The 55,675-nt window shown below is 59.3% G+C and carries 56 protein-coding genes and 6 pseudogenes (2 of these 62 cut by a window edge); 29 read left to right on the plus strand and 33 right to left on the minus strand.

Annotated elements, in window-relative coordinates; genetic code table 11:
- The 3 genes from ABIB57_RS21395 to ABIB57_RS21405 all read right to left on the minus strand — a co-directional run.
- A protein-coding gene (locus tag ABIB57_RS21395; RefSeq protein ID WP_354043275.1) for an FAD:protein FMN transferase crosses the window boundary here: on the minus strand, nt 1-532 show its 5' portion. It extends 368 nt beyond the left edge of the window; 532 of the gene's 900 nt are visible here — the first part of the coding sequence; it begins with the start codon at nt 530-532; its stop codon lies beyond the left edge, outside the window.
- Between the two features lie 85 nt (nt 533-617).
- Nucleotides 618-2,837, minus strand: a complete 2,220-nt coding sequence (locus tag ABIB57_RS21400) for a PepSY domain-containing protein (RefSeq protein ID WP_354043276.1) — start codon at nt 2,835-2,837, stop codon at nt 618-620.
- Between the two features lie 15 nt (nt 2,838-2,852).
- Nucleotides 2,853-3,323 carry a DUF2271 domain-containing protein gene (locus tag ABIB57_RS21405; RefSeq protein ID WP_354043277.1) on the minus strand — a complete coding sequence of 157 codons (471 nt, stop codon included), beginning with the start codon at nt 3,321-3,323 and terminating at the stop codon, nt 2,853-2,855.
- A 142-nt stretch (nt 3,324-3,465) separates the two neighbouring features.
- On the opposite strand from ABIB57_RS21405, the gene ABIB57_RS21410 reads away from it, so the two are divergent.
- The 5 genes and pseudogenes from ABIB57_RS21410 to ABIB57_RS21430 form a co-directional block, all read left to right on the plus strand.
- The gene (locus tag ABIB57_RS21410) at nt 3,466-4,122 is read left to right on the plus strand and encodes a response regulator transcription factor (RefSeq protein WP_354043278.1); all 657 of its coding nucleotides are present in this window, start codon (nt 3,466-3,468) and stop codon (nt 4,120-4,122) included.
- A 2-nt stretch (nt 4,123-4,124) separates the two neighbouring features.
- Nucleotides 4,125-5,474: a sensor histidine kinase gene (locus ABIB57_RS21415; RefSeq protein ID WP_354043279.1), complete on the plus strand. Its 1,350-nt coding sequence runs from the start codon at nt 4,125-4,127 to the stop codon at nt 5,472-5,474.
- Nucleotides 5,471-5,662 (plus strand): hypothetical protein, encoded by a 192-nt coding sequence (locus ABIB57_RS21420; RefSeq protein WP_354043280.1) that lies wholly within the window; start codon nt 5,471-5,473, stop codon nt 5,660-5,662. The genes ABIB57_RS21415 and ABIB57_RS21420 overlap by 4 nt, the downstream gene beginning before the upstream one ends.
- A 10-nt stretch (nt 5,663-5,672) precedes the next feature.
- Complete coding sequence (locus ABIB57_RS21425) at nt 5,673-7,214, plus strand: DHA2 family efflux MFS transporter permease subunit (protein ID WP_354043281.1); 1,542 nt, start codon at nt 5,673-5,675, stop codon at nt 7,212-7,214.
- 247 nt (nt 7,215-7,461) lie between these two features.
- Nucleotides 7,462-8,158: pseudogene (locus ABIB57_RS21430) on the plus strand (IS5 family transposase); the annotation flags it as partial.
- Here the strand turns inward: ABIB57_RS21430 and ABIB57_RS21435 are convergent.
- Nucleotides 8,083-8,499 carry a Fic/DOC family N-terminal domain-containing protein gene (locus tag ABIB57_RS21435; protein ID WP_354043282.1) on the minus strand — a complete coding sequence of 139 codons (417 nt, stop codon included), beginning with the start codon at nt 8,497-8,499 and terminating at the stop codon, nt 8,083-8,085. The pseudogene ABIB57_RS21430 and the gene ABIB57_RS21435 sit on opposite strands and share 76 nt — an antisense overlap.
- Nucleotides 8,500-8,764: 265 nt before the next feature.
- Here ABIB57_RS21435 and ABIB57_RS21440 point away from each other — a divergent pair, with 265 nt between their 5' ends.
- Nucleotides 8,765-9,031, plus strand: a complete 267-nt coding sequence (locus tag ABIB57_RS21440) for a metal-sensing transcriptional repressor (RefSeq protein ID WP_354043283.1) — start codon at nt 8,765-8,767, stop codon at nt 9,029-9,031.
- 399 nt (nt 9,032-9,430) lie between these two features.
- On the opposite strand, the gene ABIB57_RS21445 is transcribed toward ABIB57_RS21440, so the two are convergent.
- Nucleotides 9,431-9,559 (minus strand): hypothetical protein, encoded by a 129-nt coding sequence (locus tag ABIB57_RS21445; RefSeq protein WP_354043284.1) that lies wholly within the window; start codon nt 9,557-9,559, stop codon nt 9,431-9,433.
- A gap of 9 nt (nt 9,560-9,568) precedes the next feature.
- Entirely contained in the window at nt 9,569-9,895 is a 327-nt protein-coding gene (locus ABIB57_RS21450; protein ID WP_354043285.1) for a hypothetical protein, read from the minus strand.
- 133 nt (nt 9,896-10,028) lie between these two features.
- On the opposite strand from ABIB57_RS21450, the gene ABIB57_RS21455 reads away from it, so the two are divergent.
- Entirely contained in the window at nt 10,029-10,394 is a 366-nt protein-coding gene (locus ABIB57_RS21455; RefSeq protein WP_354043286.1) for a response regulator, read from the plus strand.
- Nucleotides 10,395-10,706: 312 nt separating this feature from the next.
- Here ABIB57_RS21455 and ABIB57_RS26875 read toward each other — a convergent pair whose 3' ends face one another.
- The 3 genes from ABIB57_RS26875 to ABIB57_RS21470 form a co-directional block, all read right to left on the minus strand.
- A complete protein-coding gene (locus ABIB57_RS26875) occupies nt 10,707-11,042 on the minus strand; it encodes a helix-turn-helix transcriptional regulator (RefSeq protein WP_502914445.1) in 336 nt (111 codons plus the stop codon).
- A gap of 384 nt (nt 11,043-11,426) precedes the next feature.
- Entirely contained in the window at nt 11,427-12,653 is a 1,227-nt protein-coding gene (locus tag ABIB57_RS21465; RefSeq protein WP_354043287.1) for a type II toxin-antitoxin system HipA family toxin, read from the minus strand.
- On the minus strand, nt 12,646-13,224 hold the full coding sequence (locus ABIB57_RS21470) for a helix-turn-helix domain-containing protein (RefSeq protein WP_354043288.1): 579 nt from the start codon (nt 13,222-13,224) through the stop codon (nt 12,646-12,648). The genes ABIB57_RS21465 and ABIB57_RS21470 overlap by 8 nt, the downstream gene beginning before the upstream one ends.
- Nucleotides 13,225-14,411: 1,187 nt before the next feature.
- On the opposite strand from ABIB57_RS21470, the gene ABIB57_RS21475 reads away from it, so the two are divergent.
- From ABIB57_RS21475 to ABIB57_RS21485, 3 genes are read left to right on the plus strand one after another with little or no spacing between them, the layout of a single operon-like run.
- Nucleotides 14,412-14,939 carry a PepSY domain-containing protein gene (locus tag ABIB57_RS21475; RefSeq protein ID WP_354043289.1) on the plus strand — a complete coding sequence of 176 codons (528 nt, stop codon included), beginning with the start codon at nt 14,412-14,414 and terminating at the stop codon, nt 14,937-14,939.
- Between the two features lies 1 nt (nt 14,940).
- On the plus strand, nt 14,941-15,603 hold the full coding sequence (locus ABIB57_RS21480; RefSeq protein ID WP_354043290.1) for a response regulator transcription factor: 663 nt from the start codon (nt 14,941-14,943) through the stop codon (nt 15,601-15,603).
- A gap of 26 nt (nt 15,604-15,629) precedes the next feature.
- Complete coding sequence (locus ABIB57_RS21485; protein WP_354043291.1) at nt 15,630-16,961, plus strand: sensor histidine kinase; 1,332 nt, start codon at nt 15,630-15,632, stop codon at nt 16,959-16,961.
- A gap of 346 nt (nt 16,962-17,307) precedes the next feature.
- Here the strand turns inward: ABIB57_RS21485 and ABIB57_RS21490 are convergent, their stop codons facing one another.
- Nucleotides 17,308-17,499, minus strand: a complete 192-nt coding sequence (locus tag ABIB57_RS21490; RefSeq protein ID WP_354043292.1) for a hypothetical protein — start codon at nt 17,497-17,499, stop codon at nt 17,308-17,310.
- Between the two features lie 441 nt (nt 17,500-17,940).
- On the opposite strand from ABIB57_RS21490, the gene ABIB57_RS21495 reads away from it, so the two are divergent.
- The 8 genes and pseudogenes from ABIB57_RS21495 (at nt 17,941) to ABIB57_RS21530 (ending at nt 26,400) form a co-directional block, all read left to right on the plus strand.
- Entirely contained in the window at nt 17,941-18,714 is a 774-nt protein-coding gene (locus ABIB57_RS21495) for a DeoR/GlpR family DNA-binding transcription regulator (protein WP_354043293.1), read from the plus strand.
- A 130-nt stretch (nt 18,715-18,844) separates the two neighbouring features.
- On the plus strand, nt 18,845-20,386 hold the full coding sequence (glpD, locus tag ABIB57_RS21500; protein WP_354043294.1) for a glycerol-3-phosphate dehydrogenase: 1,542 nt from the start codon (nt 18,845-18,847) through the stop codon (nt 20,384-20,386).
- Nucleotides 20,379-21,461, plus strand: coding sequence for an ABC transporter ATP-binding protein (locus tag ABIB57_RS21505; RefSeq protein ID WP_354043295.1), 1,083 nt, complete (start codon nt 20,379-20,381; stop codon nt 21,459-21,461). Before glpD ends, ABIB57_RS21505 begins: the two co-directional genes overlap by 8 nt.
- Nucleotides 21,462-21,469: 8 nt before the next feature.
- On the plus strand, nt 21,470-22,537 hold the full coding sequence (locus ABIB57_RS21510; protein WP_354043296.1) for an ABC transporter ATP-binding protein: 1,068 nt from the start codon (nt 21,470-21,472) through the stop codon (nt 22,535-22,537).
- Nucleotides 22,537-23,403 carry a carbohydrate ABC transporter permease gene (locus tag ABIB57_RS21515; protein WP_354043297.1) on the plus strand — a complete coding sequence of 289 codons (867 nt, stop codon included), beginning with the start codon at nt 22,537-22,539 and terminating at the stop codon, nt 23,401-23,403. Before ABIB57_RS21510 ends, ABIB57_RS21515 begins: the two co-directional genes overlap by 1 nt.
- A 137-nt stretch (nt 23,404-23,540) precedes the next feature.
- Nucleotides 23,541-24,302, plus strand: coding sequence for a carbohydrate ABC transporter permease (locus ABIB57_RS21520; protein ID WP_354043376.1), 762 nt, complete (start codon nt 23,541-23,543; stop codon nt 24,300-24,302).
- 10 nt (nt 24,303-24,312) lie between these two features.
- Nucleotides 24,313-24,594, plus strand: a complete 282-nt coding sequence (locus tag ABIB57_RS21525; protein ID WP_354043298.1) for a DUF2160 domain-containing protein — start codon at nt 24,313-24,315, stop codon at nt 24,592-24,594.
- 73 nt (nt 24,595-24,667) lie between these two features.
- Nucleotides 24,668-26,400, plus strand: a pseudogene (locus ABIB57_RS21530) (ABC transporter substrate-binding protein).
- Nucleotides 26,401-26,892: 492 nt separating this feature from the next.
- Here ABIB57_RS21530 and ABIB57_RS21535 read toward each other — a convergent pair.
- From ABIB57_RS21535 to ABIB57_RS21545, 3 genes are all read right to left on the minus strand, one after another.
- Nucleotides 26,893-27,201, minus strand: coding sequence for a hypothetical protein (locus ABIB57_RS21535; protein ID WP_354043299.1), 309 nt, complete (start codon nt 27,199-27,201; stop codon nt 26,893-26,895).
- Nucleotides 27,202-27,406: 205 nt separating this feature from the next.
- Complete coding sequence (locus ABIB57_RS21540; protein WP_354043300.1) at nt 27,407-27,727, minus strand: hypothetical protein; 321 nt, start codon at nt 27,725-27,727, stop codon at nt 27,407-27,409.
- Between the two features lie 588 nt (nt 27,728-28,315).
- The gene (locus ABIB57_RS21545; protein ID WP_354043301.1) at nt 28,316-28,591 is read right to left on the minus strand and encodes a hypothetical protein; all 276 of its coding nucleotides are present in this window, start codon (nt 28,589-28,591) and stop codon (nt 28,316-28,318) included.
- A 339-nt stretch (nt 28,592-28,930) separates the two neighbouring features.
- Between ABIB57_RS21545 and ABIB57_RS21550 the strand changes: the two genes are divergently transcribed.
- The 4 genes from ABIB57_RS21550 to ABIB57_RS21565 all read left to right on the plus strand — a co-directional run bounded on the left by ABIB57_RS21550 (nt 28,931) and on the right by ABIB57_RS21565 (nt 31,140).
- A complete protein-coding gene (locus ABIB57_RS21550; RefSeq protein ID WP_354043302.1) occupies nt 28,931-29,434 on the plus strand; it encodes a hypothetical protein in 504 nt (167 codons plus the stop codon).
- A 286-nt stretch (nt 29,435-29,720) separates the two neighbouring features.
- Nucleotides 29,721-29,960, plus strand: a complete 240-nt coding sequence (locus ABIB57_RS21555) for a hypothetical protein (RefSeq protein ID WP_354043303.1) — start codon at nt 29,721-29,723, stop codon at nt 29,958-29,960.
- Nucleotides 29,961-30,256: 296 nt separating this feature from the next.
- Nucleotides 30,257-30,727: a hypothetical protein gene (locus ABIB57_RS21560; protein WP_354043304.1), complete on the plus strand. Its 471-nt coding sequence runs from the start codon at nt 30,257-30,259 to the stop codon at nt 30,725-30,727.
- A gap of 101 nt (nt 30,728-30,828) precedes the next feature.
- Complete coding sequence (locus tag ABIB57_RS21565; protein ID WP_354043305.1) at nt 30,829-31,140, plus strand: hypothetical protein; 312 nt, start codon at nt 30,829-30,831, stop codon at nt 31,138-31,140.
- 613 nt (nt 31,141-31,753) lie between these two features.
- On the opposite strand, the gene ABIB57_RS21570 is transcribed toward ABIB57_RS21565, so the two are convergent.
- The 10 genes and pseudogenes from ABIB57_RS21570 to ABIB57_RS21615 form a co-directional block, all read right to left on the minus strand.
- Nucleotides 31,754-32,869: a YihY/virulence factor BrkB family protein gene (locus ABIB57_RS21570; RefSeq protein ID WP_354043306.1), complete on the minus strand. Its 1,116-nt coding sequence runs from the start codon at nt 32,867-32,869 to the stop codon at nt 31,754-31,756.
- Between the two features lie 48 nt (nt 32,870-32,917).
- A complete protein-coding gene (locus ABIB57_RS21575) occupies nt 32,918-33,955 on the minus strand; it encodes a DUF3618 domain-containing protein (protein WP_354043307.1) in 1,038 nt (345 codons plus the stop codon).
- A complete protein-coding gene (locus ABIB57_RS21580; RefSeq protein WP_354043308.1) occupies nt 33,955-34,371 on the minus strand; it encodes a phage holin family protein in 417 nt (138 codons plus the stop codon). The genes ABIB57_RS21575 and ABIB57_RS21580 overlap by 1 nt, the downstream gene beginning before the upstream one ends.
- Complete coding sequence (locus ABIB57_RS21585; RefSeq protein WP_354043309.1) at nt 34,358-34,945, minus strand: nutrient deprivation-induced protein; 588 nt, start codon at nt 34,943-34,945, stop codon at nt 34,358-34,360. The genes ABIB57_RS21580 and ABIB57_RS21585 overlap by 14 nt, the downstream gene beginning before the upstream one ends.
- A gap of 181 nt (nt 34,946-35,126) precedes the next feature.
- Nucleotides 35,127-35,306 carry a hypothetical protein gene (locus ABIB57_RS21590; RefSeq protein WP_354043310.1) on the minus strand — a complete coding sequence of 60 codons (180 nt, stop codon included), beginning with the start codon at nt 35,304-35,306 and terminating at the stop codon, nt 35,127-35,129.
- 178 nt (nt 35,307-35,484) lie between these two features.
- Nucleotides 35,485-37,758, minus strand: a complete 2,274-nt coding sequence (locus ABIB57_RS21595) for an AI-2E family transporter (RefSeq protein ID WP_354043311.1) — start codon at nt 37,756-37,758, stop codon at nt 35,485-35,487.
- A gap of 110 nt (nt 37,759-37,868) precedes the next feature.
- Nucleotides 37,869-39,008 carry an alpha/beta fold hydrolase gene (locus tag ABIB57_RS21600; RefSeq protein WP_354043312.1) on the minus strand — a complete coding sequence of 380 codons (1,140 nt, stop codon included), beginning with the start codon at nt 39,006-39,008 and terminating at the stop codon, nt 37,869-37,871.
- Between the two features lie 142 nt (nt 39,009-39,150).
- Nucleotides 39,151-39,784, minus strand: a pseudogene (locus ABIB57_RS21605) (DUF6766 family protein).
- Nucleotides 39,785-39,817: 33 nt separating this feature from the next.
- Nucleotides 39,818-40,681: a glucose 1-dehydrogenase gene (locus ABIB57_RS21610; RefSeq protein ID WP_354043313.1), complete on the minus strand. Its 864-nt coding sequence runs from the start codon at nt 40,679-40,681 to the stop codon at nt 39,818-39,820.
- A 216-nt stretch (nt 40,682-40,897) separates the two neighbouring features.
- Nucleotides 40,898-41,053 (minus strand): annotated as a pseudogene (locus ABIB57_RS21615) (manganese catalase family protein); the annotation flags it as partial.
- 1,405 nt (nt 41,054-42,458) lie between these two features.
- Here ABIB57_RS21615 and ku (ABIB57_RS21620) point away from each other — a divergent pair.
- Entirely contained in the window at nt 42,459-43,277 is an 819-nt protein-coding gene (gene ku / locus ABIB57_RS21620; RefSeq protein ID WP_354043314.1) for a non-homologous end joining protein Ku, read from the plus strand.
- On the opposite strand, the gene ku (ABIB57_RS21625) is transcribed toward ku (ABIB57_RS21620), so the two are convergent.
- The 5 genes and pseudogenes from ku (ABIB57_RS21625) to ligD (ABIB57_RS21645) all read right to left on the minus strand — a co-directional run.
- Nucleotides 43,274-44,137 carry a non-homologous end joining protein Ku gene (ku, locus tag ABIB57_RS21625; RefSeq protein ID WP_502914447.1) on the minus strand — a complete coding sequence of 288 codons (864 nt, stop codon included), beginning with the start codon at nt 44,135-44,137 and terminating at the stop codon, nt 43,274-43,276. The two genes, ku (ABIB57_RS21620) and ku (ABIB57_RS21625), sit on opposite strands and share 4 nt — an antisense overlap.
- Before the next feature lies 1 nt (nt 44,138).
- Nucleotides 44,139-44,513: a hypothetical protein gene (locus ABIB57_RS21630; protein WP_354043316.1), complete on the minus strand. Its 375-nt coding sequence runs from the start codon at nt 44,511-44,513 to the stop codon at nt 44,139-44,141.
- Nucleotides 44,510-45,279, minus strand: a pseudogene (gene xth / locus ABIB57_RS21635) (exodeoxyribonuclease III). The gene ABIB57_RS21630 and the pseudogene xth overlap by 4 nt, the downstream one beginning before the upstream one ends.
- A 10-nt stretch (nt 45,280-45,289) precedes the next feature.
- Entirely contained in the window at nt 45,290-46,336 is a 1,047-nt protein-coding gene (gene ligD, locus ABIB57_RS21640) for a non-homologous end-joining DNA ligase (protein ID WP_354043317.1), read from the minus strand.
- Nucleotides 46,337-46,439: 103 nt separating this feature from the next.
- Nucleotides 46,440-47,222: pseudogene (ligD, locus tag ABIB57_RS21645) on the minus strand (non-homologous end-joining DNA ligase); the annotation flags it as partial.
- A gap of 127 nt (nt 47,223-47,349) precedes the next feature.
- On the opposite strand from ligD (ABIB57_RS21645), the gene ABIB57_RS21650 reads away from it, so the two are divergent.
- The 3 genes from ABIB57_RS21650 to ABIB57_RS21660 are packed head-to-tail and all read left to right on the plus strand — an operon-like array spanning nt 47,350 to nt 47,929.
- Nucleotides 47,350-47,514 (plus strand): DUF3606 domain-containing protein, encoded by a 165-nt coding sequence (locus ABIB57_RS21650; RefSeq protein WP_354043318.1) that lies wholly within the window; start codon nt 47,350-47,352, stop codon nt 47,512-47,514.
- Nucleotides 47,511-47,720, plus strand: coding sequence for a hypothetical protein (locus ABIB57_RS21655; RefSeq protein WP_354043319.1), 210 nt, complete (start codon nt 47,511-47,513; stop codon nt 47,718-47,720). The genes ABIB57_RS21650 and ABIB57_RS21655 overlap by 4 nt, the downstream gene beginning before the upstream one ends.
- The gene (locus ABIB57_RS21660) at nt 47,717-47,929 is read left to right on the plus strand and encodes a hypothetical protein (protein WP_354043320.1); all 213 of its coding nucleotides are present in this window, start codon (nt 47,717-47,719) and stop codon (nt 47,927-47,929) included. The genes ABIB57_RS21655 and ABIB57_RS21660 overlap by 4 nt, the downstream gene beginning before the upstream one ends.
- A gap of 234 nt (nt 47,930-48,163) precedes the next feature.
- Here the strand turns inward: ABIB57_RS21660 and ABIB57_RS21665 are convergent, their stop codons facing one another.
- Entirely contained in the window at nt 48,164-49,057 is an 894-nt protein-coding gene (locus ABIB57_RS21665; RefSeq protein WP_354043321.1) for an SDR family oxidoreductase, read from the minus strand.
- Nucleotides 49,058-49,149: 92 nt separating this feature from the next.
- Between ABIB57_RS21665 and ABIB57_RS21670 the strand changes: the two genes are divergently transcribed.
- Together ABIB57_RS21670 and ABIB57_RS21675 are read left to right on the plus strand one after the other, a co-directional pair.
- The gene (locus ABIB57_RS21670; RefSeq protein ID WP_354043322.1) at nt 49,150-49,998 is read left to right on the plus strand and encodes a helix-turn-helix transcriptional regulator; all 849 of its coding nucleotides are present in this window, start codon (nt 49,150-49,152) and stop codon (nt 49,996-49,998) included.
- A 322-nt stretch (nt 49,999-50,320) separates the two neighbouring features.
- On the plus strand, nt 50,321-51,097 hold the full coding sequence (locus ABIB57_RS21675; protein ID WP_354043323.1) for an EAL domain-containing protein: 777 nt from the start codon (nt 50,321-50,323) through the stop codon (nt 51,095-51,097).
- Between the two features lie 886 nt (nt 51,098-51,983).
- On the opposite strand, the gene ABIB57_RS21680 is transcribed toward ABIB57_RS21675, so the two are convergent.
- A complete protein-coding gene (locus tag ABIB57_RS21680; RefSeq protein ID WP_502914449.1) occupies nt 51,984-52,610 on the minus strand; it encodes an RES family NAD+ phosphorylase in 627 nt (208 codons plus the stop codon).
- Between the two features lie 8 nt (nt 52,611-52,618).
- The gene (locus ABIB57_RS21685) at nt 52,619-53,239 is read right to left on the minus strand and encodes a DNA-binding protein (protein WP_354043324.1); all 621 of its coding nucleotides are present in this window, start codon (nt 53,237-53,239) and stop codon (nt 52,619-52,621) included.
- A gap of 380 nt (nt 53,240-53,619) precedes the next feature.
- Here ABIB57_RS21685 and ABIB57_RS21690 point away from each other — a divergent pair, with 380 nt between their 5' ends.
- Complete coding sequence (locus tag ABIB57_RS21690; protein ID WP_354043325.1) at nt 53,620-53,976, plus strand: DUF736 domain-containing protein; 357 nt, start codon at nt 53,620-53,622, stop codon at nt 53,974-53,976.
- Nucleotides 53,977-54,372: 396 nt separating this feature from the next.
- Here the strand turns inward: ABIB57_RS21690 and ABIB57_RS21695 are convergent, their stop codons facing one another.
- Complete coding sequence (locus ABIB57_RS21695) at nt 54,373-54,660, minus strand: WGR domain-containing protein (protein ID WP_502914450.1); 288 nt, start codon at nt 54,658-54,660, stop codon at nt 54,373-54,375.
- A gap of 369 nt (nt 54,661-55,029) precedes the next feature.
- A protein-coding gene (traG, locus tag ABIB57_RS21700; protein ID WP_354043327.1) for a Ti-type conjugative transfer system protein TraG crosses the window boundary here: on the minus strand, nt 55,030-55,675 show its 3' portion. Its footprint extends 1,262 nt past the window's final position; the window shows 646 of its 1,908 coding nt (coding positions 1,263-1,908); its start codon lies off the right edge, out of view; the stop codon is at nt 55,030-55,032.

Genomic DNA, 55,675 nt, shown 5'->3' on the forward strand with positions numbered 1-55,675 from the left:
GCCGCTGCCCCTTGGCGCGCAATTCTCCGTCGATCGAGACGAGATAGTTCGCGATGCCGTGGGCATCCAGACACCGCGCCAGTTGATCCACGCCAAATCCCTTGGCGATCCCGCACAGGTCGAGTTGGAGCGGGACATGCTTTCTGATCCGGGCATTGCGGCGATCGAGTTCCAGCAGATCGGTCGCCGGGCGCTGCAGAAGGTGGGCAAGCACCGCAATCGCATCGACATCGGGGGTTGAACGCTTTGGACCGAAGCCCCAGGCATCGACCAGTTGACCCAGCCCAATGTCGAACGCACCACCCGAGCGGCGTCCGATCTCGAGGCCGGTCTCAACGACCTCGAGTAGATCGGCGGCAACGGCAACCCACACACCGCTTTCGGCCGCATTGAACCGCGACAGATCCGAGGCAGGCTGCCAGTTCGACATTTGTCGGTCGACAGCGTCCACGGCCGATTGGAGCACAGCGTCGAGCAGGCCCAGATTGAGATCGGCCGATGCGGTGAAGACGGCCGAATACCGCGTCCCCATGGTCGGTCCATTAAGAACGTGGCGGGCATGCGGGGGTGCCCAGGTTACAACCGGCAAGACTGCGGGCCAATTGTCAGCGCGGTGATCAGTAAACATCTTCCAGATACCTTCCCGTGGCTTTCAGGTGCTGGGCGGTTTCGCCCAATGGGGCAAGAATGTCGTCGAGCGCTGAGCGCACCCCGCGGGCCATGTCGCTGCCGCCGCAGACCATGATGCGGGCGCCCTGCCCGACGAGATCGCGGATCGTGGTCGTGTCCGCGCGGAGACCATCCTGCACGTAGCTGCCGCCGACTGTGCGCGAGAACGCCGGCTTGAACCGGGTGAGACGCGCATCGTCGAGGCATTGCGCCATCTCGACCGCATAGAGGAAGTCGGAGCGCGGATCTCGCCCACCCCAGTAGAGGTGAACCGGACGGCGCTGTCGATTGCGCCGGATGAACCCGGCCAGTGGCGCGATGCCGGTGCCAGCCCCTATCATGATGACTGGTGTGCGCCCCCGTCCGGGGCGGAAATCGGGGTTCGATTTGACGAAGGCTTCGATCTCATCACCCGGCGAGAGAGCATGCAGAAACTCCGAGCAGACTCCGCCGGTCTGCGTGCGGACGCAGATTTCGAGCACCCCACCCCGGCTGGAACTGGCCAGTGAATAATAGCGCGGTATGGCACTGCCGGGCGGGACGATGCCGACGAGATCGCCGACCTCGAAACGCGGCAAGCGCCGTCCCAGCCCGAGCCACGCTGTCACGCCGGCACTTTTCGTCGACGGCACCGCAAAGCGGAGCACGCTGGTGGGTGCTTGAACCTCGACGCCATAATCGTCTCGCTCGATCAGGACCAGCTTGCGCGTCCGCGGCACGGTAGGCGCGTGGACAAGGTGCAGCGGCATACCCAACAGCTTGCCGGTTTCGTTGCCCCATTGCGCAAAGGCCTGCGACGACTGCCGGTCGATCGCGCCCGCTGGCTGGAACGCCTTCAGGCCCTTGGCGAGCAGCGCCGTTTCGACATCGGTGGCGAACTGACAGAAATGGGCGAAGCTGCGATCGCCAAAGCCGAGGACCGCAAAGGCCAGATTCGGCGAGGCCCTGAAATGGCCGAGCCGCGACAGGAAACGGCTGGCGGTCTGGGGCGCTGCGCCATCCCCGTAGGTCGCCGTGAGCACGAACATGCGGCTGGCCTTATGATAGTGACGGGCCAGGGCGTTCATCGGGGCAGTGTGGACCCGGTGACCAGCCAGCGTCAGGCCATCATGCAGTGCGGTCGCGAAACCCCAGGTCGAGTTGCCTTCGCTCCCAACCAGGATAATGGTGTCGGCTGCGCCTGCCGCGACATTGTGCTTGAGATTTGGCTGATTGCGCCGCCGCGACCACCATATCAACATACCGCTGCCGGCCATGACCGGAACGGCCAGCGCCGCCAATCCGAGCGCCAGGCCGAGCCAGGCGATGCCCTGACCGGTATGGAGGGTGTAGAAGGCCTCGTAAACCGTCTGGCTCAAACTGTTCGGCACAAAATCCAGCATGGCGCCGCTCGCCTGATCGACGAAGCCCTGGCCCGTTTTGGTCGTGATGGTGAATATGTCGGTCGGATCGCCCGGCGCCGGGAACACCAGTTCGCGCAGTTGCGACAGCGGAAGCGCCTGCAGCGCGGCGAGGTCGGAAACCGGCACGGGCGCACCGCCGTCGACCGCGCTGGGGAAGGCGATGAAACCGTCCTGCCCGCTCGACACTACGCCCAGACTGACCAACGACATATAGGCGCCGGTGAGGCCGCTGAGCAGGAGGGCGACCAGCACGATGCGGCCGACGTCGACATGCAGGCGCTGCTTCAGCGTGCCTTTGGCCGCCCAGAAAACCCGGGACCAGCCACCCAGCCGGGCGACCACCAGCAGCATCCCCGAAATCGACAGCACCAGCATCGAAAGCGCAGCGATGCCAGCCACCCAGTGACCGCCTTGCCCCAGGAACAGCGAGCGATGCAGTTCCGTCATGAAGGCGAAGACTGGTGACGTTTCGTATGGGCCCAGCACCGATCCCGTGGCTGGATCGACGCGCGTGGCGACTTGCCCAGCAGCACCGTCGGAATATGCGATGACTGTACCCGAGGCCATCCTGACAATCCTGGAAACGTTGGGGAGTTGGCGGGCAACCGCGCCGGATAGCTCTGCAACGCTGAGCTGCGTTCCAGCAGCGCCTGCCTGCCAGCGCTCAATCGTCGGCTGCAGCGACAGGAACGCGCCGCTCAGGGCCATGAACATGACGAGCAGACCAGCCAATAGGCCTGGCAGGGAGTGGATACGACGCAACATGACGGTCTCCCGGCGCTAGAAAGTCACTGTGAGATTTTGCACATAGCCTGTGCCGCTCGCCGTAACCCCGGAATTGGCCTGCGTCAGCGGCATGACCACGTTGTCGGCATATTCGCCGCCATTCTCGACGGCGCTATCCACGTGGATTTGATAGCCGGCATCGATCATCGTGTCCGCCAGACTGGCATGGACCGTCAGGGTTTGGCCCGCTCCGACACTGGCGCCTGAAATACCGTCGATATTGCCGCCAGCCGCCGAAATGCCGCGCACCCAATTGCGCAGATGGCGGTAGTAGCGCTGGTTTTGCCCGGCCACCCATAGCGTCGAGTCATAACTGCCATCGGGCTTGGTCACGTAGATCGCGAAAAACGTGTTGGGCCCATTGTAGGTAGCAATCTGCGCCTTGATGGTGAGGTCCTGGGCATAGGCCAGTCCGGGAGCGACGAGCGCAGTGGACAGAGCAAGGGTAGCGGCTAATTTCTTCATTTTCAGGATCCCAACCGGGTTATCGATGGGGGCCATAGACATCGGCAAGCTGACAGCAGCCTGAAATGAGACCACTATCGTCTTCAGCCTCGCGTCAGACTGAGCTGCTAGGACGGTGCCGTGCCAGAAGGGAGAGGCGGTTATGCGGGTATTGTTGATCGAGGATGACCACGTGCTGGGCGCCGCCATCCGCGACCACATTGCCTCGAACGGGCATGGCGTCGACTGGATGCAACGTCTTGACGATGCAAGGCTGGCGCTGGCGACCGTGACTTATGAGCTGGTGCTGCTCGATCTGAACCTGCCCGATGGACGCGGGCTGGACCTGCTGCGCGACCTGCGCGCCGCCCGCAATCCGGTGCCGGTCATCATCACCACCGCGCAGGACCAGGTTGCTGTCCGTATCGAGGGCCTCAATTCGGGTGCCGATGACTACCTGATCAAGCCGTTCGATCTCAGCGAGATGAGCGCGCGCGTGGCCGCCGTGGCCCGTCGCTCGGCGGGCAATCCCCTTCCCCTCGTGACCATTGGCCCCATCGCCGTCGACCTCGCTCGCAAGGTCGTGACGCTTGATGGCAAGCCTGTCGTTCTGACCGCACGGGAATGGGCGGTGCTTGAGCGGCTACTAAGCCATCGCGGCGCCATCGTGACGAAGGGCGATATCGAAGATTCGCTATATGCCTTTGGCGCCGAAGTCGAAAGCAATGCCGTGGAAGTCTATGTCAGCCGGCTGCGCAAGAAGCTCGGGCGTGACTTTGTCAGCACGGCGCGAGGCCTCGGCTATCAGGTTGCATCCTAGGCATGGCTAGCTTTTCCATTGCTCTGAGACTATCGCTGGGTTTGGCCGTAGGGACCGGCCTGCTGTGGATCGGCGCCGCCTCGATATCGGCGACCGTGATGCGGCACGAACTCAACGAGGCCTTTGACGAAACCCTGCAACAAAGCGCCTATCGCCTGCTGCCGCTGGCGATCCGTGACGTGCGCGAGCTGGAGCGGGACGAGACCCATCAGGTCCCGGGTCTCGATCAGCCAGGCGATGAAAATTACTTCACCTACTTCGTGCGCGATCGTGACGGCCACGTGATTGTGCGGGGTGACAATGCCCCTCCCGAACTGGCCACCGTCACATTGCAAAATGGCTTTTCCGAAATCGACGGCAAACGGCTATTCGCCGCGACGGACGAGCGCTCCGGTTACGGGATCGTCATCCTTGAAAGCTCCGACCACCGCGACAAAGCATTGATGGAAAGCATAGCGGCTTTGGCATGGCCGCTACTCGGGCTGCTCCCGCTTATTGCATTGGGGATCTGGGTGGCGATCCGGCTGGCGATGCGACCGGTGGAGCGGCTGCGGCGCGATATCGAAAGCCGGGACGGCCGCAATCTGGCGCCGCTCGCCATCGAGGGACATCCTGTGGAACTGGCGCCCATCGCCCAGGCCGTAGCAAGCCTCATCGACCGATTGAAAACGGCGATGGATGCCGAGCGCAGCTTTGCGGCTAGCAGCGCGCATGAGCTGCGCACCCCGATAGCCGGTGCTCTGGCCCAGACGCAGCAACTCGCGATCGAACTCGGCCAGGCGCCCGGCCACGAACGACTCAGAGACATCGAACTGGCGCTGAAAAGCCTCGGCCAGTTGGCGGAAAAGCTCCTGCAGCTGTCGCGGTTGGAAGCCGGTTTCGCTCGCGCCGACCAGATAACCGATCTCATGCCGGCGCTCAGGCTCGTCGTCCGCGATTTCCAGGCCAGCTCGGCCATCGGCGAGCGCCTGCACCTGGTGGTGTCGGAGGGAGCAACACTCCAGGCCTCTATCAATGTCGATGCCTTTGCCATCGCCGTAAGCAACCTGGTGCAGAACGCATTCCTGCATGGGCCGGACGACCAGCCAATTTTCATCGCTGTCGAGAAGCCCAATGTGCTGCGTGTCACCAATGCCGGTCCGGTTGTGCCTCCCGAAGTCTTGCTCAAGATCGGTCAGCCGTTTCATCGCGGGCCGACATCAAGCACGGGTTCAGGGCTCGGATTGTCTATCGTCAGGTCAATCATGGAGCAAACTGGCGGCACGCTGGTCCTGCGCTCACCCGCTACTGGCCAGACCAATGGCTTCGAAGCAGTCCTGACGCTGTCTCCAACACCGAGGTCTCCAGCATGATCCGAGCGTATACCCATGTGGAACGGCATCAAATCACCCCGATCGGCTTGCTACGCGCCGCCGTCCTGGGGGCCGATCATGGGATTGTCTCCACCGCCAGCCTGAACATCGGGGTTGCAGCGGCTGCTGCCGCTCCTCAGGAAATCCTCGCCTTACACCTGGTCCAACATCTGCCGCTAATTAACTGAGCATATTCACATGTTGGTCCAGACAAGCACGCCTCGGTTAGCAACCACATGGCTCGGGTTCATTGCCATGTGCATCGGCATGTTCATGGCAATTCTCGACGTCCAGGTAGTGGCGACTTCCATCGCCGCGATCCAAAAGTCGGTTGCTATAGAGCCTGATCTAATGAGCTGGCTGCAGACGGCGTATTTGATAGCAGAGGTCATCGCCATTCCGCTGACCGGCTATCTTACGCGCTTGCTAACGGGACGATGGCTTTTCGTGTTCGCCACCACCTTGTTTTGCGTCGCATCTATCGGTTGTGCGGCCAGCAACAGTTTCGAACCTTTGGTCCTTTGGCGGGTGATGCAGGGTTTTGCTGGCGGGACATTGATACCGTCCGTATTTGCAGCTGTATTTGTCTTGTTTCCAGCTGGCAGCCAAGGTCGTGCAACCACCGTGGCCGGATTGCTGGCCGTTCTGGCGCCGACGGTTGGGCCGATCGTCGGCGGCTGGATTACCGAGACCTTTTCTTGGCATTGGCTGTTCCTAATCAATGTGGCGCCGGGCATTCTCGCCGGGATCGTTGCTTTGCTATGTCTTCCTAAGGAAAGACCTAACCCCGCGGCCCGTGGCACGCTCGACTGGCTATCACTACTCATGCTTGCCATCGCACTGGCGAGCCTGCAAATCGGCCTCAAGCAGGCACCGGATCAGGGGTGGGCGTCATCTCCGGTTATCGGGTTGCTGGCTGTGACCGCGGCATGTGTCTATGGCTTTGCCCAGCGCACTTTGGCGTCGAGTGCGCCCATCGTTGATCTCCAGACGCTTGGCGACCGGCAGTTCCTTGTCGGATGTATCTTGAGTTTTGTGCTCGGAATTGGCCTGTTCGGTTCCGTTTACCTAATGCCTGTTTTCCTCGGTTTTGTTCGCGGTCAAAACGCCCTTGAGATCGGCTCCATCATGCTTGTCACTGGCCTGGCTCAATTGGCGAGTGCACCGATAGCAGTGTATTTGGAACAGCGACTAGACCCAAGACTCCTGATTGGCGCCGGCTTTGCGATATTCGCTTTGGGTTTGGGGTTAAGCGCTTTCCAGACAGTGTCGACTGATGCCGCTCAGATGGTCCTGCCGCAGATCCTGCGCGGATTTGCCATTATGTTCTGTCTGCTTCCGCCGACGCGACTGGCGCTTGGCCGCTTGCCAGTCGAAAAAGTGCCGGATGCCAGTGGTTTGTTCAATCTCATGCGAAATCTGGGCGGCGCCATAGGCCTCGCGATCATAGACTCAATCATCTACGGCCGATCCGAAATCCACAGTCAGTACATTATTGAGAAATTGATGGCAGGCGATGCGGCTACCGCAACAATGATCGGCATTCCGACGAAGCTTTTTACGGCAGGGCAATCAGTTTCATTCGACCAGACAACTCAAGCTCTGGTCGCCCCATTTGTTCAGAAGGCTGCGATCACCATGTCAATAAATGAGGCTTGGACATTCGCAGCAATTCTCACAGTCCTAGTTTTGGCGCTACTGCCCCTTGCACATGGGACGAAGGCCATTTCAAATCGATAGTCCATTGCGCTCGATACACTAAGGCATGACCCTCTCCGGGGCCCAAATTGCCGAATGATGCGTGTCTGCTTTTCCAGAAGTGTTACAAATAGGGGACGGTCCCCTTCCCACCCCATTGCCGCATCGACGATGGCGTCACGCGCGCAGAGCTTGTAATGGGCAGCAATCCATCACTAGGCTCAGGACCCATTAAAGGGATTCACGGTTGGGCGCCGATCTGATTCACTGTCGGCAGGAGGACCCTGCCATGAGTGACCTGTTCTGGCTGACGGACAAGCAGATGCGACGGATCGAGCCGTATTTCCCTCTGTCGCACGGGATTCCACGGGTAGACGACAAGCGGTGCATATCCGGGGTCATCTTCGTCATCAGGAACGGCCTGCGCTGGCGCGACGCGCCCCAGGACTACGGCCCGCACAAGACAGTCTACAACCGGTTCGTGCGCTGGAGCCGGTTAGGGGTGTTCAATCGCATCTTCGCCGAACTGTCGGCCATGGGACCCAAGCCCGAGCGGCTGATGATCGACGCCACCCACCTCAAGGCCCACCGGACCGCGGCGAGCCTGCTCAAAAAGGGGCTGTTCCCCGACGTATCGGGCGCACCAAAGGCGGGCTGAACTCCGAGCGCCACGCGGTGTGCGACGAGAAAGGTCGTCCGCTGGTCATGCTGCCCTCCGAAGGCCAGATGAGCGACTACAAGGGTGCCGCTTTGATGATCGAAGCCCTGCCCAGAGCCAAGGCCATGCTGGGCGACAGGGGCTACGACGCCGACTGGTCCGGGCCGCCCTGATCCAGCGAGGCATCACCCCGTGCATCCCTTCAAAGGCAAACCGCAAGGTTCAGATCGACCACTACCGGATCCTCTATCGTCAGCGCCACAGGATCGAGAATAGGTTCGCCAGGCGTGTAGATGACCGTGCCGGTGTCTCGTTCATCAAGGCCGTGCCGGGTATGGCCCGAATGTCGAGTTCAACGCCTTTGATGGTACGGCAGACGGCGATCGCCGTGGATGTCGAGATAGGGCGCCGTTTGAGCGTCTCAAAACCCTCGCTGAGGGCCGTGCGATAGCGCAACGCCTCCTTCGTCGCTGGATCGGCTTGGTCGCCGACCTCGTTGGCAAACCGAAACAGCCTGTCGGTGGTAGTCACGATGTTCTCGATCTCAGAACTCGCCTGCGCCTCGAGCAGCGGGATGGAATTGATGAGGACGGCTTGGTTCGGAATGAGCTGGCCGGAAACGCGAAGTTCTGCGAGTGCTGCGCGTGCAAAGATGCACGCCTTCAGCACGGCCTTCGTCTCTAAGTCCTCGCGGGGAGGGAACGGTGGAAGATCATTTCTGGCCGGAACGACATGTCGATCAGTCCTCCTATTAACGACACATCAAGCAGACATGTCGCTAGCATCGACACATACGATAATCGTGTCGATAGAATTGAGATCTATCGACATATTGGCACTAGGACAACCTATCCTTCTTTCCCGATGATCACACCCGCATTCGCTCTGAAACATTGGCTGTTGAACTATCCCCTCCTGGGGGATAGGTAGAGGTATGAGCCACGTCAATGATCCCCAAATTCAGTTGCGCCTTCGTCGGGCGGAAGGTCACCTAAACACCGTCGTCAAGATGGTAGCAGAAGGCAAAGATGGCCTAGCCATTGCTCAGCAGATGCAGGCGGTGATCAAGGCCCTGGAAAAGGCAAAGCAGTTGATCATTATCGATCACATCGACCACCACCTGAGCGAAGGAAGTGATGCCCTCTCGCCGGAGGTCCGCGAGAAGCTCGGCGTCTTCCGCGAAATCACCAAATACCTTTAGGAGAACGTCATGGCATTTGAGACAGCCAGTGCCGTGCGCATCACGGCGGCCGCACAAACAGTTTTTATCGATGGTATGACCGTTATCTCGAGGCGTTGCCACCTTATGGCCGACGCTCGGAGACAAACACCACTGCGCTCGTTCGTAGAGGGTCTTAGAGACCCATAAATGGATGACCAGCATACTTTGGCGCGTCACGATAAAACTCGCGATGCAGTTATTGGAGGAATTTGCTCGACGCTGGAGCAGGCAGTGTCGCCGTGGCACTGAGCCTATCGATCTCGGCCTGGACGCTCACGTGGCCGCTGCTTCCATGTGAAGGTTGCGGCGACCCTGGTCCTGCGAGAGCGCGCTCGATATAAGGGAACTTCGTTAGTACCGGATTTCCCGGTTCTCTGACTATTTTGGCTTCTCATTGGGACTTGGCGGGGTTTTTCCCGGCTCGGCCACTGGCGTCTCGTCGGCGTCGCTCCCGGATTCGACGTTCTTTAAATCCGGATTGGATTTCTTCTTTTCGTTTTCTGACATGGCGACCCCTCAGTCAAAGAGTTTCAGTTCATGTGCCGCACCGTTGGCCTCGTCCATCGAAGCATCAAGTGTCGCTTTCAGTATCCGCAACTCGGCCTTGAGCCGCGGGGAGAGGTCCAGCCCCTGCCATTCGCTGAGCTTCTGCTGCCATTCGGCAACCTCCACGATCAGCTTGCGTGAACGGTCCAGGGTATCGGGATTGCTGTAAACCGCTGCCCGTTCTGCGTTCTCGGCCAGCTCGACGAGCTCGACCGTGCTTATGACCCATGTGGGCAGGGCGGTGCGAACGGTTTCGATCTCCGAGATCACTTGGGCGTCAGCTGGATATTCGCGCATATTTCGTTTCCTATTCACAGCACGGTCGTGTGCACCAATCCGGGAAGGGGACTTAAGTTGCAAGGATCGTTCTGCCAATCCATGCGTTGCCCTTCGCGCGGCTGACATTAGCAGGTGCGCGGGGCAGCCACTCATGACCGATAGGATCGCCATACTCGTCGTCGAGGACGAGGCGCTGATATTGATGGATGTCGTCGACCAGCTCGAAGCCGACGGCTTCATGGTTTACGAGGCATCGAACGCCGATACTGCTATCAAGCTGCTCGACGCTAACCCCGACATCCGACTGCTCTTCACCGATATCGACATGCCGGGGTCCATGGATGGGCTCAAGCTCGCTGCGGCTGTCCGCGACCGCTGGCCCCCGGTAAAGATCATCGTCACGTCCGGAGCTCGCATGGTCGAGACCACGGACATGCCCTGTGGCAGCATGTTCTTCTGCAAACCCTACGCCCACCTTGCCGTAGTGCGGTCGATGCGGGAATTGCTGGCCGCCTAAAGCGCAATGACCATCGGCTACTTGGTGTCGGTGCCCTAATACCGGCTGTTGTCCCGCCCGACCCGGTGGAATTGCAGCTCGCTATTGAGGTGCTTGTCGAACCGCAGGGCCTTGGCGTCTCCCCGCCTCGGGGTTAGATAAGGAACCTATCGCATAGCTGCTTAGCGGAAGAGACATTGATATCGCCATAGCCTAGGGCCGCGCGAAATCGTCGGGGTGATGGGCAAACGCCACCCCCGCTGCGGTCGTCCCCAAACAGGTGACCGATCGGCTGGTCAAAACCATCAAGTCGGACGTCCAACGTGATGGGCATCAGCGTTCCTTCACGATGAGCTCGATGCCCAGGGCGTTCAGCACCTTTAGGACTTTGCCGATTTCCGCAGTTGGCTTGCCGGATTCGAGCTCCGACACAAACCGCCGACCCACACCTGCTAGGTCGGCAAACTCCTGTTGTGTGAGCTTTTTAGCCTTTCGTCGGGTCATCACGAATTCGCCAAGCTGGTCCAGAGAACGGATCTCACGGGACACCGTCAGCTTTGCTGACAATGTTCCCTCTCCGCTAATGGCCTCGTTTAGGCACTGGTTCGTCTTGGTAGCCGCCAACTCTAAGGCAGACACTGCGTCCTTCGCTTCAGTGGGTTTCGCCATCTTCATGCTCCCGTACGGTAGCTTCGTACTAGCGGTCCGCAGTTTGCACCCGTACGGTAGCTTTGCCTTTAGCATTGGCTCAGCTCGAGAGGATACGCATTATTGCACCTTCACCGCACCGACCTCAGTTCGGCCCCGTAATGATTACGCGCCGCACCCAGGCCAGTATGTCCTCCTGCTCAGCCTTTGACCGCGTTAGGAAATCGTCGGGAATGTGCCAGGCCAGGCGCCGCCGTTCGGCAGCAGGAACTCCCTCAAGGCCGTGCCCCGATATCGCTCGGGCGCGGTGTGGCAGTTTGGATTTTAAATAACCTTCAGGAAGACGATACCGGCGCTCAATCCGCCTGAGGATCTCAAGGTTTTGGACGGTACTGGGGCCTCCGGCTAGAATTCCCGATAGATCGGGACACGCGTGGTGTGCGCATCAATTTTTTGCGCAAGCCTGCCGTTGATCGGCAGGTCCTTTTTGGCCTGCGGCCAGAGTTCCTTAAAGCGCTCTACTGTCTCTCGTGCGGCATCCATAACCAGCTTTTCTGGCAAACGCGCTCGCTCGGCTAAGCGAGCCAATTCGAGTGACGAGAATTCTGTCATCTTCTTGGTCTTTGCATATCGAAGGGCCGCAGTCCCATCGTGAGGCAGGTAGGGCAGGGTAGACAGAAAGTCATAGGCTGGCGCGAGTGTGGCCCCGCGGCCGTCCGGATAGAGCAGAGACCAATTCTTGAGGTGCATGTCGCCGTTGCCGATGATCGTGTTGAACACTACCCGCGCGATGAACTCACTGAGATCGCTTGAATCGCATTCAAGGTTGATCACGTTGGCGATGCTTCGATAGCTCCGCCTTTCGTACTTTTCGTGTGGGAAAAGACCGAAGACCTGACAGAAATCCTCCATGTGGACGGATCCATTCTGGGTCCGGTCGAAGCGCCGCACCGCGAGGGCCTGCCCCTTGAGCTCTCCGATGCCCTCCGGCATGTCTCCGATATCAGTCACGTTCAGAAGTTGAAGCTCCGGGACGTTCATGCCCATCCGTGCAGCGAAGGCCATCATCGCGTATTCGTTCTCCGGCATGCCGGCATACTGCGTCGATGGTAGCTTCACGATCCAATGTCCGCCAACCCCCTGCGCTGGGATGGTAAGTCCGCCACCTCGCCCTCGGTTCTTCAGCGCGGAGAACTTCAACTGCACACCGGCCAGTGAGAAGCGAAACCCCTTTGATACATTGTCGTCTGCGAAGGCTTCCTCGACCTCCGGCGGCAACTCCTGACCCTCCGCCGGCCTGACGGAAACGGCACCGGGAAGATCGGCTCCCAGGATCCAAAGTAGGAAGAATTCGCGGGCCGCGTTTACACCGGCTCGCTTAGCGAGGTAGTCCCGCAGCGGCCCTTCGGGGAGCAGGTTCGAAAAGAAGGGAGGGACCACGCGTGTCACGGATGTCACGTCGCTAATCAGGTTCCCAAACTCGTCCTTGAACGACAGACTGAGCGTTTGCCGGTTCCTGTCGGCGATGTAGTCTTCGTTGAAGGCAAACAGGCTGCGCAGCCCTTGGACCAACGTGATGGTGCCAATAGGCCGGTCATTCAGCAACACATCTAGCACGGAAACATCAGGCATCGTCGTCCTCGTCTTCCCCGTAAGCCGATCGGACGGTAGCTGGTGGCTGGTGAATAATGTTGTTGCGCAAGCGACGAAGCCTTTCCCCGACCTCCCTGACAACTGGAGAGGCTTGTGGGCTCGCCTGATGATCGCGCAAGGTATTCAGGGCGTCGGTGACCTGGTTGAGCTCATCTGCCCTTACGTTGAGGCGACGCATGTCTCGCAGCGTCGCTCCGATCTTCAAAAGGTCTGGCTGTTCGCCGTATTGCGCGGTGAGCTTCTTGACCAGACGTTCGCCTCGCTTGAGCTCGGTTAGCATCGCCGACCCTGTCTCCGGGGTGAGCGCGCCGGGATTGGTAGGTGACCTCATGATCCCGATTACGGCAGGAATATATCGCTTGGGAACAAGCATCAATTCCAGGTCAAGTGCCCTTGCCAGCTGCACGACCGTATTGATCCCCGGCTCTGTGCTGCCATTTTCGATGAGGGAGATATTACTCTGCGTTAGACCGGTGCGCGCGCTCAGCTCACGCTGGCTTAGGTGGTTTTCTGCACGCGCTCGGCGCAACTGTTCGATGAGAATTTGCATGATACTCAATTTGATATCAAACTAGCGATCGGATATCTCACTAGATATCGAGTATTTCTAAAACGCAAGTTCCATACGTTATGTGAGATCAGTGCCTAAACATGATACTTAACTAGGTAACATCTCGGTAATCAGGTCGAAGGGGTAGCCCCCCGCCATCCTCGATCCGAAGGTGAGGTTGGATGGCACTTTTGTTGGCGATTTGCCAGCCATGGCGGGGCTCGCGGACTAGGTCGATCGTGATCGAGACCGGTGTGCCCCGCGTCGCAAAGCCGACCTTAACCTGAGCTTGGTCCGCGGTTTCACTGGCAAGCTAAGTGCGGAAATTCCGCGGCTCCCAGTTCGGACCACTTACGATCGGGTCAAAGCAAAGCGCTTTGAACTCGGAAATTCCGACCTTGCCTGACATCTGCCGGGTCAGGTCGTCTGATAAACATGGCGTAAGCTCAGCGATCGACAGGCCGTCGAAATAACTGTTGTACAGTGTCTCCACAAGGTCAGTTGGAGAGTCGAACTGCTGGCCAAACGCTGTCGTGACAATGGCGGCCCACTCGTAAAAGCGGACTATTGAAAGACGTATCCCGTTCGTTACGACACGCTGGTCCATAGGTAGGTGAGACGAGCATGACCCAACCACCGTATTAAGCAGACGACCGTGACAATCCAGGCCAGCGCGACAAGGACGGCTCGCTTTCGGGAATGGGCTTGACTGTATTCACCTTGAATTACGTTTCCCCAGGCCGAGGCGTACACTCCAAGGCGAGACCGGCCCAGGTACGAGTGCGGAATTGATCAGCATGTCGACTGAATAGCTTTTATCGGGATGGGCCAGGCGGTTTCGGCCAAGTGCTGTTGGCCTTCTACCGTCTGGGCGTAAGGCGCATCGCAGTCGGCGTCGGAAAAGCCGGCAACCGCCATTGTCCAGGTCTTCAGCAAAGCGCGGTAATTGCCGAGGAAGTTGTCGGCCTCTTGACCGGTCAGCGGCGATCCAAATGGCCAGATTGGCGGAAAATGCCGGCATCGACACCAGGGGCAGTGATGTCGATGCCGGAGGCGGTTCACTGACGATCAAGAACGGCATGGGACCTCGTGCGTCAACAATACGAGGCTAGCGGGGCCGGGGTGATGGAACCGTGACCCCTCTTGTCAGCGTTTTGTCAGCAAGAGGGGTTTAAACCAGGGCCATCATGAACCGCAGATCCGCAATCGCAATCCTGGTCAGTACCGCCGCGTTGGTCATGTCCACGTCTTCATGGGCGCAGGGCAACGGCAATGGGAACGATGGTGGAAATGGGAACGGTAACGGTAACGATGGAAGTAACGGCAACGTAAATGCCAACGGTCACCATGACGGCAATGCCGGCGATAACGGCAATGGCCATGACAAAGGAAATGATGGGAGCGCGGACACCAACGGCAACGGGAAGGGGAACGGCCAAGGTCGTAACACCGAAGGGTCTGGCAACCCTACCAGTGCGGACGACAAGGTCGAATTATCCGAAAGCGAAGTCCTGGCCGCAGTCCAGGCGGGCAGCGCAGTATCCCTTGAAACTCTGCTGCCGGATGTGAGAACTCGGACAGGAGGCGAGATCATCGATGCCCAATTGCAGCAAGCCCGCGGCTTCCTGCTCTACGCGGTGACAGTCCTGACCCCAGGGGGAAAGGTCGTGACCGAATATTACTATGCCCGCTCTGGTATACATGTGGGGAACTGACATGAGGGTGCTAGTGGCGGAGGATGACGACAGGATCGCCGAGACGCTGACGACGTCGCTGGAGCGCGCGGGGTTTCGGGTCGAGCGCGAGCGCGATGGCGAGGTTGCCTGGTATCGCGGCGACAGCGAAACCTATGATGTGATTATCCTCGATCTCGGTTTGCCGCAAATGGATGGCCTTACGGTCCTTAAGCGGTGGCGCAGCGCTGGCCGGCTAACCCCCGTCCTTATCCTGACCGCCCGTGGCCAATGGGAAGAACGGGTCGACGGGATCGAAGCCGGCGCCGACGACTATGTGGTCAAGCCCTTCCACGTCCAAGAAATCGTGGCACGCCTGCGAGCGCTGGTTCGACGCGCGAATGGCCTAGCCACGTCGCGTGTTCAATTCGGCAAATACCTGCTGGACCTCCGCATCATGGAAGTTTCGGCCGACGGCATGCCGATGGAGCTGACGCCGCAGGAGTTCAAACTTGTCTCCTATCTCGTGCATCGGCGAGGGCAGGTAATATCGCAACTCGAAATTACCGAGCACATCTACAATCAGGACTACGAGCGCGATTCCAATGCTGTAGAAGTGCTGGTCGCTCGCGTCCGCAAGCGGTTGGGTGCCGACGTCATTAAAACCCGCAGGGGGTTCGGTTACGCCCTCGGTGACGGATATTGAGCCTTCACTCCCTCCGACTACGCCTGATGGTCTTGGCAGTGTTTTGGGTGGTCGTATCCCTACTCGCAGCAGGTATCGCGCTACAATATCTGTTCAACATCAATATCGAGCGTTCGACACGCGAAGACATGGATGCGGCCCTCAAGCGTGTCGCCGCCGTCATCGTGCCGTCGAGCGATATGCCCTTTCTTAGTTCGCCGCTGCCTGACCCGCGATATTCGACACCGTTCGGCGGTCGCTATTGGCAGATCGAGGCACTTGATACCGGCCAGATCGCCCGCTCCCGCTCGCTATGGGATTTTGTCGTCGACGCACCGGCCGCCGATGATGTCGTGTATCACCAGGCAGGCCCCGATGGGCGCCAGCTTATCCTTTTGACCCGTCGGTTGGAGATTACCACCGACGCGGTTGCCCGGCCATATCGGGTGACCGTCGGGCAGGACCATGGGTCGATCCAGGAAGCGGGCCAGCGCTTTGCAAGCGACGTTACGCAGGTGCTCATTGTATTGGGTATCCTTATTATCGCGGCAGCCTGGCTGCAGATCAGGCTTGGCCTATCGCCGATTAAAGGAGTCAGACAGGCAGTCGAAGGCGTGCGGCGGGGCGAAGTGACGCGGCTGGAAGGTCGATTTCCGACTGAGCTGACACCGCTGGTGCAGGAGGTCAACGGCCTGCTTGACGCCCGCGACGCGATGATGGAGCGGGCTAGGGCCCGTGCTGCTGACTTGGCACACGGTCTAAAGACGCCGCTGGCCGCGGTCCACGGGATTGCCGAACGCCTCCGCGATAAGGGCAACGAGGCCGAAGCCGATCTGTTGCAGGATCTCAGCGTCGAAATGTCGGGCCGCATCGACTACCAAATGCGCCTTGCCACCTTGCGCGTCCGCACGTCCGCCCATTCGATGCGATCTTCGCTGAATACGTCGATCATCCGTACGCTGACCGTGCTCAAGAAAACCGGTCGTGGGGAAAGCTTGCATTGGGTGGCAGATCTTGCCGAGGACTGTTGGGTGGACGTGCATCGCCAGGATCTGATGGAATTGGTCGGCATCACGCTGGAGAATGCCGCGAAGTGGGCGTCGAGCCGGGTCGTGATCCGTAGCATGCGCAAGGGTGATCACGCGGTACTGGAAATTTGTGACGATGGTCCCGGCATTCCAGCCCAACAACTGCGGTCTCTGGGCAAGCGTGGTGTCCGATTGGATGAGTCGCTTCCGGGCTCGGGCCTTGGCCTGGCGATCGCCGCCGAGATTCTCGACATCAACCGCGGCAGCATGGCGTTTGGCGAGGCACCGGGAGGGGGCCTTGTGGTGACCCTCACACTGCCGATGTCCAAAGCGTTGCCTCCGCCGGCCTAGTCCTCGACATCCCGATCCATCTCGAGCGCGAGACGCATCGGCAACGTTATGCGTACTGGCGATGAGCCCGGCCGCAGCTAGGCAAGATATGAGCAGGATCAAACCCATCACTATCGGGACCATCATCATCTGCATTGCTCCGGGATTGGAAGAAGTCAGCGAGAGGGCGCTGCCTCGGGATTAATACGCGTCGTCGGGGTGGTATTCGGTCTTTCGTGGCTTTGGGTTTCGATTTTTGGGGTGAGCAAAAGGGATCCCCAGCGTCGCGGTAATCGCAACTTGCGCGATCACCCTTCGCGTCCGACGCCTATGCATGAGTGGCGTCAAGATCGTTACTTGGTAACGGTCACATTCGGCAGTCAACACTGAATGCGTCGCCGTTGCTGGAAATGCCGCCGTTGACCAGCCACAGGATCAGCAACACGGCGATAACGAGCGCGATGATCCCACCAATAATACCCAAAGGGCTAATCCCGCCGCCGCCCACTACGGTTTCGCTGGGGTTGCGTTCGATAAGTGTTTCGTGTTGGGGCCTCAAAGGTGTTATCCCTTAAGACAAAACCCAGACGCAAACGAGTTAAATTTATAAAACAAAATCAATAGATTAATGTAAAAGCGTTGGCGGTTTCAGTCCATTCATCCACGGGTTGAAAGCGATCGACTGGACCAGATGTTTTTGCAACTCCTTCGCAAGGTTGATGTCGCGTGTCTGGTTTGCGTCACTGCTGTGAAACCCAACATAGGATGAGCATTTGTCCCGATAGTTGGCACTCGATTCTCGCAACAGTTTGGCACTCGTGACAGGGGAGCTACCTGGGCAGTCACTATCGATACTGTTGCAGAGCTCGGTCACCCGCGTCGTCGGCGTTCGCGCGGCGGGTTGCTGTCATCCCGGAGGCAATTATTGCTGAAGGTTCCGCTTCATCTGCCTTTCGGTTTGTAGTAGGAGAGGTTCAGAACGAAACCTGATGTGCTGTTAATGGATATCGATACCCGTCATCTGGCTATTATCGAAAAAGCTAAATCGCGAGGCCGTGTTCTGGTCGATGATCTGGCTCGCGAATTTGCAATATCGGTTCAGACCGTCCGCAAGGACTTGAACGAAATATGCAACAAGGGTCTCTTGAAGCGCAGCCATGGCGGCGCCGTGTTCCCCTCCGGCGTTGAGAACATGGAATACGAATCTCGACGCCATATTGCCGCCAGGGAGAAGGATGCCATCGGTCGCGCCGCGGCAGCATTGGTTCCAAACAACTCTTCCCTGTTCATCAATATTGGTACAACCACTGAAGCCGTTGGCCAGGCGTTGCTCGACCACACCGGCATGATGGTCATCACCAATAATATTAACGTTGCCAATAGGATGAGAATCTATCCGAACGTAGAAGTCGTGATTGCAAGCGGCATCGTGCGCGGCTCGGACGGCGGCATCGTCGGAGAGGCGGCAGTTGATTTCATCAAGCAATTCAAGGTCGACTATGCGGTGATCGGCGTCTCGGCGATTGACGAGGATGGTGCCTTGCTTGACTTCGACTACCGGGAGGTCAAGGTCGCGCAGGCCATCATCGCCAATGCGAGGCATGTTATTCTGGTGTCAGATTCCACCAAATTTGAGCGCACAGCGCCCGTGCGCATCGCGCACCTGTCCCAGGTCAACACCTTCATTACCGATCGGTGCACTCTTGCCTCGATCCACGCCATATGCGCGGGTGCCGGCGTGAATCTTATCGAGACAGACCCGCTAATGGACTGACGCGGCTGAATTTTTATCGTAGCGCAATTGCGCGCGTTTTTACTTCGATTGACATTCGATTTCCTTTCGTCTTACCTTTCGAGTGCTCCCAATGACTGGATAACCAGCGCGGAGCACGAGGGAGGGCGACTTGGATAGCACCCGCGTCCATGACATCTTTGTCATTGGTGGTGGCATTAACGGCTGCGGCATAGCCCGCGACGCCGCCGGCCGGGGCTATGACGTCTTTCTCGCCGAGATGAACGACCTGGCATCGGGCACTTCGTCGGCAGCCACCAAGCTTATCCATGGCGGCTTGCGCTACCTCGAGCACTATGAATTTCGCCTCGTGCGTGAAGCGCTCGCGGAGCGGGAAGTGCTGTGGGCTGCAGCGCCGCACATCATCTGGCCATTGCGGCTTGTGCTGCCTTACCACAAGGGTCTGCGCCCAGAATGGCTGCTGCGGCTCGGCCTGTTTATCTATGACCACCTGGGTGGTCGTAAACTTCTGCCCGCCACCAGAACCCTGGATATGGGCACCGATCCGGCCGGCGAGCCGCTGCAACCGCTTTACGACAAGGCGTTTGAATATTCTGATTGCTGGGTAAACGACGCGCGCATGGTGGTGCTTGCCGCCCGTGACGCCGCCGATCGGGGCGCCACGATCCGCACTCGCACAGCCGTGGTTTCAGCCCGGCAGCACGACGGCATATGGGCAATCACCACGCGCGACATGCTGACTGGAGCCACGCAAGTGGTCGAGGCTCGCCTGCTGATCAATGCGTCGGGCCCCTGGGTCGATCAGGTATTGTCCCAGATGCTGGGTCAGAACAGCGCTGGTAATGTCCGGCTGGTGCAGGGTAGCCATATCGTCGTGCGCAAGCTCTATGCGCATGATCGTTGCTACATGTTTCAGAATTCCGATGGCCGCATCATCTTCGCCATCCCCTACGAGACCGACTTCACCCTGATCGGCACCACCGACCAGGACTATGCGGGTGACCCACGCGATGTTCGGATCAGCAATGGCGAGATCGATTATTTGACCAAGGCGGCGAGCGAATATTTCGCCAAGCCGGTGACTCACAGCGATATCGTCTGGAGCTATTCCGGTGTCCGGCCACTGTATGCCGATGGCGCCAGCAAGGCGCAAGAAGCCACGCGAGACTACGTGCTCAAGACCGTCGCAAGCGAAGGCGCCGCGCCGCTCATCAATGTGATCGGTGGCAAGTTGACCACCTTCCGCCGCTTGGCCGAGACGGCTCTGCAAAAGGTTGAAGCGCTGATCGGTGCAAAGGGGCCGGCCTGGACCCGCACTGCCAGATTGCCTGGCGGCGATTTTCCGGCCACCGGATTTGCGGCTGCCGTTGCGGCGCTCAAGTCCAGATACCCGTTTCTTGACACTGCCTATGCAACCCGGTTGGTCCGCCTCTATGGCACACGCGCGGTTGTCGTGTTGGGTGCGGCTCAGGGCTATGCCGATCTGGGCCGCCATTTCGGCGCCGATCTCTACGAAGCCGAAGTTCGCTACCTCATCGACCACGAATGGGCAGTGACCAGCGACGATATTCTCTGGCGCCGCACCAAGCGCGGCCTGCTCGGCCAAGCCATCAGGGTCGCCGATCTCGACGCGTTCTTGGCCGCTCAACACGCGGTCCCCTCATCAATCGGCAAGGAGCAGAAACTTGCTTGAGCTCAGGAACATCACCAAGATCGCCGGCGCCGAAACCCATATTTCGGACGTCTCACTCAAGCTCGAGCGCGGCACACTCAACGTGCTGCTTGGACCCACCCTGTCGGGCAAGACCAGCCTGATGCGGCTGATGGCCGGCCTCGACAAACCCAATAGCGGTACCCTGCATTTCGATGGCGTCGACGTCACCGGCGTGGCGCCACAGAAGCGCGACATCGCCATGGTGTTCCAGCAGTTCATCAACTATCCGACCATGACGGTGTACGAGAACATTGCCTCGCCGATGCGCGTCGCCGGGGCCAATCGCAAAGCCATCGACGAGGCGGTGCAGCGCGCTGCCGCATTGATGAAATTGACGCCCTACCTTGAGCGCACACCGCTCAATCTCTCGGGCGGCCAGCAGCAGCGGTGCGCGCTGGCGCGCGCCATCGTCAAGAATGCGGGCCTCGTGTTGCTCGACGAGCCGCTGGCCAATCTCGACTACAAGCTGCGCGAGGAATTGCGGGCCGAATTGCCCCGCATCTTCGCCGAAGCCGGTACCATCTTTGTTTACGCCACCACCGAGCCATCCGAGGCCCTTCTGCTGGGCGGCAATACCGCTACGCTATCGCAGGGCCGCGTAACCCAGTTTGGCAAGACCATCGAAGTATTCCGCCAGCCCAATGATCTGATAACCGCCCAGACCTTCTCCGATCCACCGCTCAACACCGTCGTCATGCGTAAGGCCGGAGACAGGTTCGTGCTCGATGGTGGCATTGCATTCCCGGTGCCTGCTCATCTGGGGGAAATCGGCGAGAGCGCCTACACCATCGGCTTCCAGCCCCATCATCTGTCGCTGAGCCCCGCGGGCGCGGCGCCGGTCGCGATCAAGGCCAAAGTGATGGCGATGGAGATCACCGGCTCCGAAAGCTTCGTGCATTTGCGCTATGCCGATGCGCGCTGGGTCATGCTGACACCGGGCATCAAGCAATTCGAGACCGACGAAGAAATCGAGGTCTTCCTCGATCCGCGTGTCCTCTTGGTATTCGACGGCCAAGGCCGTTCCGTCACCACCCAACGCAAACTGGCGGCATAGGAGCGATCATGGCTCGTATCGATCTCGACCACATTCGCCACTCCTATCTGCGCAATCCGACCAGGGATGCCGATTTCGCACTGAAGGAAGTCCATCAAAGCTTCGAGGATGGCGGCGCCTACGCGCTGCTTGGCCCGTCGGGCTGCGGCAAGACCAGCCTGCTCAACATCATTTCGGGCCTGCTGCACCCCTCGCGCGGCAGCCTGCTGTTCGATGGCAAGGATGTCACTGCCCTCACGCCCGAGCAGCGCAACATCGCCCAGGTGTTCCAGTTCCCGGTGGTCTACGACACCATGACGGTCTACGACAATCTGGCTTTCCCGCTGCGCAATCGCGGCTTTTCGCCGGCCGATGTCGATCGCCGCGTCAAGGAGACGCTGGAGATGATCGACCTCGGCGATCGTGCCAACAAGAAGGCGCGCGGCCTGACCGCCGACCAGAAGCAGAAGATTTCGCTCGGCCGGGGCCTGGTGCGGTCCGACGTCAACGCCATCCTGTTCGACGAGCCGCTGACGGTCATCGACCCGCACATGAAATGGGTGCTGCGCAGCCAACTCAAGGCCCTGCACAAGCGTTTCGGCTACACCATGGTGTATGTCACCCACGACCAGACCGAGGCGCTGACCTTCGCCGATACCGTCGTCGTAATGTACGAGGGCGAGATCGTGCAGATCGGCACCCCCAGCGAACTATTCGAGCGGCCCAGCCATACCTTCGTGGGCTATTTCATCGGCTCTCCCGGCATGAACGTGTTCCCCGTGGCGCTAGACGGCTCGACGGCAAAGCTCGGCGCGCAGACCGTGGCTTTGCCCGGCTCGCTCAAGCCGACCGATGCCAGGACCGAACTGGGCGTTCGTCCCGAATATGTCCGCCTCGGCGGCGAAGGCCTGCCGGTCACCATCCGCGCCATCGAAGACATCGGGCGCCACAAGATCGTGCGGGCGACCCTCGAAGGGCACGAGTTTGCGGCCATCGTTTCCGAGCACGGCGAAATTCCTGCCGAACCGCGCGTCACCTTCGATCCCAAGGGCATCAACATCTACGCCGATAGCTGGCGCCAGGAGCTCGTGGCCTGATGGAAAGAACCTGGAACAACAAGGCCTGGTTTCTGGTGCTGCCGGTGCTGCTGCTGGTGGCCTTCTCGGCCATCATTCCGCTTATGACGGTGGTCAACTATTCGGTGCAGGATACCTTCGGCAACAACGTCTTCTTCTGGGTCGGCATCGATTGGTTCGACGAATTGCTGCACTCGCCGCGCTTCTGGGCGGCACTGGCGCGCAACCTCGTATTCTCCGGCATCATCCTCGCCATTCAGGTGCCGCTCGGCATCTTCATCGCCCTCAATATGCCCAAGGTGGGCTGGGGCGTGCCGGTGTGCCTGGTGCTGATGGCCCTGCCGCTGCTGATCCCGTGGAACGTCGTCGGCATGATCTGGCAGGTGTTCGGGCGCGTCGATATCGGCCTGCTCGGCCACACGCTCGAAGCCATCGGCATCGACTACAACTACGTGCAGGACCCGATCGATGCCTGGATCACCATCATCGTCATGGATATCTGGCACTGGACCTCGCTGGTCGTGCTGCTGTGCTATGCCGGACTGGTCTCGATCCCCGACGCCTACTACCAGGCGGCCAAGATCGACGGCGCCTCGCGCTGGAGCGTGTTCCGCTACATCCAGCTGCCCAAGATGCATCGCGTGCTGCTGATTGCCGTGCTGCTGCGCTTCATGGATAGCTTCATGATCTATACCGAGCCCTTCGTCGTCACCGGCGGCGGTCCCGGCAATGAGACCACCTTCCTGTCCATCGACCTGGTCAAGATGGCCGTGGGGCAGTTTGACGTCGGCCCGGCCGCGGCTATGTCGCTGGTCTATTTCCTCATCGTGCTGCTGCTCAGCTGGGTGTTCTACACCGTGATGACCAATTACGGACAGGAGAGCTGAGCGTGACCGATACCCTCGCCGCCAGCACGCGCGCCGATGCGGCCTCGCCGCAGGATGCCGCCCAAGCCAAGGCATTGCGCCGCTCCCGCCGCCGCACAGCGCCCCGCGCCGCCTGGATCGTGCCGACGATCTATATCATGTTCCTGCTCATGCCGATCTACTGGCTCGTTAACATGAGCTTCAAGACCAATACCGAGATCACCTCGGCGTTCACGCTGTTTCCGCGCGATTTCACCCTGCACAATTATCAGGTGATCTTCACCGACCCGAGCTGGTACAAAGGCTACATCAACTCAATTATCTATGTGGTGATGAACACCGCAATCTCGGTTGCTGCCGCCCTACCGGCTGCCTACGCTTTCTCGCGCTACCGGTTCCTCGGCGATAAGCACCTGTTCTTCTGGCTCCTGACCAACCGCATGGCCCCGCCGGCAGTGTTCGTGCTGCCGTTCTTCCAGCTCTATTCAGCCTTCGGGCTGATCGACACGCATATCGCCGTGGCTCTGGCCCATTGCCTGTTCAACGTCCCCCTGGCGGTATGGATCCTCGAAGGCTTCATGAGCGGCGTGCCTAAAGAGATCGACGAAACCGCCTATATCGACGGCTATTCGTTCCCGCGCTTTTTCCTGCGCATCTTCATGCCTCTGATTGCCTCGGGCATCGGGGTAGCCTGCTTTTTCTGCTTCATGTTCTCTTGGGTCGAACTGCTGATCGCGCGCACCCTGACCACCACCGACGCCAAGCCGATCGCGGCCATCATGACCCGCACCGTCTCGGCTTCCGGCATGGATTGGGGCGTGCTGGCGGCCGCCGGTGCACTGACCATCATCCCGGGCGCCCTCGTGATCTATTTCGTCCGCAACTACATCGCCAAGGGCTTCGCCCTGGGCCGCGTCTGAGGAGCCTGCGATGAACTTTTCATGGATGGCCTGGACGCTGCCGACGGCACTGTTCTTCGGAACCATCGTCGTCTTGCTGATCGGCATGGCGGTCTGGGAATATTTTTCGCCGGGCGGCAATCCTCGCCACGGCATCCTGCGCTTCGAAACCACGCGTGGGGATCGCCTGTTCATCTCGCTGCTCGGCAGCGGATTCATCAATCTGGCATGGTTGGGGCTCGTCGGGCCGCAGCTGTGGTGGGCACTGGCCCTATCGCTGGTCTACGCAGTGTGCGTGTTCCGGTTTGTCTAGGGCAGACGAAAGCGAGGAGCGGGCGCCGGCAAGCCACCGCTCCTCGGCATACCAATCCAAGGGAGGATAAAGCATGCGAAGCAAGCTACTAACATCCACAGCGGCACTTGTCTTGCTGCTGTCTGCGGCCCCCGCATGGGCCCAGAGCGCCGAGGGGATCACCACGTTCCTCGACAACGAAATCAATGGCCTGTCGGTGCTTAGCCGTGCCGATCAGGAAACCGAAATGAAGTGGTTCCAGGACGCGGCCAAGCCGTTCGCCGGCATGGAAATCAAGGTCGTATCCGAAACCATCACGGCTCACACCTATGAGTCCAAGGTGCTGGCCGCAGCCTTCGAGGCCATAACTGGCATCAAGGTGACACACGATCTGATCGGCGAAGGCGACGTGGTGGAAAGCTGCAGACCCAGATGCAATCGGGCGAAAATATCTATGACGCCTATGTCAACGATAGCGACCTTATCGGTACTCATTGGCGCTACCAGCAGGCCCGCAACCTGACCGACTGGATGGCCAATGCCGGCAAGGACGTCACCGATCCGATGCTCGACCTGCCCGATTTCATCGGCACCTCGTTCACCACGGCGCCCGATGGCAATCTCTACCAGCTTCCAGACCAGCAATTCGCCAACCTCTACTGGTTCCGCGCCGACTGGTTCGCCGATCCGACCAACCAGGCCGATTTCAAGGCCAAGTACGGCTATGACCTGGGCGTCCCGGTCAACTGGAGCGCTTACGAAGACATCGCCGAGTTCTTCACCGGCCGAGTCATCGACGGTAAGCCAGTCTATGGCCATATGGACTACGGCAAAAAGGATCCCTCGCTCGGCTGGCGTTTCACCGATGCCTGGCTCTCGATGGCCGGAAATGGCGACAAGGGCATTCCGAACGGCCTACCGGTCGACGAGTGGGGCATTAAGGTTGACGAAAACAGCCGCCCGGTTGGCTCTTGTGTCGCCCGGGGCGGCGACACCAATGGACCCGCAGCGGTCTATTCGATCACTAAATATCTCGATTGGCTCAAAGCCTACGCGCCACCCGCTGCCCAGGGCATGACCTTTGGTGAAGCTGGTCCGGTTCCGGCCCAGGGCGAAGTTGCCCAGCAGATCTTCTGGTACACCGTGTTCACCGCCGACATGCTGAAGGCCGGCACTTCGGTGATGAACGAAGATGGCACGCCGAAATGGCGCATGGCGCCCTCTCCACACGGCGTCTACTGGCAGGACGGCATGAAGCTGGGCTACCAGGATGTGGGTTCGTGGACCATCCTGAAGTCTACCCCCGATGAGCGTGCCAAAGCCGCCTGGCTCTATGCCCAGTTCGTCGTCTCCAAGACCGTCGACCTGAAGAAGAGCCATGAGGCTATCAGCTTCGTGCGTCAGTCGACGCTCGATGATCCGAGCTTCACCGAACGCGCCCCCAAGCTGGGCGGTCTGGTCGAGTTCTATCGTTCACCCGCGCGCCTGCAGTGGTCGCCGACTGGCACCAACGTTCCTGATTACCCCAAGCTGGCTCAGCTCTGGTGGCAGGCAATCGGTGATGCGGCCGCTGGCGCGAAGACACCGCAGGAAGCCATGGACTCTCTCTGTGCCGAGCAGGAAAAGGTGCTGGAACGTCTTGAGCGCGCAGGCGTGCAGGGCGATATCGGACCCAAGCTTGCCGAGGAACACGACCTGGCCTACTGGAATGCAGACGCTGTAGCAGCCGGTAACCTGGCTCCCCAGTTGGCCATCGCCAATGAAAAAGAGCAGGGCATCACCGTCAACTATGACGAGCTGGTCAAGAGTTGGGCCGCTGCAAAGTAGCACTGGTGAGTTTGAGCCGGGGCGCCCGCGCCCCGGCATTTCGCAGAAGTAGAGCCTGTTACCGCCATCTGGCACTTACGCAAGACCAACGCTCGGCGCCAGCGCTAAAGTCGCAGACCAAGAGCAATATCACCTGGTTAAACGGCAGCGCCAGTTTACCCGTCGAGCTGCCCGCCTCGCAGGGGGACCACCTCAGCGCCCACGAATATCTAGCCTTCCGCGTTTTCACCTTAAGGCCCGGTCTCAAGCTGAGCATGGGCCGTCACACGACTGATATGGACACAAAGCGGCATCGTTCAGTGACTACGAATGGCGCCTTTTAGGTAGCCGCGAGCTAGCTTCGGATGACCGGAATGGCACACCATTTCGGTCATTTACGCATCGATCTAAATTTCCGAAAAGCTGTCGGTCCGCGAAGCCAATGGTTGGTCCGAAAAGGGTGGATCTGAGCATCTGGAACGGCCGGTAATCGAGGGCGCTAGCACCTGCCGATTAGAAATTGAGGCAGCCGAATTCGTCGTTCACGCTTGGATGATAGATAATGAAGCTGTCGCCCATATCCGCCAGCTGTTGGGCATCCGCCTTCGACAACCATTCTGTCCGCGTGACGCGAGCATAAGGGTCTCCCCGGTTCGCGGTGGTAACGAGGCAGACATACTCAACGTCGACCGGAATGGCGACTGTGGGTTCGTAGATCTTCTTCAACTGGCCCGGCGGTATATGGTGACCCGGCTTGTGATGTGCGGAAGCCGGCGTGGCGACGGCTAGAAGTACAGGAACAAGCAATATTAGCGCGCGCATTGGAGTTTCCTTTCATCGCGGGTCGGCGGGTTGCGTACACCACCAGCGACGGACCATTTCGGTTCTAGGCCAGCGCTGGCGGCGTCACCGCGTGGAACTGGCGTTGCGTGTCTGGGGTCTCCATAGCGCTCGGGAGCCAAGTCAAGCGAGAAGGCGTCCGCTCCACAAGAAGCGCGCGCCACACAGGCGGGCTTCGCCCGTCTCGTCAGTTGTTGAAGTGCTCGTTGCAGAGCTCTTCGCCCGTAGCGTAGTCCTTGCCTTCGCCCACCAGCGGGTCGTCTGCATAGTCATCGACCATCATGGTGTTTGGGTCTTTGGCAGCCTGGGCCTGGGCAGCCTTCCGAGGCAGCCACTTGGAATCAACGATATCCGTATCGTTGAAGACACCAGGCGTGCCGGTTGTCACGAGGCAGGCGCGATCCTGTCCCGGAGCACTCCCTTTGGCGTTGTTGCTTTGAGCCATGGACTGGCTCGATACACCCAAGAAACAAGCAGCGGCCACGGCCGCGCAGATAATCGCTTTCATCTCTCTTCTCCTCTCCTGCAGGGTACCGAAACGACGACCGTTCGGCTGCTGCGAAGGCGCTGGATGAAAAAACGTCATTGCGGCCACGGCGTTCCATAACATCTTGATCTAATTAATTAAATTACGATAACAGCCGTTGTCAGCCGCTTGTCATGATGGTAAGTCAGCGCTAAGAGGACATGGGGACTGTCGCAGCCTATTCGGGTCGCAGGCACCGGAAGCGGTCAGTCCACTGTCGGCCGCGTTGCGGCCACGCCACTAGCGTACGCTTTACCGAGCCTCTGAGAGCGGCCCGTCCATTTTCCACCATTGCAGACCATCGGGCCGGGCAGTGCAAGGCAGGGCAAGGCAGTTAGAGGGGCAGAGAAGGGGCCGTTAGCGGACCGACAAGTTTGGGTGACATGACGACGATAGCGGACTTCCCCCGGTGCCTAGGGCCAAACGGCTGAAATGGGGCCGCCTGCGTACCACAGCTTTGGTGGTCGTCTATCGATAGCGGACGATCGGCGTCCAAATGGGCAGACGCCCGACCCGGGCCTAAAGCGGCCACCTGTTTCGGCTTCGCCGATTAAGAATCGGCTGCGGCCTCTAGGCCTTCTGCTTTTCTGCCACGTCCAAATAGAACTTTAACGCCACCTCGACAAGCTGCGTCGGGGTGAATTCGAGGTCCTTGGCGTCGGCCTTGACGCAGGCCATCCTGCCGGGCCCGACGAGCTGATACTCCAGCTTCATGCTTTTAAGCGTGCTGGCCTCGCTGATCGAGCCTCGGTAGCCGGGAATGTCGGGAAAGCCCTTATAGAAGTTGATTTCCATCTCGGCTTCGTCGAGGGCGTTCGCGTAACACGTGCGGAAGTTCGCGATCATGATCGTCGGATAGAGGCCCTGAACGATCCGGTAGCCTTGCGACTAGTGGAAATCGATCAGGGGGACCGACGGTTTCAGGGCTGCCACCGCGGCCTCCAGCGACGCCGAGAACTCGGGAACGCTGCCCTGGCAGCCTGGACGCCTCGCTTGCTCCTCTGAAACTGCCCTGCCTCGTCACGGAATTCCTGCTCGCGCTTGAACCGGGCCGCCGATGGATGACCGATTCTTCATGGGGCATTGGCGACTGTTTGCCAGACACGAGGTCATCCGAACACCGTGACGACCACCGGGATCGAACGAAGTACACGAACGTTGCAGAGCATCATGTGGAGGTTCGAAATGATTATCTCGCTACGTCAAGCTATATTGATAGCCGCCCTCATCGCCGGCGCCCGACCCTCCGGCGCGCAAGAGGTAACTTGGAGCCGGTATACCGATGAAACCGTCGGATTTTCTGCTGAGTTGCCCTATGGCCTCTTCCAGCCGGTCTCAAGCGAGGGGGAGAGGGGCATCACCCTAATGGAAGTGGGCGGCACTGGTCAGATCAATATCTATGGAGGCGACGCCGCGGGGCTGACTCTACACGGGTTCGCCGATCGACTATCGTCAGGTGAACAAGTCCGCAGCGTTACATACCAAGCGGCCGGGGAAAGCTGGTTCGTGCTGTCGGGACTCTATGAGCCGGAGCCGGATCAGGAGCCCCTCATCTTTTATACGAAGGTCCTGTTGTCTCGTGACCGGAAGGCATTCTCGGCTTTCGAGGTCAGTTACGAGCGCGTCGACAAGATGCGCTTCGACCCAATCGTCAGCCGAATAGAAGACAGCTTTTCCCGGCTCGACTGAATTGCCGTCTGCACTTCAGAACGGAGCGCTGACTACCATGGCGCTGCATGGGGATGGTCAGCAATGCCTCGGGCAGCCAAGTGCAGAACCGATCAGATTCGGGCACCCTTGTGCCAAGCCCCTGACGCTGGGGTACAGGCCGCTCTCCTGCGTCCTGCCCGGAGTGGCCTGTTCGTTGTTAAGTTAATGGGCCCCGACCTCTGGGGCGGAGGTCAGGGAAGAGTTGCCGTGCGAGCGTCCACCAACACGGCACTTGTCTAGGGTGTCTAGTCATGCGGGAGTTCCGTTGATCGAAGAATTGCTGCACGCGGATTGCCGACTCTTCGCAATCCGTTTGTATTCGCATTGGAATTTGCCGATGTCCGACCAGAACCCCGCTGAAGAGATCATCTCAATTCAGACAGGCACCTTCGAGGCCTTCGACCAGCAATACACGGTCACTACTATGCTGTACGGTGTCTCTTGTTGTGCCCCTCGGGCTTCGGCAACGGCGCCCGTGAGCCGGGCCGTTGACCTCAAGCTCTAGCAGGTGCAACGACGTTCATCGGCAGATCGGGCCCGTTTTGTGGGATTTAAGACTGCCCATCGTTCGTTTGGAGGTCAAGGCTGCTGGCAATCTGTTACAGCTGAAGAAGCCGAGAGAGCGACGTTGGTCTGGGGCGCTAGCTATTTGGGTCTATTGTTCGCTAGAGTCATCAGCGTTGGGACCAGGCTTACGGCGCGCTGAACGTCGATGTTATCTTATTTTAATGTGTTATTTCAATGACTTGATGGAACAGGCGGCATATCATTTCGTTCTGAGGCTCAAGAAGGAGAAATGACATGCGCAAACTATCAGTTATCACCTTTGCCGCCACCTTGGCCCTATCCACCGCCGCATTTGGCCAGAGAGCGACGGTCGCGGTTGACCTGTCCCAGATCTCGGCAGACCTCGCCGCTGAACTCACCATCGACGTCAATGACCTCCCGGCCAGTGTCCGTCTGCCGGCGGAACTCGCCTCTGACATCTGCGGTGTCGATCTCGGCTCGATCGCCAAGGCCTGCGTTGCCACCATCATTAACACTGATCTGGTGGCCGCCATCGAAGACGAGATCGGTGAGGGCGGAAATAGTAACAGCGCCCGTGAATTTGCTCCTGGGCAGCAAGTGGGTGATGCTAAGGACGCCGCCCCTGGGCAGCAGGATGGCGATGCGAAGGACTTTGCTCCAGGACAGGTCAAGAAAGCTGCCGACGCTCAGGACCAGGGACACGAAACCGACACAGCCCCCGGACAGGACAAGAAAGTCCATTAGTGCCATGGAGCGGGCCTAGCCACCGCCGGGCTCAGTCTCGAAATGAGATGAAATGTCTCTTGGCCTTATGAGTAGTCGGGTACAACCGAGAGGAACATTGCATGAGCTGGTATCAGGCTACCCTTAACCGTAATGGGATCCAGAGCAAACTCAGCGAGGACGCCCCATTTGTCTTCTTCGACCCAAGACCATTGCGCGAACTCCACGCCGCTTTGTGGGCGCACGGATATATGGAGGTCGAGCACGTTTCAACAGAAGGAAATGTGGCTCTCGGGAAGGCGATCCTGCGCGATCCACATGTCATAGCAATCGAGAAGCGCCTGGATCTTGACTTGGAATGGCCCAAAGGACTGCCCTCGTTCGAAAAGAGACCTCCGCCAAAGAAGCTAAAACTGATGGTTGTTGCTCAATGACAGTTCTGACGCGTCGTCTTAGGCACCTTGGGTTGGGAGGCGCGAGGTCAACAACAGCGGTACGAGGGGACGGATACCAAGAAACCGACCATCAACTCGCTTTGGCGATCATGCGCTGGAGAGATCATCTCGACATGCAGCCCGTAGTCTCGAGGCCATCGATCAGCAATACACGCTGACGGTCAAACTCTCGGAGTGCGGCTTCCCTTTCGTTGGCCTGTCATGGAGGTCTAAAATTGACGGACATGCAGGGGAGTTACCGACGGGTGAGCATCGAAGCTGAGGTGCCCAACGGGGTGACGGTTGGCTTTGAGCGGGAAAATGGGCAGACGCGAGCCGCGTTGTGGTGGGACGGAAAGACCGGCGTGGAAGCCGGTGAGCAGCAGCATCTCGGCGTGCCAGAGGCGTTTGCCGCCGCTCAAGCAGCACTTGAGCTTATGGCTTTACGGAAATCGGCGTGGTGTGCAGAGCGGCGAGCTATGGGACTCCCAGTGGGGAAGGCTCCACGATGCCAGCCGCGAGCCGTTGAGAAATATACGGAACGCCGAGCTCAACGAGAGCGAAGCCTTCCAACTGGTCTCGAGCCTCGAAGCGGAACATGACGCTTGAGGGCCTATGACTGCCGCCGGCGGCTGCGGCGTGCGGCAAGCCCCACAGCTAGGGCGATAGGGGCAAGAATTGCGATTGTTTTCCAAGAGAGATGCTCGCGCTGCATCGTCTGGGGGGCAGCCTCTAACTTATCCCGCGCTGGTGGCCAGGCCCTGCCGACCGTATCTGCCATATGAGCTCCCCGCTCCCCGAGCGGTAGTTCGGAACCGGTGGTCGAGTCTTTTGCGGTCTGGTGCTCGATCTCCGAATTTAGCTCGGCGCCGAAGATAACGGTGGTCGCCGTGAGCCACAACCAAGTGAGCAGGCCAATCAGGGCGCCCAGCGATCCATAGGTGGCATTGTAATCGGTGAAATTGCCGACATACCAGGAGAACAACACCGAGGTCACGCCGGTTGCGACTACGGCAAGGCCGGTTCCGGGGGTTATCCAGCGCCAGCGGGCGTCTTCCCGGCTCGGTCCCCAGCGATAGAGCGCGCCGATGCCGGCCACTACTACGAACAGCATGGCAAGATATCCCGCTATGCGGATTGTCCATTCCAGTCCCTTGCTGCCAGGCAGTAACGGCAGCACTGCCGGCATTATGAGAATGACGGCTACAACCAGTACGGCTGCCAGGGCCCCGCCTAGCGTGAAGGCCAAAGCCAGGAGATTGTAGTGGATGAAGGACCGCTTTTCATCTTCGTGATAGGCGATATTCATCCCCTCAAACATGGCCTTGACCCCGGCGCTGGCACTCCACAGCGCGAGTGCGAGGGAGAAGAAAAGCGTGAGGCTGAGCGTTCCGTCGCTCTCGCTGGTGATACGGGTCAGCTGATCACGGATAATATCTAGCCCGCCGCTTGGGACGATGCCCACGAGCACATCGACTTGGTCGAGCACCGTGGCGCGGTTGTTGAATAGCCCGTAGATGGAGACGAACGCCGTCAGGGTCGGCACCAGAGCCAGCATTAAATAATAGGTCACACCTGCCGCCGTAAGCATCACTCGATCTTGAGCGATTGAGCGATAGAGTCGCCACAGGATATCCTTCCAGCCTTTGGCCGGTATATCGTTGGGAGACTTGGCTTCGCGCCCGCGGCCTAGCTGCCGGGCATAGGAGTGGGATGTAGTCTCGCTCATGCTCGCCCCCAAAGAGGGAGGATGGCGAACCATCCTCCCCAGCACAATCTATTGGGTGAAACCACTTGGGCCAGTGCCACCGCCCTCGGTGTTGTCATCGACGGCGCTCACCAGGCCGTCTTTGGCCTCATGGTAAAGGTCGCCGGCTTTTTCCGAGGCCTTGTCATAGAGATCGGCGACCTGCTCCTTGCCTTGGGCATAGAGGTCCGCTGCCTGCGTGCCCGCCTTAGCCTTAACGGCGTCCGCGGCTTCCCCCATCAGCGCGTCTTCTTGCGGAGTATGGGGCAAAGCCGAGCCTAAAGCCGCGCCAATCGCGAAGGCCAAGGCGCCGCCGACCAGCGGCTGATCGCGGAATTGGGTCAATACGGTTTGCGTGAGCTGATCAGCCTGCAGGCCAGCCTGGTCGCGACCCGAGCCCACAGCGTCGCGAGCATCGTGCAGCTTTTCTTGTACCTTCTGCCAGTTATGCGCCGCCCACCCAGTAGCCTCGTCGAGGAGATTCCCGGCTTCGTCGCGGAAATTCTTGACCTGTTCGCCGGCGCTGTCGGTGAAGCCGCTGAAGGTGTTTCCAGCCTCATCGACAAAATGGCCGGCGCGCTTGCCGGTTTCGTCGGTCAGGGCGCGGAACTTCTTCCCGGCATCGTCGGCAAACTCACTATAGCTGTGACCATGATCGCTAACTCGGCCCAGGCGTTGCAGGCTGGAGCCGTTAATGGTGGTCACTGGATAAGTATCGTCGTAATCGCTGCGAGCGTTATATCCGCGGCGCGCATTGATGCTGTCGTTCCAGGCCTGGTCACCTTTTCCGATACTGGTTTTGGCATCGCTGCCTGGTTTGGCCATCAACCACGCAAGCCCTATACCCACCAAGGCGATCGGTAGGGGATTGCTCGTGGCCGAGCGGCCAAGATTGGCGACGAAGTCACCGCCGCCATGATTTTTGCCGTAAGATAGAAGTTCGTCGACGAGCTGGCCCGGCGACAAGCGCTCCTGGATTTCGTCGATCCTACTCTCGACCTGGCTGCGCTGTGCCTGGATTTCGCGCTCAAGCTCTGCCGCGGTTTTATGTTCGTTGTCGTAAGCCATCACAGTCTCTCCTTGACGACGTCAGCATCGCGCCCGAGCGAGCTGGCAGTACGATTCAATGTCAGATTGCCGCCTTTGAGCGCGGCCAGGCCACGCGAGATCAGAACCCACGCGATGATTCCGACGACGACGGCGACGATTAGCGCCGAAAGAGCATTGGCGCCGGCCTCACCCATGCCCTGGGCCATGAAGAAGGCGCCCAGGCCCGCAACTATGGCGGTAAGGATGACACCGAGAGCACCGAGCGCCAGCACGGCGCCGGCGAGCAGCAGCTCCACACCGCCCAAAGTTTGAGAAAATTTCTCGGAGGCTTCGGCCTTGGCGAGTTGGACTTCCTTTCGGAACAGATTGGAGATGTCGGTCGCCAGGCCCCCAATCAACTCGGACAGCGGACGTGCTTCGTTACTGCTGGACATTGTTGCCTCCAGTGTTGGCAGGGGTAGTGGCCGGATCTTTAGCGGTGTCGCGACGATGCGCCGAGGCCAGAGCGAACCGGCTGGCGACGAAGCCAGCCAGGGCAGCGGCACCGAGGAAGGCGACCGGTTGCTTGCGGCCGAAGTCCTGCGCCATCCCCATTAAATCATCGACATCCTTGTTCTGCACGGTATCGGCGAACTTGCCGACACCGGCAGCGAGGTCGCGGGCATATCCGGCTACGATGCCCTGGTCGGTTTGTGATAGTTCGTCGGCTACTTTGGTTATGGCGCTAGCGATGCCACTCAACTGGGTGGCGGCCATGTCCTTCTGCTCGCCGGCAAACCCCTTGGCTTTTTCGGTGGCGGCCCCAATCTGGCTTTTAGCCTCTTCCTTAAGGCTCTGCACGTCCTCGCCTGCATGCTGGCGAACTGCATCCAGATTGTCTTGCAACGTCTCCTTGGCGGCACCGAATTCGTTTTGCGCCTTTTGCTGAAGTTCGGCGGGGATAAGCCCTGAACCGAGACTACCGCCGGGACGGGCGGCACCGCTTTCGTTTGAACCTTGGTCGCTCATTTGCGCCTCCTCTGGATCACAAGGGCGCACAAGCGCCGTGTGATGCCACAATGCAGACTAACGCTGGGAGTTCCGGAAAATTGACGTGTTATAACAATGGCTTGAGCCTCCTAGGCCCAAGGGTTTGCATGGCGCGCCGTGGGGACGCACCATTCAATTGGAGTTCGCAGTTTTCACCTCGTCAGAATGAATCGAGCCCGAACTTGGTCCACCCGTTTTGGTTGTGGTGGAAATTCTTGTACCCGTCGGCAGTGTCTTTGAGTGGCAAGTGGTCAATGATCATCAGGAAGGTCGCGTCGATCTCGCCTTCCTGATTGTGGGGCAACTTGGTGTGGACGTCGGCCAACTGGTGGAATTGCATGATAGATCTCCATTCCCGCACTCAAACAACTGAGGATTAAAACTCGTTCCAACACGTTGTGCCCATGGAGCTCTCGAGCATGGGGGGAGGCCAATCAGGCGCGTTCTGGGCCGTCACTTACCTTCGTTGGAAGGGCTTCATGCAGGTGCGGGGGAACCGCGTCGCCTCGCCTAAATTGCTAAGCCAAGCTGGCGGTATCCGGCACCTTATCTGAGCGGCCTAACTTCACCATCAGCCTCAGCGCCTGTAGCTCCAGCCGTTCGCGATCCGCATCGGTGAATTCGCGCGGTTCGTGGTCAAGCAGGGCCAGTGAACCGATGGCTTCGCCATCGGGACCGAGAAGCGGGACCCCAGCGAAAAACCGGACGCCGTTTTCGAGGAGGTAAGGGTCATTCCCAAAGAGCGGGTCGACCGCGACATTGGGCACAATAACGGCCTTGTTGGTTTCGAAGACCTGCTGGCTTGGAGCGCTGACGCGTCGCGGGTCGCTGCCGGCGGGCACGACAGCCGTCGGCGAGACTGCATCAGCTATCTCCATGATTGCAACAGGCATGCCGCTCGCCTTGGCGATCTCCCCTAGCATGTCCGATAGCGGACCATCAGACTGCGCAAGGCGACGCAAGCGCACCAATGAGGCCTCGTCGATCGGCTCCTCGAGCGCCGTGTTCCCGCTGGGAAGGACACCGGGTTCAAGCGACTTTCTAATAGAGGCGACGGCGTCCTTGAGGGTATAGACGACCCCTTTGGTGCCCCAGTCGGCGTGCTCCGGGTTAGCCGTGGGGCCATCACCGAGAACGCACGCGATAACAGCCAGTTCGGGGTGCTGACGCAGCAGGCGCTTTGCCACAAAGCGCGCATAGCTGCGCGGATTGTCCCCGACATAGCACAGACAGACCACCTCGATACCGGCGAGTGCCAGCTGTCCGATACTCTCCTGTCGTATCGTCAATGGCGCAAGCGCCTTGGCGGGGTGACCAGCCGCCAGCAGGAGACGCGACAGGATTTGTGCGGCGGCTTCGTCCAATTCTGTTCGCCCGCCGATACAAAAGACCCGGGGGGGCAATGAGGCTGCCTCAGGGTCCTGATCAATGTCGATGTCGTTTATCACTGCCATCATGCTGTCGACGACGTTGCGACGGTGTGAAAGATCGACGACGTCCAGAGAAAGATCGGTTTCCGCAAGCCGCAACGCCGGCATGGCAATCGCTTCGTAGAAACCTGGAGCGTCGTGCACGGCGATAAATTCGTCGGCAAGCCCGATCGCCTCCTCGACATTGCCTGCCACCAGACGTTGATAAAACCGCTCGGGAGGGCTTAGCACCGGCTCACTGCCGAGAAGCGTTTCGAAGAACGCCAACTGGGGCACGTAGCGTCCGAGCACCACGAGGCAAACCGTGATCGGCGTGGACAAAATAAGGCCGATCGGGCCCCACATCGTCGCCCAGAACATGGCGGCAATAAGTACCGCAATTGCCGACAACCCCGTGCTGGAGCCATAGAGCCGCGGCTCGATGGCATTGGTGATGACAAGCTCGAGCGCAACATATAGGGCCACTGAAGACAACAACATCGACCATCCCGGGTCGACGGCAAAGGCAAGCGTAAAGGGAATGGACGCGGCGATGATCGTCCCGACAAACGGGATATAGCGAAACATCGCCGCGAGCAGACCCCACAGAATAGCATTGGGAACGCCAATAATCGACAAGCCCATGCCGAAGATGGTCCCGTAGCTGAGGTTGACGCAGAACTGCACCAGGAGATAGCGACTGACGCGGGCCGCAGCCTCGTTCATAACCTTTGTGCTGGTCCGCAAATCGCCACGGCTGACCAGCTTAAGGAAGCGGTCGCGCAAGTCCTCACGCTCGAGCAGCAGAAAGATCAAGAACACCAGGACGATCGCAGCGGTCGCCAACGGTCCCAATACCGACCCCAGGACGGATTGCACGATGCCAAGTGGGCCGGCACCCCCGTTGGTGATCGTCACCGGCATAGGCGGGGCGGTACCAGCCGTCACGGCTCCGGCGAATTGACCACTAAGACGATCAAGAGCACCCGTAAGGCTCTCGACAAAGGCGCCACCACCCAATGAGTGCTGCAATGCTTGGGTTTTAGCCGTGACGGTGGATTGGTAGCTTGGCAAATCCGAGGCCAATTTAATCAGTTGGCTGGCTACCACATACGCGATTGTGGACAGTACGGCGGCGGCGAGGGCCACGGCCAGAAGGACCGCAAGGATATGAGGTATGTGCAGCCGGCGAAGTCGCCTGATCAGCGGAGCGAGCGCGAAGGCCAACAGGACCGCCAAAACTAATGGAACTAGGATACCGGCGCCAAGGTAGAGGATAACCACGGCCACCATAATGATGCTGGCCGTCACAAGCGGGTTTCCTCGGTCCGTCGCCCGAACGAAGACAGGTAAGGAAGTCGTGCGCTCTAGTGGGTCGGCCATGACGCCTCCATGGGCAGGATCGCCTGCACCGACGTGACTTTGCTATCAACAAGCCAGCTGGAACGCCCGCCGAACTATACCGTTCCGACAGGGGGAGATCATTGCGCAGTTTAAAATTTGACCGGCTGCACCGAGTCCGCAAAATCCTCAATGGCACGATTGTATACAGGCGCCAGTTCGAGAAAGCCCATATGGTTGACCCCGGCGATAGCGGTGTAGATTGTGCCCGCATGGTCTAGTGCGATCCGCTGGCCGGCCTCCGGCTTGGTTACGATGTCGATGGAGCCGGCCAGGACGAGCACCGGCGTCGTAATTTTCGCCATGGCATTGGTCGCATCCCAACGGAACATTGCCAAATTGCCGCGGTTGATATTGCCGGGCGAGTTCCGCGTGGAGAGCAAGGTAGTATGATTGAGCTGGCTATGAGTGACGTACTTCCCGAAACCGATGCGGTTCGCGACATGGGCGCTACCACTGAGATAGCTTTGCCAAGCACTGAGCCAGACAAGCGGTTGCAGCAGAATTCCCAGCCGCATGATAGGCTCCAGCACGGGCCATCGGATCGCTTGAGCAAGGCCGCTTAGGATCATGGTTTTGAGCGGGTTGGTGTAAGTGGTGTTCACCAGAACTGTGCCGGCAACCCGACGATTGAAGTATTCAGGTTCATCGCGAGCCAGGGTCTGGATGGTCATCCCGCCGATGCTGTGGCCGACCAGGACAACCTTACGATCGCCAGCGAGTTCGATCACGCTGCGTAGGTCCTGAGCGAACTCGGAAAGCCCGATTGCTGAGGCGGTGGCTGGCCTGGATTTTCCCATTCCGGGAAGGTCCCAGCAAATCACTTGAAATCGCCGTGCCAGATCCCGTTTCGCGTAGAACCAGATTGTGCTGTCCATGGCCCAACCATGCGTGAGAATGATCACTGGAGCATCGGGGGCTCCAAGACGCTCGACATAAAGTTGCGAGCCGGTGGCGCCCGGGACCGTCACCCCGGCGCTGCGTATCGGCGCGGTGGGATCAGTGTCCTTCTTTGCTAGAAACGGGGCCAGGATAGTGCGGCCGAGGAAAGACAAGCAGAGCAGGGCGCCCCCAAGCCATAAAAACCAATCCGTTCGGACACGGACCAAATCTCCATCGGATTGGCGGACAAGGTCGCCATGGTACCAATTCCATAAAAGGTAGGCGGCCACTCCCAAGATACACAATGACAGGAGACTGAAGACAAAGCGGAGGATAATGATGAAAGGCACGTGGTCACCTTGATTTGGAGTGCATGTCGTCGGCAGGCAACGACAAACGCGCTTGCCTGTTCCGCTAATCAGTTGGGATTGGACGATTTGTCTCGTTGGTATGGCCGCGAATTGCGGCTGGCCGCAGTTTAAGTGCGGTGCCTTAGTGGCCAGTTTTGGCGTGCGGATCAGCCACGGCCTTGGATTCGGGAGACCCCCGCTGGCAAAGCACGATGGACATGACCACGAGGACCGCCGTGGACAGAAATTCCGATTGCCAGTTTTGAAACGACTCGAACCAAAGTTGTGGATCACCGAGATACTGCAGCGTGGTTTGGGTAGGCAAACCGTGCAGGAGAGCGTCGGCGTTGGACGCGGCGGCGCTTTGGGTCCAATGCATCACGAACGATGCGAAAAACACCACCAGCAGGGCAAGCCCCAGGGAGTTGGAGTAAATTGCCGACAGTATTCCACCGGCTCTTGCCGGCCAGGGGGCATCAGGGCCCAACCGCTTGCCAGGATCAGCGTCTTCGGCATTGTCCCCCATCTGGATCTTTGGATTCAGAGGAACCTCGCTGGAACAGAAAGGCGGTCATGATCACATAGGCCGACATCTGCAGAAATTCGCTCTCCCAATTTTCAAAGAGGGCCGACTGGAAAGACGGACTGGAGACGTAGCTTAAGAGACTTTTCGAAGGTGCGCCGTGGGATTGCAAGGTCAGGTTTTCTTCGATCCAGCCTGACCCGACCATTCCGCCCAGGCAGAACAAGAATACCGCCAGGAGTGCGATAGTCAGTCCGTTATCGCGAAGGAATGTAAGAGACGGCTGTCACAGCATGGGCTCGCCGCCGGTGACCGAGATAATTGAACCAGTCATGTAGCTGCCGGCGTTGGAAGCGAGCAAGACATAAGCCCCCGCCAATTCTGCCGGCTGCCCCACCCTTCCCAACGGTGTATTTTGACCGAAAGTGCTCACTTTCTCTGGGGACATGGTCGAGGGGATGAGCGGCGTCCAGATTGGTCCGGGTGCGACCGCGTTGACACGTATTCCTCTATTGCCAAGCATCTGTGCCAAGCCGGCGGTGAAGTTCGAGATCGCACCTTTAGTTGTCGCATAAGCCAGGAGTTCGGGTGACGGCGACTTCGACTGGATGGACGTGGTGTTGATGATGCAGCTGCCCGACTTGAGGTGGGGGGACGCGGCCTTTGCCAAGAAGAACGGTGCATAGACGTTTGTTTTCATGGTCGCGTCCCAATCCTCTACCGTGATGTCGGCGATATCTGCATAGGTCCGCTGGAACGCTGCATTGTTGACGAGGATGTCTAGGCCGCCCAGTTCCTGTACCGCAGTTTGCACGAGTGTCTGGCAGTGCTGCTCGCTCGTTATGTCGCCTGGGACGACGACGGCTTTGCGGCCAGCCAGTTCAATAAGAGCTGCCGTTGACTGGGCGTCGTCCTCCTCGTTGAGATAGGACAGCACGATGTCGGCACCCTCGCGGGCGAACGCGATGGCGACCGCCCTGCCAATGCCGCTGTCACCGCCGGTAATGAGCGCGACTTTGCCCATTAACTTGCCGGTGCCCACATAGCTGTCTTCGCCGTGATCGGGGATGGGCCGCATTCGACCGGTTAGGCCCGGTGGGGTCTGTGGCTGGATTGGGAAATCTTCTGGTTCTTGGACTTGGTCAGACATGGAAGCCTCCAGGAATGATGTGGGTCCAAACCCGCGAACCGGGCGCGGGTTGCTTTTCCAAGGGTAAATCAAGGGCAGAACATGCTGCGATGGGGGCGGTGGTGATCCCATGGCGCATATATGACGCGCTCCACGATATGCCGCGATGGCATGGCGACAGAGGACATGGTTTAGACGAGCGCGTCGGAGGCGGGGCACGCTTCCGACGCTGACATGTCAGCGCGAGGCTTGGTAGAGCTTGGCCGCGATCTCATACATTTCTTCAGGCGCATAGTCGGGCGTGAAGGCCGAGGGCACGCCCTCGAGTTGCTGGATCTTGCCGCCCTCGGGCATGCCTTCGACAACTTCGAGTTCGCCAGGCGGGTCGAAGAACATTGCGAAACGGTCGCCCGTTGAAAAGCCCCGCGCACGACCGAGCAGTTGGATCCCGCCCAGCGCAATGCGATTGCCTTTCCCATTCGGCTCCTTCGCTTGGCAAACAACGGCGACGGAAATGCAAATCATGCCTTTTTCCGAACTTTCCAGAATGTTCTTCAAACTAAGGATCGCCACAACGACCAGGAGTAAACTGGGACAGGTGAAGTGTCATCGGCTACGTTGACGGGTCAAGAGGGGGCTTCGCAAGACATCGGATTTCGGCCTCCCGCAATGGACGCATCCGGAGCACCTCCTTTCGGCACATTTGGCCGCTGGGCGCGGCGCGTTGGTCCTCACGTCGCGCAGGAGTTGGGGATGGGGCCTTGGGAACGTTGGCGTCGCTCAAAACAGGGGTACTGCGGTGCTTGTTGAAGCCGCGAGTGACACGCCTAATAGTGGACCTATGTCATCTCCGCAAAAAAGAGTGAAACGGCCAAGCTGATTGAGGAATGGATGCTTCCGTCGGCGGCGACGCTTGGATCGTCGGTCCGAGCCAAAGGACTTCTTCTAGAGATACGCGCCCGTCTGCCTCAAGGACGGCTGAATCGGACAGCAATTGCAGCGAGTCCCCCAACCCGAAACTGCTAGGGCTGGGATGAGTTCAAACGCGACGGACCACTACGCTAACCCGTGGGTCGCCACTGGTGCCTTGCATATTAGGGTGATGTAGCGCGGGCGGGGTATGGACTCGTCTGCCGTTTCGTTGGCCAGTGCGAGAGACCGGAAAAATCGCACTGTTTCCCCTGCCGCCATGTCCGGTTGACGCGCGCTGCATCACCACCATAATCCTGAAGAGGCTAGACGGGTTCCACTGGTGCAAGGGTACATACTGTCGAACGCCTAGACTAGGACGCAGGTTTTGGCCCCTCTCTATTCCACTCAGCTTTCCACGCCTCCAACTCGCTCTGGATAGCCAAAACTTGTTCGCGGGTAGCTTGATCCGCCGTCGAACCCTCGATTTCGATCCAGCGTTGGCAACCGAACAAGATTGTAGACACTGCTGCGGTGTTCCACGTGTCCACTGGCCCGGCATATTGCCGCCAGCGCAAAATGGCTGACAGGTATTTTTCTGACATTTGTTCTCAACAGAATTCAACGGTGAAATGGGCCGCCAGCGAGTTTGTTCCAGGGCGGACAGTTATCGCGAATGCCGGGTTCGTGCGATTCACTTTTAGAGGTGCAAGCATGGATGCCTTCGGCAGGCCCGCCAGCCAGCGGAACTGGCCTATGCGTCATCTACTTTTATCAGGCGCGACCTATCGAGTGACCAAAGTGCCTAATGGCGGGATTGCTTCGACCATAACGATGCTCCGGAACGAGCGGGCATCTCTAACGTTTCCCCGTCGTCTAGGAGGCGCTCATGGCTGTTCGACCCTATTGGAGAGGCTATCTCAAGCTGTCGCTGGTTAATTGCCAGGTGACGCTGACCCCGGCGACCACGGAGGGGGAGAAGCTTCGGTTCCACACCCTCAATCGCAAAACCGGTGATCGCATCTACACCCGCTACATTGATGGCGTGTCGGGCAAGACCGTCGAAGACGACGACCAGGTCAAAGCTTACCCAAAGGGCGAGGATGATTATGTCATCCTCGAGCAAGAAGAGCTCGACTCCGTCCAGCTAGAAAGTGCCCGAACGATCGATATCGACTCCTTCGTGGACGCGGACACAATTGAGTGGGTCTATTATGACAGCCCCTATTTCGTCGTGCCGGCCGATGACGTCGGCGAAGAGGCCTTCACCGTCATTCGCGAAGCCATGACCAACAGCGACGTGGTCGGCATTTCACGGCTGGTGATCGGCGGCCGCGAGCGCGCTGTCATGCTGCAGCCCTGGGACAAGGGTATTGTGCTCTGGACCCTGCGCTACGGCGACGAGGTCCGCGATGAGGACGAGTATTTCAAGAGCGTCAAGGGCGCCAAACCCGACACCAAGATGCTCGACATGGTCGGCCAGATCATCGAGGACCGCACGGTGGCGTGGTCGGATTCGATGGTGAAGGATCCCGTTCAGGATCGCCTTCTCGAAATCATCAAGTCCAAGAAGGCGACCAAGCGGAAGGCGAAAGCCAAGGACGAACCAGAGGTTGATCTTGAGCCGCAAAGCAATGTCATTGACCTGATGGCAGCCCTGAAGAAGAGCCTTGAGAACAAGGCCGAGCCCGTCAAAAAGAGCCGCTAACTGGCCTTGCGGCGCTTGGCCGGAGAATCGTCTGTCTTCTTCGCGGCGCCGGCTTTCTTGGCAGTTGGCTTCTCGGGAATCTGCTCTTTGCCGGCCGCACTGAGACGTAGCGCTTCCAGCAAGTCGTTGGGCTTGGTCGGCTCGGGCTGGCGGATCGGAATGATCTTTCGGCCTTCGATCTTGGCCTTTACCAGTTCAGCAAGCGCTTCCTCATAGCGATCGTCGAACTTCTCGGGCTCGAATTCGCCCGACTTGGTCTTGAGAATGTGCTGAGCCAGCTCGAGCATCTCCGCATCAATCTTGCGCTGAGTGATGTCATCGAACACCTCTCGAGAGGATCGCACCTCATAGTCAAAATTCAACGTCGTCGCGATGAGGCCCTTCCGGTGCGCACGGATCAGCACCGGCCGTAAGCGCCGAAATAGCACGGTATGGGCAATGGCAGCCGCCTTTTTCTGGCGCAGTGCCTCGCGGATTAGGACGAAGCTATCCTCCGTCGCATCCGTAGCTGGCAGGAGATAGTAGGGCTTATCGAAATAGGTCGGGTCGATGCGGCCGCAGGCGACGAAGTTGTCGACGTTGAGCACCTTGTCGCTATTGGGCACTGCCGCTTTGATCTCTTCGGGCTCTAGCACGACGTATTTGCCGCCGCTTGTTTCATAACCCTTGACCTGGTCTTCAGCCTCGACCGGCTTGTCGGTTTTCTCGTCTACATAGACCCGCCGCAGCCGGTGACCGGTCTGGCGGTTGACTAGGTTGAGGGAAATCCGCTCGGACGTCGTCGCCGCGGTGTACATTTTGACCGGGCAGACAATTTCGGAAATCTTGATCACACCAGACCATATTGCGCGCGCAGCCATATCAGTCCTCCGGGCTTGAACAAGAACGAAGTGGGGAGCCAGCCGTTCCCTCGTGGCCGCCGCCCACGGAAAATGTTGAGATGTCGCCGAACCAGTCCGCATAGTGCGTGTTCTTTGCCAGCCTTCGGTTGTAATCGGCTGCGCCGTCAGTCCACCATACAGGTCCCCGTTCTCCCAGGGCATGCTTGGCCCTGTCAAGGTCGCCGCGAGCTTGCGCTTTGGCAGCCGGGTCTTTCAAGCGTACTCGGCGCCGGGCGTTCATCAGGTCCTGAACCAGACGATCGCGCTCCGTTTCCGACAAGTTGGGATTGGTAGCGCGCCAGAGCCGACCGTTGACCACGATGTAGCGACGATCCGGCGTGTACAATGGCGTCACTTAAGCCGTATCCAGGTTGGCGCGTGATCGCTGGATTTCTCCCATCCTCGAACATGGCGATCCACCCCGGCCTCGACCAAGCGCTTGGCCAAATCAAGCGACAGCAGAAGGTGATCGATGCGCAGGCCAGCATCGCGGCCATATGCGTGTCGGAAATAATCCCAGAACGTATAGATTCGCTCGCTGGGATGCATCGCCCGCAAGGCATCCGTCCAGCCTTGGTTGAGAACCTTACGATAGGCGCCCCTTACCTCGGGACGAAACAAGGCGTCGTCGGCCCATCGCTCCGGTTTGTAGACGTCGAGATCGGTTGGCATCACGTTGTAGTCGCCCACCAGCGCGACCGGCAGGCCGCTTTGCAGCAACTCAGCTGCATGGGCGGTGAACCGCTCGAACCACTTGAGTTTGTAGTCGAATTTTGGACCCGGAGCGGGATTGCCATTTGGCAGATAAAGACACCCGATGATGATGCCCTCGACTGCCGCTTCGAGGTAGCGGCTATGGAGGTCGTCAGGATCGCCCGGCAAACCGCGCCGCGTTTCGACCGGAGTGGTGCCGCGGGCCAGGATCGCCACACCGTTCCAACTCTTCTGCCCGTGCCAGAGGGCGCCGTAGCCAGCGTCTTCGATCGCCGCGATTGGGAAGCGTTCGTCGGGCGACTTCAGTTCTTGAAGGCAGACAATGTCGGGCTGGGCCTCTTGCAGCCGCGCAGCAGGACCGGAAGTCGGCCATTGATGCCGTTGACGTTGTAGGTGGCGATCTTCATCGAGCGGACCTCAGTGGTTCCTGACGACATCCTGAATGCGCAGATTCAGCGTTTGCTCCGTTTCGAAATAGCCTTCCCAAGCGTCAGGTCCCTGAGCGTGTTCGGCGGCCAAGAAGATGTCGAATGCGTTTGCGCGGTCGATGGTCTGCAATTGGTCCCAGGTCACGGGCACGGCTACGGTCCCGCCGGCTCTGGCCCGCGTCGACCATGGGCAGACTGCGGTTGATCCCTGGCCGTTTCGCAAATAATCGAGGAACATGCGCCCTTTGCGCTTGGCCTTGCTCATGTTTGCTACGAAGCGGTGCGGCTCAGTTCGGGCCAGTAGCTCGGCGAAGTTCTGGCAGAACGATTTGACGGCAGTCCAGTCCGCTTCTGGCACGAGCGGCACCACCACGTGGATGCCTTTGCCGCCGGAGAGCAGCGGCCATGACTGCAGGCCGATCGCCCCTAGGATATCCCGGATGTCGGTGGCGGCCTGCTTGACGTCACCGAAGTCCAGGCCTTCGTCCGGATCGATGTCGAACACCATGCGCTCCGGCAGGTCGGGGTGATGACGATCGGAGCCCCAGACGTGGAACTCTAATGTGTTCATCTGCGCGCCGCCAATCAGGCCGGCCAGGTCCTCGATCCACAGGATGCGGCTCTCGGTGCCCTTGAGCTTGGTAAGGTGACCGGACTTCAGCGTCTTTGGCATTCCAGGCAGCGCGTGCTTCTGGAAGAAGGTCTTCGCTAAGTCGTTGTCGGTATCGCGCACAAGCGATAGGGGGCGGTCCTTCAGGTGCGGCAACATCCTTTCGGCCACGGCGGGGTAGTAGGCCACCAAATGTGCCTTGGTGATCTGGGTGCCAGGATACACGACCTTGTCCGGGTGGGACAGCTTGACGCCTAGCGCCGAGGCGACCTCGGCTCCGACCGCCGGATTCAATGTGGCGCTGAAATTGTCGACCGGCACCTCGAGCACGACCTGGCTCGCCTTCTTGTCCGCGCGCATGCCTTGGAAGCTGGCGTGGCGCAGCGATCCATCGGGGGTGATCTCCGCATATTTGATCTCGGCCACTAACTCCGGACGAACCCACTGGGCCTTGCGGGCGATAGCGTGGCACGGTAGCGAAGGCGGGCTTCTCGATCCGCATGGACTCCATCTTCTTAAGGATACTGCCACGCGTGGCGTCGCTGAAGCCGGTGCCGACACGCCCGCGATAGACGAACTGGCCCTTCTCGTAAGTGCCCAGGAGCAACGAAGCCATGCCGCGTCCGGTGTCGCTCGGGCGCCAGCCGCCGATGACAAACTCTTGGCGCTTGGTGCATTTGATCTTGAGCCAGCCTGTCGTGCGATCCCCGATGTGACGGATGTCCGCCCTCTTGGCTATGAGGCCCTCATGGCCGCCGGCGCACATGGCGTTGAACACCGCCTTGCCATTGCCGACGACATGGTGGGAATATTGCAGGCTATCGTCGCCGTCACGCCCGCCGATCAGCTCTTCGAGGATGGCTTTGCGCTGGATGAGCGGCAGTGCGACCAGGTCGTCACCGTTCTTCTCGAAGATGTCGAAGGCGTAGAATTTGAGCGGGACGCCGGCGCCGATGCCGCTCTTCAACATCGAGAAATTAGTCCGGCCCGCTTTGTCGATGGCCACGATCTCCCCGTCGAGCAGCAAGGAGCCTGTGGTCAAGGTCTGGAACGGGCGGAGGATGACCTCGAACTGGTGGGTCCAATCGTGGCCGTTGCGCGTATAAACTCGAACCTGCGAGCCCGAGATGGCGATCTGGGCGCGATAGCCGTCGAACTTCATCTCAAACAGCCAGTTGTCGCCGGTCGGGATGGTGTCGCTAAGCGTGCAAAGCTGGAACGGTCTGAATGTGGGGAGGGGATAGCGAGGGGTAGATTCTGAGTCCCTGCGGCGTTGCCGCTTCTTGCGGGGTCGGGCCTCTACGGCCTCCATGGCTCACTCGGGTACATCGGCGACTCAATCCCGATCGCGCGATTCCGTTCCGACTCGCCCGCAAGGATAATGAACCAACGATTCCGGTCCGCGTTAGGAATGCATGTGAATTTCTAGGAGGACCGATATGTCCAATACCAAGCAGGATCGCGCTAGGGTCGCCGGCGGCCAAGACCATGAAGTCAAATACGAAGCTGGCAAGACGGGCGCGTCTAAAACCGAGGTCAAGGATTCCATTAGATCCGCTGGCAATAGCCGCAACAAGGTTGAACAAAAGTTGGGCAAGAAATGACCCGCGAAGGCCTGCCCACGGGCGAGAACACCGCCGGCAACAACGAGGTCGCGGATCCCCACCCAGCCACCGAGGAAAATTATGACCTGATCCCTCAGCCGGGCGGCACCAAGACGCCGAAGAAGCCCGACATCGGCCCGAACAGCTATGCTCATAACGGCAAGGCGCCACCTGTATCAAAGAGCGAGGGGTCGAAGTCCACATGACATCGGTGAAGCTGGACGAGGAACTGCTCGACGGCGTCGAGCAGTTTATTGCCGACCGGGATGAACCGCCCAACGGCAAAATGTCCTATGATGATGCAGTCAATGTCATCGTCCGAGATTGGCTGATGGCTCAAGGATATGTTTCCTTGCCTGATGACGAGGCTGGGATCACTCCCGCCCTTGAGGCTGCGAACGTGCCGAAGGGTTAGATTTGAAGGGCGGAAACAGCCGCCCGTAGGTTCGCATATAAGCGAGCTGGAACCGGGGTAAGTAGTAGTGCGATTCGGCCACTTCGACCCCAAGTCGGCCGTTCAGAGTGTCCACTGTCACCCGACAACTGCCGTTCAGTTGGTCTGACGGCGGCTTTCAAGCGAGCTAATCTAAGGCATTTGAGAGCATGGGAGGACTACTAGGCTGAGTGCCTTTTGGGCGTTCGCCCCAGTCTAGGTCGCAGCGTAATCCATGTCTCTGAGGTCGTCGAGCAACCCCGGCCCCTTGGGCGCCCAAGCCAGTTTCTGCCGCGTCTGACTGCTGGAAGCTATGATGTCCGCAGCAGCAAACATCGCGAACCAGCCGAAATGGCCTTCGGCCTGCTCTTTCGGGACTGAGATGGCGGGCACTCCGAGCCCCTTGGCAACGACCTCGGCGATGTCGCGTGCGGCAACGCCCTCTTCCGCCACAGCGTGATAGTGGGCGCCGGACTCGGCGCGATCGATCGCCAGAACGTAGAGCCTCGCCACGTCGTTCACATGGCAGGCGGCCCAGCGATTAGCCCCTTGGTCGATATAGGCGACCACGCCCTTCTCGCGAGCCATCTGGATATAGGGCGAAATGAGACCTTGTTTGACCGTATCGTGCACCTGCGGAAGCCGAACGACGCCGAGATTGACGCCCTGCTCGAGCTGTTGCTGACCGGCTACTTCCGAGGCTATGCGTGGATTGAAATGATGAGTGTCGAATACATCCTCGCGGGCAGGTTCGCCGTTGCGCGGATCGCCGATGCCGACACCTGATGTGATGAGCAAAGGCCGATCAGATCCCTTTAGCACGGATCCGAGCGCAGCAATGACACGGCGGTCCTTTTCGCAATTGGCAACAAAATTGGAGAAGTCATGGTCAAAGGCCGTGTGAATAACCGCGTCGGCATTTTCAGCGCCCTTCGCCAATCCAGAAGGATCTTCCAGCGTTCCGATATGCGCGGATGCTCCGACACTCGCCAGTTTCCTCGCCCCGGCGTCAGAGCGCGTGAGGCCGATCACTTCATGGCCAGTGGCCAGCAGTAGGGGGAGAATATGGGATCCAATGAACCCTGTGGCACCTGTCAGAAAAACCCGCATGTAACATCTCCATTGACGTATCCACCGATCTCATGGAGTGTTGTCCTGTTAAAGTAGTGACTTTATCCCAGTATAATTGCCAATAGGGTCGCATGAACGAGCACAGCTCCAACAATGGCCTCGGTACATTCCTGCGCGACCGGCGCATGCGCCTCGATCCGGTCACCTTCGGGTTACAGCCCGGGCGCCGGCGTACGCCGGGCCTTCGCCGTGAAGAAGTCGCTCAGCGCGCCAACATAAGCCCGACCTGGTATACTTGGCTCGAACAGGGACGAGGCGGGGCACCGTCCGCCCACGTGCTCGATCGCATAGCAAAGGGGCTAATGCTGACCGAGCCCGAGCGTGACCACTTGCATATTCTGGCCTTCGGGCATCCCCCAGAACCGCGTTATCACCAGCAAGAAGCCATCACACCGCGACTGCAGCACGTGCTCGATTCCATGCCCCTCAGTCCTGCCATCATCAGGACCGCCACATGGGAGGTTGTGGCATGGAACAAGGCCGCTACCATAATCCTAACCGACTATGCCAAGCTGCCGAAAGGGCAGCGTAACATCCTTCGTATGATGTTCTCTGACGTGCGCGTACGCGCCGCGCAGGACGACTGGCGCAACGTCGCGCGGTACGTCGTCGGCGCCTTCCGGGCTGATGCTGCGCGCGCCGGAGCCGGAGTGGAAATCCGCAAGTTGGTGGACGAACTCTCAGCCAGCAGCCCAGAGTTCAAGGCGATGTGGGCCGAGAACGCGATCACTGGGTCACGCGAAGGCATCAAGCGCCTTCACCACCCAGTCTTGGGAACAATCGAGCTTGAGTTCTCAAACTTCGCGGTCGAAGGCCGAGCAGATCTGAACATGATGGTCTACAGCCCGGCAAGTCCCGATGTGATGAAGCAATTTCAGTCGCTCATCACTGATGCCGGGTCAGTGCTTCTGCGTGGGTGATTTAACGGGCGGCAGCCCGCGAATTTGGGCGGATCGTCTCATCGGTGGAACAGCTGTATTGAGAGCCGTCATGCGGTTGTCCGAGAATTCGTGTCCTCGAAAATGGGGCTCAGGGTTCTAACAATTCCGCAAGGAACCAGGTCCTTGGTGCCTTGATCTCGCGTCTCTCACAGGGTCAGAATTGATGGAGATCCCAACGCAACCTTGGTTTGCACGGCATGGCCAGCAGAAATAGCGATGCTCTCTCCACTTCATCGACCATTAATTCGTAAATGCAATGGTTGCCCAGCGTCGCAGAAATTGCTGAACATGGATTATGATCATGCCCTCCTCGATCGGCTGTGACGGCTGCCGAACTGCTGAGCCTTTCCCAATCGCCTTCACGATGGCGTTTCAACCAATCGTAGATCTAGAGAACAGCACAGTCTGGGGCTACGAAGCCTTAGTTCGTGGCATAAATGGCGAGGGGGCCGGTGCCGTTTTAGAGCAGGTTACAGAAGCCAATCGCTACACGTTCGATCAGGCTTGCCGGGTCAAGGCTATCGAGCTGGCGGGCGAAATGCTGCCCCGGGCGTCCAAGGCACGTCTTTCGATCAACTTCATGCCCAATGCCGTTTACGAGCCGCGCGCCTGCATCCGGGCGACGCTGGCTGCGTCAGCTCGTGTTCATTTTGACCCGAAGCGGTTGATGTTCGAGTTTACGGAGAACGAGCACATCATTGACACGGAACATGTTCGAAACATCGTGTCCGAGTACAAACGAATGGGCTTCCTCACGGCTCTGGATGATTTCGGCGCCGGTTACGCCGGGCTCGGGCTGCTGGTTAAGTTTCAGCCGGACCTGATCAAGATCGATATGGAATTGTTGCGGGGCGTTGATCAGTCTGCACCGTCCCGAGCGATTGTTAGAGCCATTGCGGCGATGGCCGAGGAGCTTGGTATCATCGTGCTCGCCGAGGGCATCGAGACCGAGGCCGAGATGAAGGTGTTGCAGGGCATGGGTATCAACGTCATGCAGGGTTATCTGTTCGGCCGGCCCCAGATCGAGGCATTTGCGCCCACAGAGGATATTCCGTATTTGCTCAAGGTTGCTGCCTGAATTGCTGCAATCGGCGACTAGACTTTGCTGAGATGGGGGAAATCATCGGGAGCACAGTTCGTTTCGCGCGGTCGGTAGGTCGAATGGCCGATCGCAAATGTATCCTCTGCGCCCACCTCCAGTGTCTGCATCATCTGGCAGTATTCCACCCAGCGGACGTGTTGTTCGTAGGCATTACACATTTTGGGACAATAACGGACTTCGAAGCGGGCGTCTGCCCGGTTGGCCCTACGTGTCGTCTCTGCTCGAGGCCTCACGAGGGGCTGGCGCACCTTAGCGATTTGATCCCTGAATCGATCTGATCCATGTCCTTTCGTACACCACGCAGACGCGGCTTCTGCAGTCGCGAGGCTCCAGGGCCGGCGCCGGCGATGCCGATAATGTGGCCCTATTGAGGCTGTGGATGCGGAACCCGTTATCGGCAAACCACAGTTCAATCTCGGCCGGCTCGACGCTATCGATTAAGGCAGTCGTTGGCATCGAACAGCCGGATACTCGGATCGTGCGAATATTATGCTAGTACCGGAGCGTTTTTGAGCAGCTTTCCTTCCGCCATACGGGCACCGTGTCGCCTGTCGAGACTTTAGCGTAGATCGTCCGGCAGATCGGGGTGATTGTCGATGGCCTTGAGCGCTCCGATCGCCGCGTCGACCACCTCCATATCACAACCGACATGGACTCCGTCGTCGTGCCCCGCCGGATAATAACCCGGCAGATCGACGGGGGACGTTTTCCTTACTTGTAGGTAACGGCGAAGGGCCAAACATCGCGCGTTAGCACGTTCCCGGTTTCGGGAGACATCAAGGCGTCGGACGGATCTTGCTCGTTCGCACTCATGCCCATTTCTCTCTTTAGGTTAGCGACATCTCGGGTTGGAGGTTAATTTTCATGGCCTGGGCGCAATCGATTTGCCGTAAAGGTCGAGCATCGCGCCCAACTCTTTCTGCATGCTCATAAGCGTCGTCGTGGCATTGACAAGGAAACCCATGTCACCGCGATCGAAAAGTGCGAGGCAGAACTCGCTCGGATCGTGGCGCGACGAATAGGCGATCCCGTCCGGCTGATCGGAATGATCCCAGAAAGCATCGGTCCAGAGACCGCAAATGTCATAGGGGCCCGTCGAAATTGCGTTATCAGTGCCGACTTGCTGCAAGCCCGTCCCATAAAGACGGACGACGCGTAATGCGCGGTCGCATTGCATTTCCGAAACCGCCCGGGCGTCGATAGCGGCGTGAGATACCATCAGGCGTTGTGGATTGCGCAAGAGTGTCTCGGCAAAAGCCCCTTTGAGGCCAAGACCCACATAGAGCACGCCGAAACGCCCGCTCCCGCTGTCGAACCTGTAGACAGGCGGTTGCCCCCGCTGAGGCCCGAAGAAGATCGGATCGAGATGGCTCCGGTGAATACGATATAGGGTTTGCCCGACCGGAATGATGTCGATCGGCAGCGTGCTGGTGCTCAGCCAACTCGGTGGAGACGGCCCTACGCCGGTGGGACCACGCGTCGCGGGCATTGGGACAGTCAGGCAAAACCATCCATTTCACCCGTCGCCCGCGCCAGCCGAAGTACAGCGTCGCGAAGCCCCCTGCGCAAAGCTTCAAGAGGTGTCTGCCCATCCAGCATCGTATCAGGTGCCAACAGGAAATCCAGTGCAATCCAAGGGCCCGCCGAAGCAAAACCGGCAATCACTTCCGCAAGCCCAGCAATGACCTCGCCCTGGTCGAACTGACACGCCGGATAATGCCAGTCGCTGCCGGAACGAAGGGCCAGCAGCGTATTGGCTCGCCGCCTTTTGTCCACCGCCTGCCGGGTAATGCCTAACAAGCGGCCCGCCTCTTCAGCCGAATACGCGCCTCCACCCAACCGGAGGAGGTGCTCGCGATGTTCAAGATTCCTGGCCAGTGCCGGCACGAGCGGATCGAGGTCGATGACTGCCGAGCCGACGATGTCGACCTGGCTTAAAAGCTGGGCCAGGGAACCCGCGCCGGTCGGTGCAGATAGGGCATCGAGCAACGTTTTGTTGGGGACACTATCGGCAATGCGCTCAAGCGCAGACATACCCCGTCGCAGGAAGGCGGCTCGATCGGAATCGGGCTTCGCATGAACCTCCAACATGAAGCTGGCTGTCAGGTCTTGGACCATGACTCTCTCCTTGGTTGTCGCGGTAATTATGTAAGGTCTTAGAGTGCAAAGTCAACCTTCGTCGACCGGGCGGTTGCGGGCTCACAACCCCGCTCATAGTTTTTGCGGGCATCGAGCCGGTGCATACGTGCCGATCGGTAGATCGTCCTTATCATTGGATTTTTATAGGGGCGCTTGGCAAGCGGACGCCAGGAGTCTTGGGCGTTGTCATGAGTTGCCGGCCTGAGAACGCTCCAATGGCGGTTGCATTGAGATCAGCCCCCTTTTCATGCCGCCTTTGTTCGTCACGCCGTCCCACCGTCAACCCCGTGCGGGGTTCGCCCTCCGCTGCGCTGCGGTGACGTCGGGCCTTTGGCTCCTACCTTTTGCCGTATCGGGGGATGATCCCCCGAGCAACCTCGAAACGGAGAACTCAAGTGGCAACCATCGCAACCCTGATCCAGAAGACTGACGGCTCGCTCGAAGGCACCCTCACCACCCTCAACGTCACCGCCCAGATCGCCATTGTGGCCAATGCCCGCAAGGCCAAGGAGAACGAACCTGACTTCCGCATCATCTCGCGCAAGAACGGCTTCGAGCTGGGCGCGGGCTGGAACCGGATCAGCCAAGCCACCGGCGCCGAATACGTCTCGGTCTCGCTCAGCGCCCCCGAATTGGGGACCATCTACGGCAATATTGCCAATGCCCCGGGCGAAGACGACACCAAGAAGGTCATCATCTGGAACCCGGTCAACTGAGCCGGACAATCCGGTCCCGCACCAGCGGGACCGGAACTTTGTACCCACCCTTAACGCTCTCACTCTCCGGTTAAATTTACCTCCGAGTAATATAACATACTCTGATCTCAAAATAATCCGTGGCTTGAATTGCCGGTCGGCGCATTTGTTGAGGCCTGTCATGATTTGAAATCTCTCGACCCACAATGAGCGATCCGATTTATGAGCCACACTGATTTGAACTCGGCAGCGTCCCGCAGAGGCACAGGACTCGTCATCATTGGTGCCATACTCCCCTGGATTCTTCCCGCCGTCTGGTTTCCCGTTTCCCTTCAGATTTCCCGGCTGCTCTGACATGTGCCATCACGGCTGGCCTCTTGGCATGATTTCATCGTTGCTCTGGTGCGGTGCGGCCCGTTAGAGCTGTGTATAGCCTCGCTGAAGGCGACGCCTCGCTAGCGCCGCCCGCGCCCTTGCCGCTGTGTCCCCGCTCTCAAAGGTCTCCATTTTCTCCTGCCCGCGCGAACCGATCCGCCCCCAGGCGCGGACGACAGAGGTCTCACCAAACAGAGTCGGCATAAGCGAGAGCACATAGAACCGCGCCATATTCCGTTCAGGATCGACGTGGTGAAACAGCAATGACTTGGCAGCATCGTTCAGCATGACTAGGAGTCTCGCTCGTCTCCTGAACGGGGTCCAACGCATTTCCTGAATCGATCCGCCGCCTTTGATTCATTTCAGTGATGGGTCGAACGGGACGAGCCGCCTGGCGGCGGACGGCTCTATGTGCCGGGCGCACGGAGCCCGGGCGCCGTCCGCCCATGCGGGTAACGATCCTCTCGCAGCCGGGCGCCCCGGCATCGGTCATCCTGGCATTGTCGATATACGCGCCGTGCCGGTTGCCGCCGAAAACGGAACGGCAACGACGCCGTGGTTCTCGTCGCTCTGGAGAACCCCCTCAAACTTCCCCCAAGCCCCTCTCCAGTGCGGTTGTGCCGCCGACGGCGGCTTGACCTCACGCGGTGTGGCGCAGATGTCCTCCTGAGGAGTCATCTGCGCGGGGCGCAGGGCACCTCAGCGAAACCGGTTCTCGCCAACGACGCTCACCATGTCCCGCCGGCGGAACCAGATGGCCCGGCCACACCGTAGCGGCGGATTGCCGGCGGTGAAGACGATCTGTTCGTCCGTGCGCATCTGCAGTACCTCGTGCGGCAGGATGAGAGGCCGCCGCGTTAGTTGCCTGGAGCGGGTGCGGGAACTGCCGGACATCTGCGAACTGCGGCTCACCTGATCGACCTCGACCGTTGTGTCCCCGCATCGCTTGGACATGTAGTCGGCGGTCTCGGGGTCATTGATCGCAGCAAAGGAAATCCACGACGCGGATTCGAACCACTTCGACGTGGCGTCTCGCCCACCATATGCTTCGCGCATCTGTCCGACCGACTGGAACAGCAGCATCAGGGTAATCCCGTATTTGCGACCCGCATCGCGTGCGGTTTCCAATATCCTGAGATAGCCGAGCCGGGCGACCTCATCGAGCAGAAACAGCGTGCGGCCTTTCAGTGCGCCATTACGATTGTATAGCGCGTTCATCAGCGCACCGATGATGACGCGGGCAAGTCCAGGGTGGGTCTCCAGCGTCTTGAGGTCGAGATTGATGAAGATGTCGATGCCACCATCAGTCAGCTCATCGGTAGTGAAGCTGCTTCCCGATACGAGC

The sequence above is a fragment of the Devosia sp. UYZn731 genome (genome assembly GCF_040546795.1).
In the GTDB taxonomy this organism is placed as follows: Bacteria; Pseudomonadota; Alphaproteobacteria; order Rhizobiales; family Devosiaceae; genus Devosia.

Bases quoted from the DNA above. Each gene is read 5' to 3' on its own strand.
- ABIB57_RS21400 (WP_354043276.1), bottom strand. From the start codon at position 2,837: ATGTTGCGTCGTATCCACTCCCTGCCAGGCCTATTGGCTGGTCTGCTC.
- ABIB57_RS21405 (WP_354043277.1), bottom strand. From the start codon at position 3,323: ATGAAGAAATTAGCCGCTACCCTTGCTCTGTCCACTGCGCTCGTCGCT.
- ABIB57_RS21410 (WP_354043278.1), top strand. From the start codon at position 3,466: ATGCGGGTATTGTTGATCGAGGATGACCACGTGCTGGGCGCCGCCATC.
- ABIB57_RS21415 (WP_354043279.1), top strand. From the start codon at position 4,125: ATGGCTAGCTTTTCCATTGCTCTGAGACTATCGCTGGGTTTGGCCGTA.
- ABIB57_RS21420 (WP_354043280.1), top strand. From the start codon at position 5,471: ATGATCCGAGCGTATACCCATGTGGAACGGCATCAAATCACCCCGATC.
- ABIB57_RS21425 (WP_354043281.1), top strand. From the start codon at position 5,673: ATGTTGGTCCAGACAAGCACGCCTCGGTTAGCAACCACATGGCTCGGG.
- ABIB57_RS21440 (WP_354043283.1), top strand. From the start codon at position 8,765: ATGAGCCACGTCAATGATCCCCAAATTCAGTTGCGCCTTCGTCGGGCG.
- ABIB57_RS21445 (WP_354043284.1), bottom strand. From the start codon at position 9,559: ATGTCAGAAAACGAAAAGAAGAAATCCAATCCGGATTTAAAGAACGTC.
- ABIB57_RS21450 (WP_354043285.1), bottom strand. From the start codon at position 9,895: ATGCGCGAATATCCAGCTGACGCCCAAGTGATCTCGGAGATCGAAACC.
- ABIB57_RS21455 (WP_354043286.1), top strand. From the start codon at position 10,029: ATGACCGATAGGATCGCCATACTCGTCGTCGAGGACGAGGCGCTGATA.
- ABIB57_RS26875 (WP_502914445.1), bottom strand. From the start codon at position 11,042: ATGGCGAAACCCACTGAAGCGAAGGACGCAGTGTCTGCCTTAGAGTTG.
- ABIB57_RS21465 (WP_354043287.1), bottom strand. From the start codon at position 12,653: ATGCCTGATGTTTCCGTGCTAGATGTGTTGCTGAATGACCGGCCTATT.
- ABIB57_RS21470 (WP_354043288.1), bottom strand. From the start codon at position 13,224: ATGCAAATTCTCATCGAACAGTTGCGCCGAGCGCGTGCAGAAAACCAC.
- ABIB57_RS21475 (WP_354043289.1), top strand. From the start codon at position 14,412: ATGAACCGCAGATCCGCAATCGCAATCCTGGTCAGTACCGCCGCGTTG.
- ABIB57_RS21480 (WP_354043290.1), top strand. From the start codon at position 14,941: ATGAGGGTGCTAGTGGCGGAGGATGACGACAGGATCGCCGAGACGCTG.
- ABIB57_RS21485 (WP_354043291.1), top strand. From the start codon at position 15,630: ATGGTCTTGGCAGTGTTTTGGGTGGTCGTATCCCTACTCGCAGCAGGT.
- ABIB57_RS21495 (WP_354043293.1), top strand. From the start codon at position 17,941: ATGGATATCGATACCCGTCATCTGGCTATTATCGAAAAAGCTAAATCG.
- ABIB57_RS21510 (WP_354043296.1), top strand. From the start codon at position 21,470: ATGGCTCGTATCGATCTCGACCACATTCGCCACTCCTATCTGCGCAAT.
- ABIB57_RS21515 (WP_354043297.1), top strand. From the start codon at position 22,537: ATGGAAAGAACCTGGAACAACAAGGCCTGGTTTCTGGTGCTGCCGGTG.
- ABIB57_RS21520 (WP_354043376.1), top strand. From the start codon at position 23,541: ATGTTCCTGCTCATGCCGATCTACTGGCTCGTTAACATGAGCTTCAAG.
- ABIB57_RS21525 (WP_354043298.1), top strand. From the start codon at position 24,313: ATGAACTTTTCATGGATGGCCTGGACGCTGCCGACGGCACTGTTCTTC.
- ABIB57_RS21535 (WP_354043299.1), bottom strand. From the start codon at position 27,201: ATGCGCGCGCTAATATTGCTTGTTCCTGTACTTCTAGCCGTCGCCACG.
- ABIB57_RS21540 (WP_354043300.1), bottom strand. From the start codon at position 27,727: ATGAAAGCGATTATCTGCGCGGCCGTGGCCGCTGCTTGTTTCTTGGGT.
- ABIB57_RS21545 (WP_354043301.1), bottom strand. From the start codon at position 28,591: ATGATCGCGAACTTCCGCACGTGTTACGCGAACGCCCTCGACGAAGCC.
- ABIB57_RS21550 (WP_354043302.1), top strand. From the start codon at position 28,931: ATGATTATCTCGCTACGTCAAGCTATATTGATAGCCGCCCTCATCGCC.
- ABIB57_RS21560 (WP_354043304.1), top strand. From the start codon at position 30,257: ATGCGCAAACTATCAGTTATCACCTTTGCCGCCACCTTGGCCCTATCC.
- ABIB57_RS21565 (WP_354043305.1), top strand. From the start codon at position 30,829: ATGAGCTGGTATCAGGCTACCCTTAACCGTAATGGGATCCAGAGCAAA.
- ABIB57_RS21570 (WP_354043306.1), bottom strand. From the start codon at position 32,869: ATGAGCGAGACTACATCCCACTCCTATGCCCGGCAGCTAGGCCGCGGG.
- ABIB57_RS21575 (WP_354043307.1), bottom strand. From the start codon at position 33,955: ATGGCTTACGACAACGAACATAAAACCGCGGCAGAGCTTGAGCGCGAA.
- ABIB57_RS21580 (WP_354043308.1), bottom strand. From the start codon at position 34,371: ATGTCCAGCAGTAACGAAGCACGTCCGCTGTCCGAGTTGATTGGGGGC.
- ABIB57_RS21585 (WP_354043309.1), bottom strand. From the start codon at position 34,945: ATGAGCGACCAAGGTTCAAACGAAAGCGGTGCCGCCCGTCCCGGCGGT.
- ABIB57_RS21590 (WP_354043310.1), bottom strand. From the start codon at position 35,306: ATGCAATTCCACCAGTTGGCCGACGTCCACACCAAGTTGCCCCACAAT.
- ABIB57_RS21595 (WP_354043311.1), bottom strand. From the start codon at position 37,758: ATGGCCGACCCACTAGAGCGCACGACTTCCTTACCTGTCTTCGTTCGG.
- ABIB57_RS21610 (WP_354043313.1), bottom strand. From the start codon at position 40,681: ATGTCTGACCAAGTCCAAGAACCAGAAGATTTCCCAATCCAGCCACAG.
- ku (WP_354043314.1), top strand. From the start codon at position 42,459: ATGGCTGTTCGACCCTATTGGAGAGGCTATCTCAAGCTGTCGCTGGTT.
- ku (WP_502914447.1), bottom strand. From the start codon at position 44,137: ATGGCTGCGCGCGCAATATGGTCTGGTGTGATCAAGATTTCCGAAATT.
- ABIB57_RS21650 (WP_354043318.1), top strand. From the start codon at position 47,350: ATGTCCAATACCAAGCAGGATCGCGCTAGGGTCGCCGGCGGCCAAGAC.
- ABIB57_RS21655 (WP_354043319.1), top strand. From the start codon at position 47,511: ATGACCCGCGAAGGCCTGCCCACGGGCGAGAACACCGCCGGCAACAAC.
- ABIB57_RS21660 (WP_354043320.1), top strand. From the start codon at position 47,717: ATGACATCGGTGAAGCTGGACGAGGAACTGCTCGACGGCGTCGAGCAG.
- ABIB57_RS21665 (WP_354043321.1), bottom strand. From the start codon at position 49,057: ATGCGGGTTTTTCTGACAGGTGCCACAGGGTTCATTGGATCCCATATT.
- ABIB57_RS21670 (WP_354043322.1), top strand. From the start codon at position 49,150: ATGAACGAGCACAGCTCCAACAATGGCCTCGGTACATTCCTGCGCGAC.
- ABIB57_RS21675 (WP_354043323.1), top strand. From the start codon at position 50,321: ATGCCCTCCTCGATCGGCTGTGACGGCTGCCGAACTGCTGAGCCTTTC.
- ABIB57_RS21680 (WP_502914449.1), bottom strand. From the start codon at position 52,610: ATGCCCGCGACGCGTGGTCCCACCGGCGTAGGGCCGTCTCCACCGAGT.
- ABIB57_RS21685 (WP_354043324.1), bottom strand. From the start codon at position 53,239: ATGGTCCAAGACCTGACAGCCAGCTTCATGTTGGAGGTTCATGCGAAG.
- ABIB57_RS21690 (WP_354043325.1), top strand. From the start codon at position 53,620: ATGATCCCCCGAGCAACCTCGAAACGGAGAACTCAAGTGGCAACCATC.
- ABIB57_RS21695 (WP_502914450.1), bottom strand. From the start codon at position 54,660: ATGCGTTGGACCCCGTTCAGGAGACGAGCGAGACTCCTAGTCATGCTG.